General features: G+C 38.0%; 51 protein-coding genes, 1 tRNA gene and 1 pseudogene. 15 read left to right on the forward strand and 38 right to left on the reverse strand.

Annotated features, from left to right (window positions below; translation table 11 throughout):
• Positions 1 to 19: 19 nt before the first annotated feature.
• Both thiI and J8L70_RS12090 read right to left on the reverse strand, forming a co-directional pair.
• Complete coding sequence (gene thiI / locus J8L70_RS12085) at positions 20 to 1477, reverse strand: tRNA uracil 4-sulfurtransferase ThiI (protein ID WP_211055845.1); 1458 nt, start codon at positions 1475 to 1477, stop codon at positions 20 to 22.
• 107 nt (positions 1478 to 1584) lie between these two features.
• The gene (locus J8L70_RS12090; RefSeq protein ID WP_211055846.1) at positions 1585 to 2241 is read right to left on the reverse strand and encodes a TetR/AcrR family transcriptional regulator; all 657 of its coding nucleotides are present in this window, start codon (positions 2239 to 2241) and stop codon (positions 1585 to 1587) included.
• A 193-nt stretch (positions 2242 to 2434) separates the two neighbouring features.
• Between J8L70_RS12090 and coaD the strand changes: the two genes are divergently transcribed.
• Positions 2435 to 2914, forward strand: coding sequence for a pantetheine-phosphate adenylyltransferase (gene coaD, locus J8L70_RS12095; protein ID WP_211055847.1), 480 nt, complete (start codon positions 2435 to 2437; stop codon positions 2912 to 2914).
• 19 nt (positions 2915 to 2933) lie between these two features.
• Here coaD and J8L70_RS12100 read toward each other — a convergent pair whose 3' ends face one another.
• The 8 genes from J8L70_RS12100 to argC form a co-directional block, all read right to left on the reverse strand.
• Positions 2934 to 3281, reverse strand: a complete 348-nt coding sequence (locus tag J8L70_RS12100) for a hypothetical protein (protein WP_247664805.1) — start codon at positions 3279 to 3281, stop codon at positions 2934 to 2936.
• A gap of 231 nt (positions 3282 to 3512) precedes the next feature.
• Positions 3513 to 4034, reverse strand: a complete 522-nt coding sequence (locus tag J8L70_RS12105; RefSeq protein WP_211055849.1) for a hypothetical protein — start codon at positions 4032 to 4034, stop codon at positions 3513 to 3515.
• Between the two features lie 14 nt (positions 4035 to 4048).
• Complete coding sequence (locus tag J8L70_RS12110; RefSeq protein ID WP_211055850.1) at positions 4049 to 4249, reverse strand: hypothetical protein; 201 nt, start codon at positions 4247 to 4249, stop codon at positions 4049 to 4051.
• 233 nt (positions 4250 to 4482) lie between these two features.
• Positions 4483 to 6348, reverse strand: coding sequence for an argininosuccinate lyase (gene argH / locus J8L70_RS12115; protein WP_211055851.1), 1866 nt, complete (start codon positions 6346 to 6348; stop codon positions 4483 to 4485).
• Positions 6349 to 6405: 57 nt separating this feature from the next.
• Positions 6406 to 7608 carry an argininosuccinate synthase gene (locus tag J8L70_RS12120; protein ID WP_211055852.1) on the reverse strand — a complete coding sequence of 401 codons (1203 nt, stop codon included), beginning with the start codon at positions 7606 to 7608 and terminating at the stop codon, positions 6406 to 6408.
• Positions 7605 to 8537: an ornithine carbamoyltransferase gene (locus tag J8L70_RS12125; protein ID WP_211055853.1), complete on the reverse strand. Its 933-nt coding sequence runs from the start codon at positions 8535 to 8537 to the stop codon at positions 7605 to 7607. Before J8L70_RS12125 ends, J8L70_RS12120 begins: the two co-directional genes overlap by 4 nt.
• 7 nt (positions 8538 to 8544) lie before the next feature.
• Complete coding sequence (argB, locus tag J8L70_RS12130) at positions 8545 to 9312, reverse strand: acetylglutamate kinase (RefSeq protein ID WP_211055854.1); 768 nt, start codon at positions 9310 to 9312, stop codon at positions 8545 to 8547.
• On the reverse strand, positions 9312 to 10322 hold the full coding sequence (gene argC / locus J8L70_RS12135) for an N-acetyl-gamma-glutamyl-phosphate reductase (protein WP_211055855.1): 1011 nt from the start codon (positions 10320 to 10322) through the stop codon (positions 9312 to 9314). Before argC ends, argB begins: the two co-directional genes overlap by 1 nt.
• Before the next feature lie 220 nt (positions 10323 to 10542).
• On the opposite strand from argC, the pseudogene argE reads away from it, so the two are divergent.
• Positions 10543 to 11688 (forward strand): annotated as a pseudogene (gene argE / locus J8L70_RS12140) (acetylornithine deacetylase).
• A gap of 44 nt (positions 11689 to 11732) precedes the next feature.
• On the opposite strand, the gene panP reads toward argE, so the two are convergent.
• On the reverse strand, positions 11733 to 13358 hold the full coding sequence (panP, locus tag J8L70_RS12145) for a pyridoxal-dependent aspartate 1-decarboxylase PanP (protein WP_211055856.1): 1626 nt from the start codon (positions 13356 to 13358) through the stop codon (positions 11733 to 11735).
• 194 nt (positions 13359 to 13552) lie between these two features.
• Between panP and J8L70_RS12150 the strand changes: the two genes are divergently transcribed.
• A complete protein-coding gene (locus J8L70_RS12150) occupies positions 13553 to 15421 on the forward strand; it encodes a GGDEF domain-containing protein (protein ID WP_211055857.1) in 1869 nt (622 codons plus the stop codon).
• On the opposite strand, the gene J8L70_RS12155 is transcribed toward J8L70_RS12150, so the two are convergent.
• The 5 genes from J8L70_RS12155 to mpl are packed head-to-tail and all read right to left on the reverse strand — an operon-like array spanning position 15416 to position 19755.
• Positions 15416 to 16081 (reverse strand): SAM-dependent methyltransferase, encoded by a 666-nt coding sequence (locus J8L70_RS12155; protein WP_211055858.1) that lies wholly within the window; start codon positions 16079 to 16081, stop codon positions 15416 to 15418. The genes J8L70_RS12150 and J8L70_RS12155 overlap by 6 nt on opposite strands.
• Complete coding sequence (locus J8L70_RS12160; RefSeq protein ID WP_211055859.1) at positions 16081 to 16848, reverse strand: ABC transporter permease; 768 nt, start codon at positions 16846 to 16848, stop codon at positions 16081 to 16083. Before J8L70_RS12160 ends, J8L70_RS12155 begins: the two co-directional genes overlap by 1 nt.
• On the reverse strand, positions 16849 to 17778 hold the full coding sequence (locus J8L70_RS12165; RefSeq protein WP_211055860.1) for an ABC transporter ATP-binding protein: 930 nt from the start codon (positions 17776 to 17778) through the stop codon (positions 16849 to 16851).
• Entirely contained in the window at positions 17778 to 18398 is a 621-nt protein-coding gene (locus J8L70_RS12170) for a flavin prenyltransferase UbiX (RefSeq protein WP_211055861.1), read from the reverse strand. The genes J8L70_RS12165 and J8L70_RS12170 overlap by 1 nt, the downstream gene beginning before the upstream one ends.
• A 1-nt stretch (position 18399) precedes the next feature.
• Entirely contained in the window at positions 18400 to 19755 is a 1356-nt protein-coding gene (gene mpl / locus J8L70_RS12175) for a UDP-N-acetylmuramate:L-alanyl-gamma-D-glutamyl-meso-diaminopimelate ligase (RefSeq protein ID WP_211055862.1), read from the reverse strand.
• Positions 19756 to 19987: 232 nt separating this feature from the next.
• Between mpl and J8L70_RS12180 the strand changes: the two genes are divergently transcribed.
• Positions 19988 to 20776 carry a hypothetical protein gene (locus J8L70_RS12180; RefSeq protein WP_211055863.1) on the forward strand — a complete coding sequence of 263 codons (789 nt, stop codon included), beginning with the start codon at positions 19988 to 19990 and terminating at the stop codon, positions 20774 to 20776.
• Between the two features lie 74 nt (positions 20777 to 20850).
• Here the strand turns inward: J8L70_RS12180 and J8L70_RS12185 are convergent, their stop codons facing one another.
• Genes J8L70_RS12185 through folB form a run of 3 tightly spaced genes read right to left on the reverse strand, consistent with a single transcriptional unit; the run spans position 20851 to position 22495 of the window.
• Positions 20851 to 21651, reverse strand: coding sequence for an undecaprenyl-diphosphate phosphatase (locus J8L70_RS12185; RefSeq protein ID WP_211055864.1), 801 nt, complete (start codon positions 21649 to 21651; stop codon positions 20851 to 20853).
• Positions 21648 to 22136 (reverse strand): 2-amino-4-hydroxy-6-hydroxymethyldihydropteridine diphosphokinase, encoded by a 489-nt coding sequence (gene folK, locus J8L70_RS12190; protein WP_211055865.1) that lies wholly within the window; start codon positions 22134 to 22136, stop codon positions 21648 to 21650. The genes J8L70_RS12185 and folK overlap by 4 nt, the downstream gene beginning before the upstream one ends.
• Positions 22136 to 22495, reverse strand: a complete 360-nt coding sequence (gene folB / locus J8L70_RS12195) for a dihydroneopterin aldolase (protein WP_211055866.1) — start codon at positions 22493 to 22495, stop codon at positions 22136 to 22138. The genes folK and folB overlap by 1 nt, the downstream gene beginning before the upstream one ends.
• Before the next feature lie 233 nt (positions 22496 to 22728).
• Here folB and plsY point away from each other — a divergent pair, with 233 nt between their 5' ends.
• A complete protein-coding gene (plsY, locus tag J8L70_RS12200; protein ID WP_211055867.1) occupies positions 22729 to 23319 on the forward strand; it encodes a glycerol-3-phosphate 1-O-acyltransferase PlsY in 591 nt (196 codons plus the stop codon).
• 2 nt (positions 23320 to 23321) lie between these two features.
• Here plsY and tsaD read toward each other — a convergent pair whose 3' ends face one another.
• Genes tsaD through J8L70_RS12215 form a run of 3 tightly spaced genes read right to left on the reverse strand, consistent with a single transcriptional unit; the run spans position 23322 to position 25294 of the window.
• A complete protein-coding gene (tsaD, locus tag J8L70_RS12205) occupies positions 23322 to 24335 on the reverse strand; it encodes a tRNA (adenosine(37)-N6)-threonylcarbamoyltransferase complex transferase subunit TsaD (RefSeq protein WP_211055868.1) in 1014 nt (337 codons plus the stop codon).
• A gap of 22 nt (positions 24336 to 24357) precedes the next feature.
• Positions 24358 to 24948: a YjaG family protein gene (locus tag J8L70_RS12210; protein WP_211055869.1), complete on the reverse strand. Its 591-nt coding sequence runs from the start codon at positions 24946 to 24948 to the stop codon at positions 24358 to 24360.
• Positions 24935 to 25294 (reverse strand): DUF2007 domain-containing protein, encoded by a 360-nt coding sequence (locus J8L70_RS12215; RefSeq protein WP_211055870.1) that lies wholly within the window; start codon positions 25292 to 25294, stop codon positions 24935 to 24937. Before J8L70_RS12215 ends, J8L70_RS12210 begins: the two co-directional genes overlap by 14 nt.
• A 56-nt stretch (positions 25295 to 25350) precedes the next feature.
• Between J8L70_RS12215 and J8L70_RS12220 the strand changes: the two genes are divergently transcribed.
• Both J8L70_RS12220 and J8L70_RS12225 read left to right on the forward strand, forming a co-directional pair.
• On the forward strand, positions 25351 to 25803 hold the full coding sequence (locus J8L70_RS12220) for a DUF2721 domain-containing protein (RefSeq protein WP_211055871.1): 453 nt from the start codon (positions 25351 to 25353) through the stop codon (positions 25801 to 25803).
• A 277-nt stretch (positions 25804 to 26080) separates the two neighbouring features.
• Positions 26081 to 26965, forward strand: coding sequence for a LysR family transcriptional regulator (locus tag J8L70_RS12225; protein ID WP_211055872.1), 885 nt, complete (start codon positions 26081 to 26083; stop codon positions 26963 to 26965).
• 85 nt (positions 26966 to 27050) lie between these two features.
• Here the strand turns inward: J8L70_RS12225 and ubiA are convergent, their stop codons facing one another.
• Positions 27051 to 27920, reverse strand: a complete 870-nt coding sequence (gene ubiA / locus J8L70_RS12230) for a 4-hydroxybenzoate octaprenyltransferase (RefSeq protein WP_211055873.1) — start codon at positions 27918 to 27920, stop codon at positions 27051 to 27053.
• Entirely contained in the window at positions 27917 to 28456 is a 540-nt protein-coding gene (locus J8L70_RS12235) for a chorismate lyase (RefSeq protein WP_211055896.1), read from the reverse strand. Before J8L70_RS12235 ends, ubiA begins: the two co-directional genes overlap by 4 nt.
• A 153-nt stretch (positions 28457 to 28609) precedes the next feature.
• Here J8L70_RS12235 and J8L70_RS12240 point away from each other — a divergent pair, with 153 nt between their 5' ends.
• The gene (locus J8L70_RS12240) at positions 28610 to 29008 is read left to right on the forward strand and encodes a flagellar basal body-associated protein FliL (protein WP_211055874.1); all 399 of its coding nucleotides are present in this window, start codon (positions 28610 to 28612) and stop codon (positions 29006 to 29008) included.
• On the opposite strand, the gene glpG is transcribed toward J8L70_RS12240, so the two are convergent.
• The 6 genes from glpG to J8L70_RS12270 form a co-directional block, all read right to left on the reverse strand.
• Positions 29005 to 29829 carry a rhomboid family intramembrane serine protease GlpG gene (gene glpG, locus J8L70_RS12245; RefSeq protein ID WP_211055875.1) on the reverse strand — a complete coding sequence of 275 codons (825 nt, stop codon included), beginning with the start codon at positions 29827 to 29829 and terminating at the stop codon, positions 29005 to 29007. The two genes, J8L70_RS12240 and glpG, sit on opposite strands and share 4 nt — an antisense overlap.
• Complete coding sequence (gene glpE / locus J8L70_RS12250; RefSeq protein WP_211055876.1) at positions 29826 to 30143, reverse strand: thiosulfate sulfurtransferase GlpE; 318 nt, start codon at positions 30141 to 30143, stop codon at positions 29826 to 29828. Before glpE ends, glpG begins: the two co-directional genes overlap by 4 nt.
• Before the next feature lie 99 nt (positions 30144 to 30242).
• A complete protein-coding gene (gene tdh, locus J8L70_RS12255; protein WP_211055877.1) occupies positions 30243 to 31268 on the reverse strand; it encodes an L-threonine 3-dehydrogenase in 1026 nt (341 codons plus the stop codon).
• 49 nt (positions 31269 to 31317) lie between these two features.
• Positions 31318 to 32514 (reverse strand): glycine C-acetyltransferase, encoded by a 1197-nt coding sequence (locus J8L70_RS12260; protein ID WP_211055878.1) that lies wholly within the window; start codon positions 32512 to 32514, stop codon positions 31318 to 31320.
• Positions 32515 to 32654: 140 nt separating this feature from the next.
• Positions 32655 to 33212, reverse strand: coding sequence for a D-glycero-beta-D-manno-heptose 1,7-bisphosphate 7-phosphatase (gmhB, locus tag J8L70_RS12265; protein ID WP_211055879.1), 558 nt, complete (start codon positions 33210 to 33212; stop codon positions 32655 to 32657).
• On the reverse strand, positions 33209 to 34261 hold the full coding sequence (locus J8L70_RS12270) for a glycosyltransferase family 9 protein (protein ID WP_211055880.1): 1053 nt from the start codon (positions 34259 to 34261) through the stop codon (positions 33209 to 33211). Before J8L70_RS12270 ends, gmhB begins: the two co-directional genes overlap by 4 nt.
• A gap of 129 nt (positions 34262 to 34390) precedes the next feature.
• On the opposite strand from J8L70_RS12270, the gene J8L70_RS12275 reads away from it, so the two are divergent.
• Positions 34391 to 35116, forward strand: a complete 726-nt coding sequence (locus J8L70_RS12275; RefSeq protein WP_211055881.1) for a 3-deoxy-D-manno-octulosonic acid kinase — start codon at positions 34391 to 34393, stop codon at positions 35114 to 35116.
• On the opposite strand, the gene J8L70_RS12280 is transcribed toward J8L70_RS12275, so the two are convergent.
• Positions 35102 to 36169, reverse strand: a complete 1068-nt coding sequence (locus J8L70_RS12280) for a glycosyltransferase family 1 protein (RefSeq protein ID WP_211055882.1) — start codon at positions 36167 to 36169, stop codon at positions 35102 to 35104. The genes J8L70_RS12275 and J8L70_RS12280 overlap by 15 nt on opposite strands.
• 167 nt (positions 36170 to 36336) lie before the next feature.
• On the opposite strand from J8L70_RS12280, the gene J8L70_RS12285 reads away from it, so the two are divergent.
• Positions 36337 to 37884: a capsule assembly Wzi family protein gene (locus J8L70_RS12285; protein ID WP_211055883.1), complete on the forward strand. Its 1548-nt coding sequence runs from the start codon at positions 36337 to 36339 to the stop codon at positions 37882 to 37884.
• A 55-nt stretch (positions 37885 to 37939) separates the two neighbouring features.
• Here J8L70_RS12285 and hldE read toward each other — a convergent pair whose 3' ends face one another.
• Both hldE and J8L70_RS12295 read right to left on the reverse strand, forming a co-directional pair.
• Positions 37940 to 39379: a bifunctional D-glycero-beta-D-manno-heptose-7-phosphate kinase/D-glycero-beta-D-manno-heptose 1-phosphate adenylyltransferase HldE gene (hldE, locus tag J8L70_RS12290; protein WP_211055884.1), complete on the reverse strand. Its 1440-nt coding sequence runs from the start codon at positions 39377 to 39379 to the stop codon at positions 37940 to 37942.
• Positions 39379 to 39969, reverse strand: a complete 591-nt coding sequence (locus tag J8L70_RS12295) for an SIS domain-containing protein (RefSeq protein WP_211055885.1) — start codon at positions 39967 to 39969, stop codon at positions 39379 to 39381. Before J8L70_RS12295 ends, hldE begins: the two co-directional genes overlap by 1 nt.
• A 170-nt stretch (positions 39970 to 40139) precedes the next feature.
• Here J8L70_RS12295 and waaA point away from each other — a divergent pair, with 170 nt between their 5' ends.
• The 3 genes from waaA to J8L70_RS12310 all read left to right on the forward strand — a co-directional run bounded on the left by waaA (position 40140) and on the right by J8L70_RS12310 (position 43708).
• Positions 40140 to 41426 (forward strand): lipid IV(A) 3-deoxy-D-manno-octulosonic acid transferase, encoded by a 1287-nt coding sequence (waaA, locus tag J8L70_RS12300; RefSeq protein WP_211055886.1) that lies wholly within the window; start codon positions 40140 to 40142, stop codon positions 41424 to 41426.
• On the forward strand, positions 41416 to 41955 hold the full coding sequence (locus J8L70_RS12305) for a DUF1415 domain-containing protein (RefSeq protein WP_211055887.1): 540 nt from the start codon (positions 41416 to 41418) through the stop codon (positions 41953 to 41955). The genes waaA and J8L70_RS12305 overlap by 11 nt, the downstream gene beginning before the upstream one ends.
• Before the next feature lie 73 nt (positions 41956 to 42028).
• Entirely contained in the window at positions 42029 to 43708 is a 1680-nt protein-coding gene (locus tag J8L70_RS12310; RefSeq protein ID WP_211055888.1) for an amidohydrolase, read from the forward strand.
• A gap of 1 nt (position 43709) precedes the next feature.
• Here the strand turns inward: J8L70_RS12310 and J8L70_RS12315 are convergent, their stop codons facing one another.
• On the reverse strand, positions 43710 to 43943 hold the full coding sequence (locus tag J8L70_RS12315) for a YgjV family protein (protein ID WP_211055889.1): 234 nt from the start codon (positions 43941 to 43943) through the stop codon (positions 43710 to 43712).
• 274 nt (positions 43944 to 44217) lie between these two features.
• Between J8L70_RS12315 and J8L70_RS12320 the strand changes: the two genes are divergently transcribed.
• Positions 44218 to 44874, forward strand: coding sequence for a Crp/Fnr family transcriptional regulator (locus tag J8L70_RS12320; protein WP_211055897.1), 657 nt, complete (start codon positions 44218 to 44220; stop codon positions 44872 to 44874).
• 73 nt (positions 44875 to 44947) lie between these two features.
• On the opposite strand, the gene J8L70_RS12325 is transcribed toward J8L70_RS12320, so the two are convergent.
• The 3 genes from J8L70_RS12325 to J8L70_RS12335 are packed head-to-tail and all read right to left on the reverse strand — an operon-like array spanning position 44948 to position 50734.
• On the reverse strand, positions 44948 to 48031 hold the full coding sequence (locus J8L70_RS12325) for an efflux RND transporter permease subunit (protein ID WP_211055890.1): 3084 nt from the start codon (positions 48029 to 48031) through the stop codon (positions 44948 to 44950).
• On the reverse strand, positions 48028 to 49326 hold the full coding sequence (locus J8L70_RS12330) for an efflux RND transporter periplasmic adaptor subunit (protein WP_211055891.1): 1299 nt from the start codon (positions 49324 to 49326) through the stop codon (positions 48028 to 48030). The genes J8L70_RS12325 and J8L70_RS12330 overlap by 4 nt, the downstream gene beginning before the upstream one ends.
• On the reverse strand, positions 49316 to 50734 hold the full coding sequence (locus tag J8L70_RS12335) for a TolC family protein (RefSeq protein ID WP_211055892.1): 1419 nt from the start codon (positions 50732 to 50734) through the stop codon (positions 49316 to 49318). Before J8L70_RS12335 ends, J8L70_RS12330 begins: the two co-directional genes overlap by 11 nt.
• Positions 50735 to 50986: 252 nt before the next feature.
• Here J8L70_RS12335 and J8L70_RS12340 point away from each other — a divergent pair, with 252 nt between their 5' ends.
• Positions 50987 to 51580 (forward strand): cupin domain-containing protein, encoded by a 594-nt coding sequence (locus tag J8L70_RS12340; protein WP_211055893.1) that lies wholly within the window; start codon positions 50987 to 50989, stop codon positions 51578 to 51580.
• 42 nt (positions 51581 to 51622) lie between these two features.
• On the opposite strand, the gene J8L70_RS12345 is transcribed toward J8L70_RS12340, so the two are convergent.
• A tRNA-Phe gene (locus tag J8L70_RS12345) sits at positions 51623 to 51698 on the reverse strand.
• Positions 51699 to 51943 lie beyond the last annotated feature (245 nt).

Consider the following 51943-nt stretch of genomic DNA (forward strand, 5'->3'; position numbering starts at 1 on the left):
TAATACCTAATATAACCGTTTATGGACGGTACACTTTTACCGTCGTAAAACCTTCTTCATGTAGTATTAGTGCCTGTAATTGGCTCATAACCCCTTTTTGACAATAAAGGTAATAATCTTTATCTTTCGCTAAATCACCAAATTTTGTAGCTAAGCGAAAGAAAGGTAAATGAATTACCTCAACGCCATCAATTTCAAGTGGTGCTGCATCTTCTTCTTCAGGTGAACGAATATCAACAACGACAGCCCCTTCAGGTAGTTCGGCTACCGACTCAGCCTCTTTTAGTTCTTGCTTAGCTTCCACATCAATATCACGCACATCCATTACGCGAGCATTTTCTATCACGGTATTTAATACATCAAAATCAAATTTTTCTTCTTCAGCTTTAATAACGTCAATTTTAGCTTTAACCGTCGGCTTTTTAGAAATCACACCACAATATTCCGGCATGGTTTCAGCCATTTCAGCAGTACCAATTTGACGTGCAATGTTTATAATTTCTTGCTTATCATGTTGAATAAGTGGACGTAAAATTAGTGTTTCGGTTACGCGGTCAATCACGCTTAAATTGGCTAACGTTTGGCTTGATACCTGACCAATACTTTCGCCAGTGACTAATGCTTGAATATTCAATTTTTCAGCAACCTGACTACCAGCTCGCATCATCATACGTTTTAATACAACACCCATCTGACTGTTTTCAACGTTTTCAAGGATCTCTGCAACCACCGGTTCAAAGTCAACCGTAATAAACTTAACTTTGTGGGTTGAGCTATATTTTTTCCATAAGTAATAGCTGGCTTGTTTCACGCCAATTTCGTGAGCAGCTCCCCCTAAATTAAAGAATAAAAAGTGAGTACGTGCCCCTTTTCTGATCATCTGATAACTAGCCACACCAGAGTCAAAACCACCTGACATTAATGACAACACATCTTCTTGCGTTGGTAATGGAAACCCAGCCATTCCCAAGTGAGTTTGTGTTACAACATACGCTTTATCATCTTTTATTTCTAAGCGAATAGTAACTTGCGGGCGACTAAGTTTTACTTTTGCACCACTTACATGCTGATTTAAACCACCACCAACATAACGCTCTACATCAGTAGAGGTAAAGTCATGTTGACCGATACGTTTACAGCGCACACAAAAAGTTTTTCCCTCAATTGTATGGCCAATTAGCTCTAATGCTTTTTCGTAGATATCATGCAAGCTAGCAAATGGCGTTTCGGTTACTTCAATAAACTGAACGATGCCCGGAATACGTTGTAAACTATCGATAAAGTCTAGGCGAGTCTGCTCATCAGCTAATAAAGTAACAACCGAGATATTGTCCCAGTTATTACGCACTTGCACTTTTTCGTCAACACGACGCAACACAATTTTAATGTTGTTTTCTAACACTTTTGTAAAGCGTTTACGTACCGAACGGCTTTTAATGGCAATTTCAGGATGTAGTTTAACGATAAATTTAAGCATAGTTCACTCTTAGACTGCGGGAATTCGCGCTCCCAGGCATTGGGCGCGCGATTATAACAAAAAATTTAGCGTCTAGGAATGCTCAATAAAATACCAGAGCCTAAATTTTACTCGTCATCATTGGGGGCGTGTTTGGCTAATTGTGAGTATTTATCACGTAGCACATTCATTTTAACTAAACTTTTCTCTGTACTGTAAGCTTTAAATAAAGCCAACACTTTAAGGATGCCACGGTAAATATCTTCTTTTGCCAGCTCACCACTGACTCTTCGAGCTTTTACATAAGGAGTCCAAAAGCTTACAGTTAATTTTAATGTATGGGCAAGCTCTATTGTATCTTGCTCATCGATGTTTATCATGCCGCTGTCGCGTAATCCAATCACAATACGTTGTACTTGGCCTAACAATACCGATTGAAAATCTATGTAATCTTGTTTTAGTTGGCTGTCTCGAGCGAGAATGACCCCCAAATTGTCATAGAAAAAATGAAAGCGCCACATTAGTTCAAATAATGAATCTAGGTAGTCGCTTAAATGCAAAAATGCATCATCATCGGTATTAATTGGTTTAAAGTGAGTATTTAAGTGATCACGATAAAGTGCAAAGATATGACGAATAATATCTTCTTTATTTTTAAAGTGATAATACAGATTCCCTGGGCTCATCCCTAAATGCGATGCAATATGATTGGTAGATATTGATCGCTCACCAAACTCGTTAAATAACGAAATACTGGTATGTATAATCTTTTCCTTGGTATTCATTTCTGTTATCCAGCTTTAATTCAGTATTTTTACAGTAATGATGAAGTATAAACAAATAATAACAATTAAAATACAGGCATGAATATTTCTAATTTTGCTATGTATTAATATATGTTTCACAGCGCGAAATGATTTGTCTTATAAAGGCTGTTAAACTTAACCTAATTAAGACACAACTAAGTTAAGTCAGTTTATGAATATAGTCGCTATCTACCCGGGTACTTTCGATCCTTTAACAAATGGCCATACCGATTTAATCCACCGTGCTGCAAACATGTTTAGTACAGTGATTGTTGCCATTGCTCATAATCCAAGTAAACAGCCTTGCTTTAGCTTAGATGAGCGCGTAAGCATGGCAAAAAGTATTTTAAGTCACTTAAGCAATGTAAAGGTCATTGGCTTTAGCGGACTACTCGCAGATTTAGCAAAAGACCAACAGGCGAATGTATTAATAAGAGGGATCAGAGCGGTGTCTGATTTTGATTATGAGTTTCAACTAGCCAATATGAATCGGAGACTAAACCCTGATTTAGAAAGTGTTTTTCTGACACCTTCTGAAGGGAACTCATTTATATCATCAACATTAGTTAAAGAAGTAGCAAAGCACAACGGTGATGTAAGCGAATTTGTTCACCCAATAATACAACAAGCACTGATAAAAAAGTGGGCCTAACGACACCAGGTCGTTAGTTTTAACTAACGACCTTGTTAGAGAAGTTGTGATTAATAAATTTAGCTAATCGTAAAAAGTCTTTATTTAAAATTAAAACTAATGCCATTAAAAAGTCATTTATATATACCCAAAAAGCATATAAAGCCCAAAACCACCAGTATTCTAGAGTTTTAGCTATATTGATATCGTAGTGCATCATTAAATATAAACTGGCATTAATGCTTAACCCCACTATGAGATAGTAAAAAGCAGCTGGCTTCTCCCATGGGGAGAAGAAATTAAACACTATAATAATAAAGATAGTAGAAACATCAAATAGCAAGTAATCCATATGAGTTGCCACAGACATATCTATCAAATTGGTCATGAAGTATGACACCATCATGATAAATGAAAGGACTAAACTACTTTTATTTTTTTTATTAATACTTGTAGACAGATTGAACAGAAATGCTATTAAAAAAAACCAAGAAATGAACACCGCAAGATACGGGCTTGCGTAAACCAAAGCCCAAATAATATCAGACATATAATCCCTGTAGCTTCCAAGCTATAAAACGTAGTTGCCTAATATATAGTAAAACTTGTGAAAGTTAAATTAGCTACCGACTATATAAGAAGTTTTCTTGCCTATAAGCCTAATCTTTTTAAGATGTAAAAAATCTTTATCTATTATTAATGCGGCTATCATTAGTAAATCCACTATCAATACTGAGAAGGTATAAACATTCCAAAAAAACCACGGTTGATTATTAAGTAGAATTGACGTATCGATGAACATAAAAACAGCTAAAATAGCGTTTATTGATAAGCCTATAAGTAAATAGTTAAACGATGGCGTTTTATTTTTAATAAAATATAAACTAAACAGTAAGAAAGCGATGGTCGCTATGTCGTACACAACCCAATCAAGGTAAGTCGTGTTATAGATTGAAAGCCAATTAAAGAAATAATCTGATATTGAATATGAAATCATCATGATAAAAGAACTGAGTAACAAGGTTGTATTTCGATTTACACCTATTACGAAGACAAAAGCATTAAAAAAGAAGGCCATTAAAAACCCCCACATGCTCAGCGCCGAAAGAGAGAAAAAACCAAATAACTCAGTTAATAACATTTACAACCTTAAAACTACTTAGGCTTTATAGTGCCCGGTAAAATGACTGGATTACGTTCGACATCATTGCTAGCAGCCGATAGTGCATCTTGCGATATACTAACTGTATCAGATTCGAGGGTTTTATTACTAGCATTTTGTTCTGTTAACGCACTTGATTGTTGCATATTGCTGTATGATTGCATTTGCAGTTGAGAATTTGATGTAATTTGCATTATGTAAACCTTTTTAAATAGTTGTTTTTAATTAATTTAATAAAAAATTTATTATTTTCATTAATGCTAAAGAAATTATTAAAAAATAATAATCCCGCACAACTAAATAAAAGCAATTTACGGGCCAATAATTTTTGACACAAAACAATTCGCTTGAAAAACTGGTCATACCAGATAGCGGTAGAAATAAAAAAACGCACAGGGGTAACCGTGCGTTTTTTAATCCAGGGAGTTTAAGCCACGTTTTTACACGGGATCTCCGTGCGGCTACTCGGCTTCAAAATATATTCCATCGAGACTTCGTCACAACTTTCTTTACGAAGACACAATTCACAATCTTTCATTACTTTTTCAGGTAAGCTTTCCTTAGAGCAATAAGTAAAGCCTTGCTTCTCAAAAAAGTCTGGTACGCGGGTGAGTACAATCACACGACTAAGAGCCAGCTTTTTGGCTTTTACTAATAAGTGTTCTACTAACTCACGCCCTTGCCCTTTAACTCCACTTTGAGGGTCAATACCTAATGAGCGAATTTCAGCTAAACCGGTGTCGTAAATGTACAACGACGCACACCCTCTAACGGTTCCATTAACTTCTGTAACCGCAAACTCATTAATTGAATGCACCATATCACTTTTAGCACGTGGCAAGTTTTCACCGGCTGTTGCCCAATGCTGAATAAGCTTAGCAATCGAATCAACATCATCTAAATTCGCATCACGCACAGAAATTTGCTGCTTTTTAATCGCATATTTAATCGCATTTGATACTTGCTCTAACGAAGTACCCCCGAATGCTTGGCGCGCTTTGATACATGCATCAATTGTTAATACGTCATAAACATCATCTTCAATGCTGTCATGCACCGATTTATATTGCTCGATAGAAAGCTCATCAAGGGTTTTGTTTTCACTAATTGCTAGCTGCACCAGTACGCCAACAATATGATGACCTTCTCTAAAAGGGACGCCTTTTGCCACTAGATAATCAGCAAGCTCGGTTGCATTTGCATGGCCGCCTTTTGCCGCTGCAAGCGTTCTATCGCCTTTAATCTTAACGCCCTTAATACATGCCTGTGCCATGTGGATACAAGCAAGCCAAGTCGGCATTGCGTCAAAGAGACCTTCTTTGTCCTCTTGCATATCTTTGTTATACGCAAGTGGTAAGGCTTTTAACGTCATCATCATGGCACTAAAAGCCCCAAATACGCGCCCAGTTTTGCCACGGATTAACTCAAGTGCATCGGGGTTTTTCTTTTGCGGCATTAATGATGAGCCTGATGTTACGTTATCAGCTAACTCAATAAACCCTGCTTCACCTGAGTTATAAAAAATAAGGTCTTCAGCCATACGTGATAAATGCACCATTGATATAGAAGCGCAACTTAATAGCTCAACAACAAAATCTCTATCAGAAACACCATCTAGACTGTTTCTTGTTGCTCCCGTAAAACCAAGGCTATGAGCCAACTTATGGCGATCAATTGGATAAGCGGTTCCCGCTAAGGCACCACTTCCCAATGGACAATAGTTCATTCGTTTTTTAGCATCTGCTAAACGTGTTTCATCACGTTCAAGCATTTCAACATATGCCATACACCAGTGACTAAATAAAACAGGTTGTGCACGTTGTAAGTGAGTGTAACCAGGTAAAATGGTGCCCAACTCACGTTCAGCTAACTCAATTAACTCTGCTTTTAAACGTACGATCGCAGCATGAATATGATCTGCTGTTTCTCGACACCATAATCTAAAATCGGTGGCGACCTGATCGTTACGGCTACGTCCTGTATGTAGTTTTTTTGCTAAGTCTCCAACTTTTTCTATTAATGCTGACTCTACATGCGAATGAATATCTTCTGCCCCAGAAGTAGACACTGCTTGTAAATCAACTTTCACTTCATCAAGTAACTCAAACAATGCAGCTACTAACTTAGTGTGCTCATCAGATGTTAAAACGTTAACTTGTTCTAATGCGCCAGCCCATGCCACAGAGCCAATTATATCGTGCTCTGCTAATAGAAAATCAAAGGGAAGTGAGTCGTTAAACTTTTTAAACGCCTCATCTGGACCCGAAGAAAAACGTCCGCCCCATAATGCCATGAAATATCTCCAAACCCTGAATAGCTCTTATGCCGTGATAGCATAAGAGCTTGAAAATTACTTTTTAGTCATTGCCGAGATTCTGCTTGATAGCGAGAATAAACGAATAAACCCTTCGGCATGCGATTGATCATATACATCATCTTCACCAAACGTTGCAAAATCTTCGCTGTATAAACTATTTGGTGATTGCTTTTGTACCGCAGTTACTTGACCTTTGTAAAGCTTAAGTACGACTTCACCCGTGGCAAGCTCTGATAATGACTCTGCACCCGCTAAAATCGAGTCTTTTAAAGGTGTAAACCAGCGTCCATCATAAACTAAGTGAGAGAACTCACCGCCTAATGTTTCTTTCCATTTACGGCTAGATTTATCAAGCACTAATTCATCAATGGCTTGTAGCGCGGCCATTATTACAGTACCGCCTGGAGTTTCATAACAACCGCGAGATTTCATTCCCACTAAACGATTTTCAACAATATCAACACGGCCAACACCATGAGGTGCAGCAATGTCATTAAGCTTAACTAAACAGTCGTAAGGCTTAAGCTCTTCACCATTAACGGCAACAACTTCTCCTGATACCACTTTTAACGTAACAAGCTGCGCTTTATCAGGCGCTTGCTCAGGTGAATTGGTCCACGTCCATACTTGGTCACTAGGTTGACACCATGGGTCTTCTAATTCGCCACCTTCGTGCGAAATATGCCATGCATTCGCATCACGGCTATAAATTTTTGTTGCTGAAGCAGAACACGGAATATCACGTTCAGCTAGGTAATCAAGTAATGATTCACGGCTTGATAAATCCCACTCACGCCAAGGTGCAATGACTTTTAAATCTGGTGCAAGTGATGCAAAACAGGCTTCAAAGCGAACTTGGTCATTACCTTTACCAGTACAACCATGAGAGAGCGCATCAGCACCTACTTTACGCGCAATTTCAACTTGCGCTTTAGCAATAATTGGACGTGCCATTGAAGTACCTAACAAATAAGTACCTTCGTAAATAGAGCCGGTTTTAAGGGTTGGGTAAATGTAATCACTTACCATTTCATCTTTTAGATCAACTACATAACATTCTGAAGCACCTGAGGCAATCGCTTTTTCTTCTACTCCCTCAAGCTCTTCTGCGCCTTGGCCTACATCGGCAACAAACGCAACCACTTCACAGCCATAGTTTTCTTTTAACCAAGGCACAATTGCAGACGTATCTAGGCCACCTGAATAGGCTAAAACGATTTTTTTAATTGAACTCATAGGTGTTCCTCAACAAATTTTGGATTTAGTAATGTAACAAGCAAGGCGTTTTGCGCATGCATACGGTTTTCTGCTTGTTGAATAATTTTTGATGCAGGGCCGTCCATTACTTCAGAAGTAATTTCAAATTCCCTGTGTGCTGGTTGGCAATGTAATACAGTTTGCGCACCCGTTTTTTCTAATAAAGCTTGATTAAGCTGATATGGCATGTATTTTTCTTTTACTTGCTCAAGAGGCGTTGTATCTCCCATAGATACCCATGTATCAGCATAAACAACATTGGCACCAACAGCGGCTTCAACTCGATCGCTGACCATTACTGACGCGCCATTCATAGCGGCAATTTGCTCTGCTTTTTTTAGAACTTGCGAATCAGGCGAGCTCCCTTTTGGTGTCACTGAAACAAAGTCAGTACCTAATGTGGCAGCAAGTAGCATTAATGAATGGGTTACGTTGTTACCCTCACCTAAATAAGCGAGCTTTAACTCACTCACATCACCGTGGACTTCTTGTAATGTTAAAAAGTCAGCAAGTGCTTGGCATGGGTGATATAAATCACACAAACTATTTACAACAGGCACTGAAGAATATTCGCCGAGCGTAGTTAAAGTACTATGCTGATTTACACGCGCAACAATACCATCTGCCCATGTAGAAATATTAAGTGCAAAATCTTTAACCGACTCACGGGCGCCCATTGCACCGTTTTGCTGATCTAAATAAACAGCATGTCCGCCTAAACGATTTATACCAATATCAAACGATAAACGAGTACGTAAACTTTGTTTTTCAAATAAAGTAACGATTGATTTACCCGCTAATACTTGGCTGTACTTTTCTGGCTTTGCTTTAATATCTTGTGCGAGTTTAAGTAACTTAAGTGCACCTTGTTGGTCTAATTCAAGACCCGTTAAAAAATTCTCTGGCATAATAAACCTATGGTGTAATTTTTGTTCCGACGTGTTCGCCTGCTAATAAGGCAATTAAATTCTCTGGCTTCAGCCAGCTCGAAATATACACCCCTCGTCGTAAGTGCTGGGCAGCATCTAGACTGGTCTTAACTTTGACCTCCATCCCGCCCACAATCACTCCTTCGTCGATTAGTGATTCAATTTGCTTTGCATCAAGTTGATGCAGTGGCTGTTTATTCGCATCGAGTACGGCCTCAACATCCGTCATAAAAATTAACTCAGCATTTAAGTTGCTGGCAATCGCTGCCGCTGCTTCATCCGCATTAACGTTATACCAAACACCTTGTTCATCAAAACCGACTGAACATACAATAGGTAAACGCCCTAATGACAATAAATCACCCACGATAGAATCATCGTTATTTTCGCATTTTCCTACTAGACATAGGGCTTTGAGCTTTTGAGTAGCCGTTATACCAGCTTCAAACAAGCTTAAACCTACCGGCTTATGACCGGCATTAATGGCTTGCCCCATAAGTTGCTTATTAGCACAACCAGCTAACGCACCCACAATATGCGGCATTTGTTCTTTTGGGCTAATACGTAAACCTTTATGCTTTGCGCTAGCAAAACCAGCTTCAGTTAACCACGCATCAACTAATGATCCACCACCATGAACAAATACAAACTGAGTCTCTTTTTGTGATGCTAATACATCAAATAATGCCTTTGCAGCATTTTTTGAATTAAGTACAGCCCCACCTAATTTTATAACCCACGTTTTACTGCTCATTAAAACGCCCCTTTTAATCCTGTTGTGTGATCAACACCAAGTGATAAGTTAATACATTGAAGAGCTTGTCCTGCTGCCCCTTTTAATAAGTTATCAATTGCTGAGATCACTATTAATTGTGAACCCTGTACTTGCCAACCTATATCAACATACGGTTGCTTAGCAACCCCTTTAATTGAAGGGACTTTATTTTTTAGTAAACGAATCAAAGGTTCATCTGCTAATACTTGATAAGCATGATCAACCTGCTCTTTTGTCACACCTGGTTTTAATTGCACATAAATAGTTTCTAAAATACCACGCGGAAAATTGCCTAAATGGGGTGTGAACAACACTTTATGACCTAAATGCTGTTCTATTTCAGGACCGTGGCGATGATTAAATAAACCATAAGGGGCTAACGACACTTCACAAAAATGTGTTCCAACACTTGCTTTTCTACCTGCCCCAGTTACTCCAGACACCGCATTAATAATAATATTTTGATCTGCGAGTAAGCCGGCATTTTTAAGTGGCTTTAATGCATTTAATGCCGCCGTTGGATAGCACCCTGCGACAGCAACAAGCGACGCGCTTTTAATTGCTTGTGCATTCCACTCAGCTAAACCATACGCGGCTTGGTTTAACAATTCAGGATGTTGATGCTCAAATCCATAGTAAGTGACATAATCGTCATTACTGGCTAAGCGATAACCACCAGATAAATCAAACACCTTTTTATTCATTGCTAAAAACGTCGGTGCTAAATCAACGCTTACCTTGTGATCAGTACACAAACAAACGTAATCAGCATTTTTCTCAATGCTTAAAAAAGCATCGCTATCAAGGGGAAGTAAAGGAATATCGAGTAAGCCAAGGTGCTCAGGGTATAAGTCACTTAATAATTTATTTTTATCAAGGCTACCTTGCGAAACATAGCAACCCGATAAAGTTAAATTTGGGTGTTTTGCCACTAAGCTTGATAACTCTGCGCCACTGTAACCACTTGCGCCAATAATCACTACATTCATTATTTATTTAACTCTTTTTTATTTGGTTAACGACTATTACTACTTTATTTGTTTAAATTAACCTAGTTTTTTAGGTCATATTTTAATGAATTACTGATTTATCGTCGTAATGTTTTCATGTGCAATTTAAAATACTTATGCTTAAAAAGTGAATTGATATTCATCATAAATACTTTTATATTATGATGCAACGAAATTGGCTATATTTTTTTGATTTTTTATAGCTCTCCCCCCTTTTATTTCAATGTATCAGCAATTAGTTGCTGCACCTTCAATTAGTGCACTTGAAGACAACTTATGTATGAGTCATCAAAAAGTGATTGAGTTACTTGCCCAGTGGTACCAAAACTTAAGTTTTAACTGCGGAATAATTGAGTTAGAAGGCCATAAAGGACACTATAACTTGCTGGCTTAACATGGTGATGGGGACGCCAGACTGATGCTCGCGGGTCATACCGATACCGTGCCCTTTGATGACAGCCGTAGGAATTTCAATCCTTTTAAATTAACTGAACACAACAATAAGTTGTTTGGTTTAGGTCGTATCGATATGAAAGGTTTTTTGCCTTTGCATTACAAGCAATTAGCAAACTAGATGCAAAACACCAAACGCAACCAATTTTAATTTTAGCCACCGTAGATGAAGAAAAAACCATGACTGGTGCACAGCAAATATGTACATATCCTCATTTAAAACCAGCGCGATGTATTATTGGTGAACCAACAGATATGCCCCCCGTTTTCACACATAAAGGTTATCTGAGTTCAGCTATTAGAGTGGTCGGTCGCTCAGGACACTGTTCTGATCCAGAACGCGGCTTAAATGCGATAAAAGTAATGCATAAAGTCACTTCAAATTTACTCAAGTTAAAAGATAAATTAAAGCATAAGTATGCAATTAATCTTTTTAACATTCCTTACCCAACATTAAACTTGGGAAATATTCATGGTGGTGATAACGCCAATCATATTTGGGGTTGCTGTGAAATGCATGTTGAACTACGCTCACTCCCTGCTTTAAGCGTACAAATGTTACTACTCGATACCACTAAAGGTATTAATAAACAATATCCTAACGCAGTGAGTGTTATTGACTTGCACGACCCAATATCCGTTTTTAGTGGTTCTACCGATAGTGCATTAGTGATGTTAGCTGAAAAAATTGCAGAAGAGAGGGCTATCGCGGTTAATTACTGCACTGAGGCGCCATTTATTCAACAATTTGGGTGCGAAACCATTGTCATGGGACTAGGCTCGATTAATCGGGCACATCAACCAGATGAGTTTTTAGCAATGGAAAAAATAAAGCCATCACAAAAAATCATTAGCGATGATGATTAAAACTTGCTGCTTTATAAATCACTAAATAAAAAAGGCACATTACAGTGCCTTGTTTATTATCAGTGAATATTACATATATTTAAGTAAGTATTTTTTAAACACAGGGTCGGTTTTAGCCAGCTCTTTTTGCTCACATAATATGTCTTTTAAGATGGCACCCGACGTTAACGGGTTAGCAAGTACCACTCTAAAAACAACCGTCGGCTGGTTATCATATTGACTCGGCGTTAAGCGTGTACGCGATACAAAAGAGCGTCCCGATTCACGTTGTCGCTTTTGCATACTTGCGGTAAAACGATTTAGTGCTGCAAAAATATCAAATCGTGTTTGTGGATCTGCTTGGCTAATAGCGTGTTTAATTTCTTTAGGTACGTAGCGGTAAGTTAAAATACATAACTCAGGTTCAGAGACTAGCTCGAAATCTTCATCTTGTCGTATTAAATCGGCAAAATAATGGGCCTTATTAATACTTCTATCAATTAGCATTTCATAGCCTTTACGGCCTATAACACGTAAGCAAGCATGTACTAACATGGCCATACCAGGGCGACTACCTTCTAAGGTATGACTGCCTAAATCTTTCGAGCCTTTACGCAAAATATATTCTGCATGATGTTCAATTGCATCACTTATCTTAGGGTCTTTGAATAACACCAACCCGGCTCCCATTGGCACATACATTTGTTTATGGGCATCAATGGTAATTGAATCAGCTCGCTCAATGCCTTTTAATAAAGGCTTATAAGTATCTGAAAGCAATGAAGCCCCACCCCATGCTGCATCAACATGAAAGTGACAATCAATTTGCTCGGCTAATTCGGCCATTTCATCTAGAGGGTCAATACTGCCAGTCTCGGTAGTACCAGCAACCCCCACAATTGCCATCACTTTTATCCCTTTTGATTGCAACTCTTGCGCTTTTTCACGCATTGCTATGACATTAACCTTATTGTTATCACAGGTTTTAATACCGACAATATTGTCGCGTCCAATGCCTAACAAATCAGCCGTTTTTGACAACGAGTAATGACCGCGCTCCGATACCAATATCGCTAAGCCTTTATACCCATAATGCAGCATACCCGCGACTAAACCTTGCGCATTAATCCCTTTAAAGTTGCCATCGGGTTTTAATAAACGATTTCGGGCAATCCATAATGCGGTAATATTTGCGACAGTCCCCCCTGAGCAAAACGCACCTAAAGAGGTTTTAGCACTGTGCATCCACTTAGAGTAAAAGGCATCGTTTTGGCCATAGGCTAAATGATGCATCATACCTAACACTTGGCGCTCTAAAGGAGTGAATGCTTTTGAGGTTTCTATTTTTACTAAGTTTTGATTTAACCCAACCATTAACTTAGAAAGAGGTAATAAAAAATGAGGCAGTGCTGAGGTCATATGACCAATAAAGCTAGGGGCGGCGGTATGCACTGAATGAGCAACAAGTTGCTCCATTATGTCTTGCGCATAGGCAGACACAAATGTCGGATCTTCGGGGATCACTGCAGATTGAAAATCTTTTTCGATTTCATGCAATGGCTTTTCAATTGCCGCAATATTTTCGTTTAAGAAACCCGCTAAATTACTCGATATTTCAAGCTCAATTTTGCTTAAAGTTGAGTCTGGCGCTTCAGGTACAGTAAATATACGCTTCAGGCTTTCTTTAGAGGCGACGGCACAACGCTTTTGATCCATCTTAATACCCAGTGTGTGTATGCTACAGTGATTAAATAAATTTCGGTAACTTTACTGGAATCTAGACAAAATGTCTCGTAAAAAGCCCTAAACGAGCTATTTATATGACAAATAAATGATAAATTGATTATTTTTTTTTACTTTATGCTAATTTATTATCGGTATAATAAAAAAAATAACAAATAGGGATAAACATGCAAAAAGGAAAGTTTAAAATAGGTGGAGTAATAGCAGGATTTACACTGTTTTTAATTAGTCTGCTTATGTACGTTTATTATACTTATCACATCACCCGCAGCGAAATCATGCAGGCCGTAGATAATCGTTTACTCAATGCAGCGACCAGTGTGAATTATATTTTAGGGGATGAGTACCATAATAAAATTAACGAAACCCATCATATAGACCTCGCTCTTTATCAAGAAAAAAACAAACAACTATCCGAATTCGCAGCTTCTTTAGATATTGCTTATGTTTATTCGATGATTTTAATTGATAATAAAGTACATTTCACCGCCTCAAGTTATACATCCGATGATATATCGAATGGCCAAATAACACAGTTTTTAGATTTATACGCAGCTGCAACAGACATTAATTTAGGGGCTTTTTACTCCACCGAACCCACCTTTGAAATATCTCGCGATCAATGGGGACACTTTAAAAGTATTTTTATTCCTTATGTTGATAAAAATGGCAAGGTATATCTCACCGGTGCAGACATTACAATCCATGATTTAGAACAAAAATTACAAGTAAGTGTCTCTAAAGCGGCTGCTATGGCGAGCTTTTTCTTTTTTATTGCGGTGTTAGTCGCCATAATTTATATTTCTATTTTAAAGCGATCATTATCGACAGATAGCAGCACGGGTTTTGAAAATCATATTGCATTGCAGTACTTCTTAAACAAAAGTAATGACCATCATCTACAGCTAGCCTTAATTTGGGTAAACGAAATAGAAGATATAAACAGTTTTTATGGTACTGACATTGGTGATTTATCAATGCAATCACTATTAACTCATTTTAAAAACAGCGCGCCTTCTCAATGTAAGCTGTATCGTTTTGCAACAAATAAGCTTGTAATACTTGCACCAAAGGGAGTTTCAAGTGAACGCTTCGCCGATATAATCAGAACCTACAATTGCAACTCTCCATTACTTACAGACCCATTTGTTTATGTCACTTTATGCACTGGAATTGCGACTGGTAATAAGTCTATGCTGCTTGAAAATGCGCATATTGCAGCGTTACAAGCTAAACAAGGACGCCATTCAATTATTAATTTTTCTGAAGCATTACATGATGTAAAAGCGCAATATCAATACAATGTAGAAATGGCGCAAGAAGTCAGAGAAGCATTTGATAACAATCGGATTGTGCCTTACTTTCAAGCCATTGTTGATGTGAAAACGAATACTGTTATTCAATATGAATGTTTAGCTCGTATGGTGACAGCCCGAGGAGAGATTTTAAAGCCTGAGGCTTTTTTAAATGTAGTTAATCGCTCTCGTATGGACGGTGAATTAACCCGTACGATTTTTTCACAATGTATTCATCGTTTTCGAAAAACAGATATTAAATGGAGTATGAATATCACGGCGCAAGATATGCTCGACCCTAATTTAAGTGAGTATATTGTCGATGAGTTACACCGATACCCACACCCAAAAAACATTACTTTAGAGCTTTTAGAGACGCAAGCCATAGCAAATTTTTCTGAGGTAAAAGCGTTTATTTCACGAGTTAAATATAAAGGCGTGCGTGTAATTATTGATGACTTTGGTAGTCGTTATTCAAATATTTCTAATGTTATTAAGCTAGAGGTTGATGGCATTAAGCTCGACGGAGCTTTAATAAAACAGATTGCGAACGACAAAGATATCTTTTTGTTTATCAAACATATTGCTACTTTTACAAAACAGTTAGGTTTAGACTTAGTCGCCGAATCTGTAGAAAACACCGCGATTGTCACGGCATTAGAGCAAGCTAATGTGATGCTTATGCAGGGCAATCATTTTGCCCCGCCTATGCCACATATTATCGAAAGTACGACGCTATAATTGAATTATAAGCCGGTAGCTTTGCTGAGCGCTTGCCCAATATTTTCGCTCAAATGGGGTGATAGCATAATCTGATTCAAATGCATTCACCTCGCAGGCGTGGCCGGTAAGTTCCAATGCACGTGCAAATTCTTTTACATAAATATCCCAATTGCTGCGCACCTCTAATAATCCACCTAATTTTACAATAAATGGAAAAATTGCTGCGCCATGCCAACGCCTTTGAATATGCTTAGATTTTGGCCAAGGGTTTGGATAAAGTAAGTAATGATGTGTTGGTTGCCAGTTTTCAGCAACCGCTAAACGCCAAAAGTCATTCAAGTCAGCTTGCACTAAAATATATTGCCCACTGTCAGTCTGCTTATACTCTACATCGTGTTTTTCTAAGCGGTGCGATGACTTATCAATACCGATAACCAATACATCAGGGTGGCGCTTAGCTAGATTAGCCGTACTTTCACCTACCCCACAACACGAATCCAAAATAATAGGACCCTCAAAGGCTTTTACTTTTTCGTTTACTTCATCAAATGCCCGTTGCGTATGCTCTGCAATGGGCTTTTTAAACTCAGCAGTTAAATGCTTAGTTACAATATCATCTAATTTTTCGTGTAATCCTGCTTGGTTAGATACAATATTACGTGAATTTGCATCACTCATTAATGTCTAATCCCCACACCTTTTTTAATTAACATTAGTGCCACACTAAACAACACCGTTATAAATACCAATAGCACACCAAATGCGAACGTTAAGTCGACATCTGATACACCTAAAAACCCATACCTAAATGCATTAACCATATAAATAATTGGATTAACTTGCGATACGTTTTGCCAAAATTCAGGTAGTAAAGTAATTGAATAAAATACCCCACCTAAATACGTTAACGGAGTTAAAATAAACGTCGGTATAATACTGATGTCATCAAAACTGTTTGCATAAATGGCATTAATTAATCCCCCAAGCGCAAAAACGGCTGAGGTAAGTACTACAGTTGCAACAATTACAAATAAGTTATGAATTTGAATATCAACAAAAAATAAAGATACACACGTAACAATAAACCCGACCAGCATGCCTCGTGTCATGCCGCCGCCAATATAGCCAAGCACTATAATATAATTAGGGACTGGGGCAACGAGTAACTCTTCGATACTTTTTTGAAACTTAGTAGAATAAAAGCTAGAAGCAACATTAGAGTAAGAATTGGTGATCACCGACATCATGATCAAGCCAGGTACAATAAACTCCATGTAACTAAAGCCCCCCATTTCGCCAATACGTGAACCTATTAAATTACCAAAAATCACAAAATATAAACTCATTGTGATTGCAGGAGGAACTAAGGTTTGCACCCAAATTCGTAAAAAACGTATGCACTCTTTAATCCATAAACTTTTTAAAGCGACCCCATATTTAAACATTTAATCTTCCCGCCCTTGCTCTAATAGCTCTACAAATAATTCTTCTAACCGGTTAGCTTTATTACGCATACTTAATACCGTATTACCTTGTGCTGTTAGCGCACTAAACACAGCATTTAAACCTTGCGATTTAGCCACTTCAACTTCAAGGGTAAATTCATCAGTCATCGTAAATTGATACCCTTCAATACTAACAGGGGCAACAGGGGCTTTTAAATCAAGTATAAAAGTCTCTTTATTAAGCTTTGCTAACAATGATTTCATTGTTGTATTTTCGATAATTTTTCCGCTATCAATAATACCAATGTTTTTACACAATAATTCCGCTTCTTCAAGATAATGCGTCGTTAATATTATCGTAACGCCTTGTTCGTTTATTTTGCGTAAAAAGTCCCACATTGAGCGACGTAGCTCAATATCAACTCCCGCTGTCGGCTCATCTAAAATAAGGAGCTTAGGCTCATGCATTAATGCGCGTGCAATCATTAATCGGCGTTTCATCCCTCCCGATAAAGTACGTGCTTGTTTATCCTTTTTCTCAAGCAACCCTAATTGTGTTAAGTACTTATCAGCGCGTTTATGAGCCTCGCCTCTTGAAACCCCATAATAGCCAGCCTGATTGACTAAAATCTGGCTTAAGGTTTCAAACTGACTAAAATTAAATTCTTGCGGCACTAAACCTAAATAAGATTTTGCGGCTTCTAAATCGGTATCAATATTTTTACCAAATACCTCAACCTTACCTTTGGTTTTATTCACTAACGAAGCGATAATACCTATTGTGGTTGATTTACCCGCTCCATTAGATCCAAGCAATGCAAAAAAGTCACCTTCCTTAACTTGTAAATCAATGCCCTTTACGGCCTCAACTTTATTTTTATAAACCTTTGTTAGGCCTTCAATATTTAATGCTACTGTTTGCTCAGTCATCATTTTCCCTCACCATAACCCCAACGTTTAGTTAAGGTATGTTCAATATTTAAATGATCTAAAATTCTTGCCACCATAAAATCAACCAAATCTTCTATGCTTTGTGGTTTATGATAAAACCCAGGTGCTGCAGGCATGATGGTGACACCTAAACGCGACAGCTTTAACATATTCTCTAAGTGTATTTCGTTAAAAGGGGTTTCTCGTGGTACTAAGATTAATTGTCCACGCTCTTTAATAACAACATCTGCGGCTCGCTCTAGCAAATTATCAGAAGCGCCTACCGCAATTGCAGAAACAGACCCGGCACTACATGGGCACACCACCATTTTTTTAGGGGCAGCAGACCCCGATGCGACAGGGCTAAACCAATTATCTTTTCCAAATACTTGTAACTGTTCTGGCTGCGCATTGTATAAACTGCCTAGCTGTTGTGTTGCCTTATCTTCATTTGCCGATAATTTAAGGTTTGATTCCGTATCAAGTACCACTCGCGCTGCACTTGAGATAAGTACATAAACACGAAACTGCTGTGCTAATAATACTTCGAGTAATCTTAAACCATAAGGCGCACCCGATGCGCCACTAAAGGCTAAGGTAATCGTGTCTTTATATTGCACGCTATACTCCGTTGTATTTTTTATTTAATTGCATAATTAATTGCTCATGCAACCCATTAAACCCACCGTTACTCATAATTAAAATATGTTGATTAGCGGCGCTATTTTCAATAACCGTATTTATTATTTTTTCTGTACTTGAAAAACAGGCCATACCCGCTTCTACGGCTTTACTTTTTAATGACCAACTTAAGTTATCAGGCTCAAATAATAACACCTCATCTGCCTGTGCTAATGAGTCAATTAATGTATGCTGATGAACGCCCATTTTCATGGTATTAGAACGCGGCTCTAAAATGGCAATAATTTTTTCACTGCCAACTTTCGCTCTAAGCCCAGCAAGCGTAGTTTTAATTGCTGTGGGGTGATGAGCAAAATCATCATACACTTTTATACTATTAATATCGGCTTTGAGCTCCATACGCCTTTTAGGACTAATAAATTGCGCTAAAGCCTCAATACTATGTGCAATAGCAATACCGACATGACGCGCTGCAGCAATGGCCATAATTGCATTTTTAACATTATGCTCACCAATTGCTTGCCAATTGACCGTGCCTTGTATTTCATTATTTAATAACACGTTAAATTCACTGCCATCGGGTTTTAATAATTGATAATCCCAATCACCCGCTAATGTTTCACTTTCGCTCCATAAACCTTGCTGAATCACGTCACTCAGTGCGGCATCTTGCTTGGGCCAAATGACTTTTCCACTTTGAGGTAATGTACGCATTAAGTGATGAAATTGTTTTTTTATTGCATTTAAATCGTCAAAAATATCCGCGTGATCAAATTCAAGATTATTAAGAACTAAGGTGCGCGGTAAATAATGTACAAATTTACTGCGTTTATCAAAAAAGGCCGTATCGTATTCGTCGGCTTCAATAACAAAGAAGGGCGTTTCACCTACTTTGGCTGATACCCCAAAGTTCTGCACTATCCCTCCAATTAAAAACCCAGGCTTTAAACCTGTATATTCTAAAAGCCACGCCAACATACTTGCTGTAGTTGTTTTTCCGTGAGTGCCTGCAACCGCAAGTACCCAACAGTCTTGTAATAAGTTATGTTTTAGCCACTCAGGCCCAGAAGTATAAGGAATGCCATTATCAAGTACATGCTCAACGCATGCATTACCGCGACTCATTGCATTACCTATCACAACAATATCTGGCACAGGCTTTAGCTGAGCGATATCGTACCCTTGGGTAAGCTCAATACCTAAAGCCTGCAGTTGCGTACTCATTGGAGGATATACATTTTGATCAGACCCAGTGACTTTGTGCCCAAGTGATTTAGCAATAGCGGCAATACCGCCCATAAAGGTACCGCAAATGCCTAAAATATGTATATGCATACATTTATCCTTTATAAAGTGCGCGTATTTTTCTTCACGACAAATAAGAAGGCGTTATAATGCCAAAAATAAGCGATCGTTACCATGAAGGAAGTGCACTTGAAACACCTAAATTGGTAATTAATAGTAAGTAAAATATATGTTTTTATTTACTCTATGCGTTTAATTCTCTTACATTGAATGATATAAACACTATTCATTACTTATAAACAAAATTTTAAATGGACCTTGTATGAAAAAGTTCTTTTTACTCATTAGCATATTAATTAGCCACAACGTTTTCTCACTCGAATTAGCCAAATACCCTATAGAATTAAAATCAAATGACGGCATAAACGCGATTATTGCCCCGACTGCCGATAATAAACAGGCTTTAGTTAAAGTCACAGGGATAAACCACAACATTGATGATGTGGTATTTTTAACCGAATTAAAACCTCATGGCAGTAATAAAGCATATAAATATACCTACGATGGTTCACAAAGAGCGCTCATTAATGTCGCTGATGGCTATCGCTGCTGCTCATATACTTTATACATCCCTAATACGCGTCAAAGTATTTACCTAACAAAAAACGAGAAGACTAATCCCGTTATTGTTGAAGATTTATTAGCCCAATATCAGCAACAACTTAATGCTGGAGTACAAGCTAAACTTGCTGCATTTGATAGAGAAAAACACCTCGATATGCAAAAGCAAACGATTGAGAAAGCCAGTAATGAAATCCTAACCCAGTGCGATACAAAAGTAATAACTAATGTAAATTGGTCTGCGATATCTGATGCCGATTTAAATAAATATGCTGTAGGTGCCTTTTGCTCACAAGTAGTAAAAGAAATGGCTTATCAATGTGAAAGTAATTCAGATTTTAAAGCACAAGCCGCCAAGTTTACTACGGTAAACTGCGAATTTAATGATGAGTTAAAATTACGAGCGAATCATGAGTCACTCGAATTTAAAACCAGCCCGCAAGCGCCAAATCAAAGAGAGTTTATTAGATCTTATTTATTAAATTTATAAGTTCTCGGTTTATAAAAAAAAGCACCTTAAGGTGCTTTTTTTATGAGTAAATTAATAACGGTTTATTACAGTATTTATAAACTTAAAAATAGTATTAAGCCTACACCCAGTAACAGCCGATAAATAACAAAAGGTAGCATCCCCATACGCTCAATAATCTTTAAAAATAAGTATATGCACGCATAAGCAGATAAAAACGATAATACCACTCCTAATATTAACGTACTCCAATCAACAGCATGATCACCTAACGCCAACTCTATCGTGTAGTACAAACCCATCATCGAAATAATAGGGATCGCAAGTAAAAATGAAAAACGCGCTGCGCTTTGTTTATTCATTCCCAATAAAAGCCCTGCGGTCATTGTAATACCCGAACGAGAAGTACCAGGGATCATAGCGACAGCCTGTGCTAAACCAATAAATAAAGCGGTTTTATAATTTAGTTGATAAATCGTTTTTGTTTGTTTTGCTTTAACATCAGCATACCAAAGTAGTAAACCAAAAATAATGGTCGTGGCGGCGATGACCCATGCACTTCTAAGGTATAGCTCAACATAATCTTTTAACAGTAAGCCTAAAATCGCTGCTGGGATTGTGCCTAAAATTATCCACCACCCTAACTTACTGTTTTCGTTGCTTCCTTGTGCACCCCAAGATTTAAACCACGCAACTAAAATATCGGCTACTTCTTTTCTAAAATAGATAATAACAGCAATAAGAGTTCCCACATGTACAGCAACATCAAAAGCAAGGCCTTGATCTTCCCAACCTAATATTTGCGAGGGTAAAATTAAGTGTGCAGAGCTAGATATCGGTAAAAACTCAGTAAAACCCTGAATTAAAGCTAAAATAATTATTTCAATGATACTCATAATGTAGAAAACTCCACCTTCCATAGTTTTTGTTGCGGGTTGTTATATTCTCTCCATAGCTGAGCAATAGTTTGCTTCGCTACAGGGTGAAAAAAATGAGGGGCTAATTGCGCTAAAGGTTGTAACACAAACGCATTCTTGGTGATTTCATCGCGTGGAAGTTGCGCCGGTGTTGTGCAAATGACGTCATCATAAAACAGTAAGTCGAGATCGAGTGTACGTGGACTAAATTTTTTATCGTTTTCACTGCGCCCATGCTCTTTCTCTATTTTTTTTAATAAACGGCATACATCATGCAATGGCATATCGGTATTTGCACCAACCACTGAGTTATAAAAGTTATTACCTGCAAATCCAACAGCTTCACTTTCAAATACACTCGAGTGTTGTAAACAAGAAAAATGCTGTGTCAGAGCATTTAAAGCACAACGTATATAATATTCTTTATTTATATTAGAGCCTAGGCTGATATAAATTTGCGCCATTAAACGCATTCCTTCGTTCGTGTAATTTCAACACCGACTGTTTTTGCTTGAGGTACGGCAGCAGGTTTACTTACTTTAATCGTTACCTCGGGTGTATTAAACTCACTGAGAATAATACGGGCCAGTTGCTCTACTAATGTTTCAAGTAATTCAACGGGCTTTGCGGTAGTGTGTGCTATCACTCTTTCGCTTACTTTTGCATAATCTAAAGCCAATGTAATATCATCATTGTTAGCCGCAGGCTTGATATCGCTTAGCATAGTAATATCAAAATAAAGGCTTTGGGGTGCTTTTTTTTCGAAATCATACACCCCGATAATTGTCTCAACATGTAACTGCGAAATAAAAACCTTATCCATTACTACTCCAAAGAAAAACCACTGAATGAGCCAATATTTATGATAAATATGACGTATAGTTTTTTCAGTGTTTAAAAATATAAAAAATACATCTACAATGTATCTGCGTCGGTTATATTATCCACAATTTTAAAATAATTTTTACTACCTTAAAGTTGAGTGTCAATAATAGCTCAAAAACGGCACTCATTGCATTAAATCAAACAGCTAAAATATTTAATATAAGGAACTGCGTGTTAGTCATTGCCATGTTTACTTTAGCTTATCTAATAGGGTCGATTTCTTCGGCTATATTAGTGTCTCGGCTATTTTCACTGCCCGACCCTCGTCACCATGGCTCGAAGAACCCTGGAGCAACTAATGTTTATCGATTAGGAAGTGCTTTACCCGCTTGCTTAGTATTAGTGTTTGATATTTTAAAAGGGACTTTACCCGTATGGGGAGCCTATTTTTTAGATATAGCGCCACTGCAGCTAGGCGCAATTGCGGTTGCTGCTTGTTTAGGGCATATGTACCCTGTATTTTTTGGTTTTAAAGGCGGCAAAGCAGTCGCAACAGCATTTGGTGCAATATTACCAATAGGACTTTCTTTAGCAGGACTATTAATCGCAACCTGGCTTATTGTCGTGACAATAACACGCTACTCATCGCTTGCTGCATTAATTAGCGTATCTTTAGCGCCATTATATACTTGGTGGATAAAACCTTTATACACTGTCCCTGTTGTTTTACTTACTTTACTTATCGTTTTTAGACACCGTAAAAATATTGTGCGCTTAATTGAAGGCAAAGAGCCAAAAGTCGGGGCTAAAAAAGCCCCTTAACATTAAATGGCGGCTAACGAATCAATTGGCCAACGTGGCTTGGTTTTCATATCTAGGGTTGCAAATTGCCCCGCTTTTAAACGTTGCATCCCCGCATAAGCAATCATTGCTCCATTATCGGTACAAAACTCAGTGCGAGGATAATACACCTGCCCTTTCATTCCTTGCATTACACGCTCTAGCTGCAAACGAAGCTGTGTATTTGCGCTCACTCCTCCTGCGATAACTAACCGCTTGATACCCGTTTGCTTAAGCGCGCGTTTACATTTAATAACTAATGTATCAATCACTGCTGTTTGAAACGCATGGGCAATATCGGCATGTGTTTGTTCATCATTGCTATTTTCGCGTATGGTAATGGCCGCTGCCGTTTTTAACCCGCTAAAGCTAAAGTCGAGCCCAGGCTTGTCTGTCATTGGTCTTGGAAAAATAAATCGTTTAGGGACCCCTTGCTCCGCCATTTTTGCTAGCCTTGGGCCACCTGGGTAATCAAGCCCTAACAACTTAGCCGTTTTATCAAAGGCTTCACCTGCGGCATCATCAACCGACTCTCCAAGTACTTCGTATTGGCCTATCCCAGCGACTTTAACCATCATGGTATGGCCACCAGAGACCAATAAAGCAATAAATGGAAATTCAGGGATAGTCTCTTCCAGCATCGGGGCTAATAAATGCCCTTCCATATGATGTACAGCGACAGCAGGAATATTCCAACCATAGGCGAGTGAACGACCAATTGATGTTCCCACAAGTAACGCCCCAACTAAACCAGGGCCTGCCGTGTAAGCGATGCCATCTAAATCTTCAGGACCACATCCAGCTTGCGCAAAAGCGGCATCAATTAATGGTAGTGTTTTGCGTACATGATCACGTGATGCAAGTTCTGGAACGACACCACCATAATCAGCATGTACTTCAACTTGGCTATAAAGCTGATGAGCAAGTAGTCCCTTTTCATCATCGTAAATTGCTATTCCTGTTTCATCGCACGATGATTCAATGCCTAAAATTCGCATTGTTTAATTCTCCTCACAAGGGTTAAATGGCTAAACCAATGTTAGTTTGACCATCAATAAGAGCTTGCTTCTTTAACGCTTTAACATTGTCAGAAGTCACACGTCCCATGTTTTCAACAAAATCAATTAATTCGCCAAGCACATCAATTTCGTATTGCATTAACGGATGCTCTCGTACTGATTTATTGTCGGCTACGGTGCCTTCAACTGTCAGTTGATATTCGATAAAACGAGCCACAGTGGCTTGTGATATTTTACTAATATTGACAAACTCTTGCTCATCTTGGCCCATTAAACCGTGCATTAAGCTCAGTAATGACGTTGCGGCATCAATGGCAGGGTAAGTACCGAACATGTCAAAATCTTCAAGCTCAGGAACGTTGGGCTCTATTTTTTCAACTTGCTTTTCAAGATCAATTTTACTTTTAGGTAAAAGTATTTTTTCCCAGCAAACATTCAGCGCACTACGAAAAACATCTTCGTCACCAAAACCAGTTGCTTCACTAAATAAACCATAGTTTGGCAGCATTCGCTCTATTAAAGCACTTGCCAAAACAGCTTTTTGTAAGTAATTTAATTCTCTAATTCGTTGAAAGTTATTAGCTTTTGTCATTATTTAATGTCTCGCATGACCAACAAAAATCAAATGATGGTCCGTTATGCTCATTACAGTTGGGGCACACCCAATCTGGAGCGACTTGTTTTACTTGCTGGTAGTTTAACAATATTTCTCTTGCATGGCGCTCTTTTATCGCATAAACCTGTACGCTAACGCTTGTTTGGTCAAATGGAATTTCACCTAAAGCCCCGTGTAGCATTTCTCCTTGTAATTGGCACTCAATCCCTTCATGGAGTAATAATCCTTTTACTATGTTTGCCTCTACTTGGTTTTCTGCCTGATAGATTATGATCCAATTAAATGCGCTATTATTACTGAGGTTATTATGAGTATTTTGCAATGTTCACTTCGCTTATTTTTGGTTACACTAAGTGCTGTTAATAAAAGGAAAAACTAATGACGTTAACAACACCAGGCTTACTCTTTCCAGCAATCTCTTTATTGTTACTTGCTTACACAAACCGTTTTTTAGTTTTAGCGCAATTAATTCGTGAACTCAATTCCCGTGAAGGTGAATCAATTCGCCCTGTAGTCGTTGCACAAATTACAAATTTACGTAAACGTATAAAACTTGTACGAACGATGCAAGTTTATGGTGTTGCTTCGTTTTTATTATGTACTTTATCTATGTTCGCATTATTTATTGAATTTAAAACAACGGGAGTTATTTTATTTGGTGTTAGTTTAAGCTGCTTAAGTTTATCATTATTAACTTCTTTATTCGAAATCCATATCTCATGTGATGCCATTGAAATTGAATTATTAAACATTGAGCAAAAACCACTCAGTGGTAGAGCAACCCGAAATTTCTTAAATAGCCACTCAGAAAAAGTAACTCAAAAAAAATAAAACAACGATTTTTTTGCTCTTTTTATATACTTACAAGCTGTTAAGCTAGGTACTAACAAATGAAATCGCATAATTTTCAATACTAAGTACCTATATAGAAAGTAATAAAACAGTATTATTTATTGATTTTACTTTTCTTCTTTTTAAAACAAAGTTATCCTAGCACCTATCTAAATGAATATCGGGCTTTGCACACTCAATTTAATTATTGGTGCAATTTTTTAGTTATGATATTTGTTCGCATTATTGCGACTTACTTATAAAAAGGGACTATAAAGTGAGATTTGAACAATTAGAACAATTTGTTGCATTAGGGGTTTTGCGCCACTTTAGGCAAGCAGCAGAGCAAACTAAAATTAGTACATCTGCACTTACCCGTAGTATCCAAACATTAGAAGATGAAATGGGTCACGAATTGGTGAAGCGTTCAACACGTTCTGTTAAGCTGACCGAAGAAGGTGAGTTATTTTTAGAATATGCAAAAAACACCCTCGCTCAATTAGAAGAAACTAAAAAACGAATTTATAAAATTGCTAACGGAACTGTCGAAGAAAAGTTAGTAATAGGTTATACCACTAACGCGAGCAGTGTTGTTCCTATCTCTTGTGGCCAATTTTTAGCCCAATACCCTCATGTAAAAATAGAAATGCAATTACAAGATCAGCATGAACTGACTCGTAAATTACAGCAAGGCGAGATAGACATTAGTGTTTGTTCACAAGCGACTAATAATATTGGTAGTGACATACATTTGCCTGATCAACTCATACTTTTTGTTTCTAAATACCACCCTCTTGCGCATAAACATGATATTAGTAAACAAGACTTAGATCAGTACCCGTTATTTGGTTGTTTTTCACAATCAAAACAAGTACAAAGCATGTTAAATGAAGCTATTGATTCTCTTAATAAGTCAGCTTCGATTAAAGTCGGTAGTATTGATCAGGTAATGACGGGGTTAATTAAATCAGATCACTTTGCAATTGCAAGTATTGAGCATGCCAACTCGGTATCAGAGCATACTGATTTAGTACAATTGAAAACGAGCGAAGGGCTAGGAAACGAGCAACTAATTGTACAAACTAGCCAACAAGTTTCATCTGGTGAGCATATCAATCACCTACTCTCTTTGATTAAGAAAACAGCAGCGCTAAATAATTAAATTTATGATTTATGATTTATGATAGCTAACACATTTAGTAACTCAATAATGAAGTTTTAATGTATTAGCTATTTTAAGTTAACGCTTACCAATAAGAAAAGAACAACCCCGCAAATACAGCCATTCCAACATAATGATTATTTATAAACGCCTTAAAGCAGGTTTCACGTTCGCGTGTACGAATTAGCCATTGTTGATATAGTAATAGAGCAACTGCGACACTCAGCCCTATAAAATATTCCCATGTTAAATTTTCCAGAAAACCAATAGCAAGTAATAAACCAATAAAACAGCCATTGAGTAAAAATATAATATGGCGGTCTAATTGAGAAAATAAAATTGCGGTTGATTTTACACCTATTTTAACATCATCGTCGCGATCAACCATGGCGTACATGGTGTCGTAAGCGACGGTCCACAGTACATTAGCAACAAATAACAACCAAGCCTGCATAGGCACTGTGCCTGTAGAGGCCATATAAGCCATAGGAATAGCCCAGCCAAAAGCTGCACCGAGTACCACTTGAGGAAGATGAGTAAAGCGTTTCATAAAGGGATAAGTAAATGCCAACGCAAGCGCCCCAAACGACAGTAAAATAGTGTTAAGCCCCAGAGTAATAACCAACAAAAAAGCTAAAAAAATCAATAACACAAATAATGATAAAGCTTCACCTGGTAAAACATGCCCTGCAGCCAATGGGCGCTTTGCTGTTCGCTTAACAGCACCATCCACTTTTCTATCTGCAAAATCATTAATGACACAACCTGCGCTTCTCATCACAACCACGCCTAAAGTAAACACAATAAAATTATGTAAACTCGCCAATCCATCATTTGCTAGCCAAAGAGCCCAATAGGTCGGCCATAATAAAAGTAAAATACCAATGGGTTTATCCAGGCGCATTAACTGCCCGTAATAAGGGATATTTTTAATCACTAATGCATTTAATTTCATGTGTATAAATACGCCTCTGGTAAAAATACTTCACACACTAAAAAGTGATAGTTTTGCAATGAAAATACACTACGACGGCCTAATAAGGATCTTGTTGGTTGATTAAGCTGAGATACTATTTTTTGCATGGGGTGGTGTTTCTCAAAATGAGCAAATTCAATATTATTACGGCTTAAATGTGGATCTTGAAAAATCACATCTCCTAATGGCCGCTCCCCCATATTATGTAGTTCATTATTATTAGCCGTATCGGGTAACCAACTTTGTGCATACACATGCGGTTTTTCATCGCACAACAACAAAACTTCTCTATTAAGCGCATACTGGCTTTCACATTTAAGCATCGCTTGTTGTTGCGGTGTTAAAATAAAACGTTGCTCGTTTAATACATTAACCGAGAAAGTGCACGCGTGAGCTTTTAATTTAGCTGTTAACGAATGGGGTTCAAGGAGCCATTCTTGCTCGCGAGAACTTAAAGTTGTTGCGCAATGTGCATCATGCCACTGAGCAGATATAGAAACAGGAAAATTAATCACAAGTACTCTGTATAATAAAAACCAGCGTAATAATATCATTGCCAATGCATTTGAAAAAGCGCTGTTTTTATGTGATAAAAACATGTAACTACTATTTATTAAGCACTATAAAGTATAAACTGATTGTAATTAGTTAATGGAATTAATACTAAAATGAAAAAAATTATTTTTGCTGGTGTTTTATCACTATTTAGCATGCTGTTTAGCTCAAACTTACACGCTCAATCAAATGTGGGGTATTTTGGCTTTGAACCCGATATTATTGCCAACTATATTGGAGCATCAAGTAAGAAGTTAGGCTATGTTAGAGTGACTGTTGATTTAATGCTTAACAACACCGCAGATATCGCAATTGTTGAACATCACACTCCATTACTTAGAGATGCTATCGTTGAAATTTTATCAAAAGAGTCAGAAGAGCAAATAAAATCTTTAGCTGGGCGTGAAAAAATAAGAGCGACTTGCGCAGCAAAACTTAAAACATTACTAAAAGAAGAAACAGGACAAGAAATCATCCGTGATGTCTTGTTCACTAAATATTTATACCATTAAGCTTTTGTTTTTACATTAAAAAGATGAGCGGTTAAGGCAAACGCCATACCGCTTACCAACCCTGCTAAATGCGCCCAGTTAGCCATACCAATAAATAACACATCAAAAAAACCAACAACGAGCCAAATCAACATAAAGCCAATAGTACTACGACTTACTAAAGCGGGCTTTTGTGGGTTTAATAGACTACTTATCCAACAAAACCCTAATAGAGCGTAAACAACACCGCTTAAGCCACCAAAGTTAGGGCCAACCATTAAATATTGAGCCCAATTACTTAATAAGGCACTAATAAAAAACACGCCAACCAATGTTAGTTTGCCATATTGTTTTTCAATCGTGTCGCCTAGCGACATCCACCACACCAAATTAAATGCAATATGCATTAAGCTAAAATGCACAACCGCAGGTGCTATCCATGTAATAGGCCGTGTGGCATTAAATTGTAAAGCACTATATATACTTTCAAACCCACCAGCTAAAAATGCGATATAGACGATAATACTAATAATACTGACACTTTGATTTAACCAACTTAATGCTTTAAAGCGTGAAAATAAATTAAGTGGCTGCCCTTGATAGTGCAAAGCATTATGACTACTGCCAACCTGCCAAGAAGCTTGTAGGTATTTTTCTTGATTTGGGTTTTGTGCAAATTCAGCCCATAATGGCTTTACTTGATGGAAATGCTCAGCTGCAACACTAATAATAACCGTATTATCTTGAGCGGGCTTTAATTCACCATGAAACCCTTCGCTTTTTAAATAATCGATAAAACCTTGTGCTAATCGTGGATTATTTAAACTACCGAGTTCTATCATCGTTCAATATGTTCCTGATAAGCGCCTTCCCACGCGGTAAAGCCGCCATCCATGCTATAAACATCTTCAAAACCTTGTTCAACCAAATAATTAGCCGCCCCTTGCGAGCTCATTCCATGGTAACAAACAATAATAATTGGCTGATCGAATTCTTTTTCCATCATAAATTGAGCAATATTAGTATTTGATAACGCTTCAGAACCAGGGATATGCCCAGCTTGATATGAATTAGGATCGCGAATATCAGCAATAACTACCTCTTCTTTTTCTAGTAGTTCAAATGTTTGTGCAATAGATATGTGTTTAAATGCCATGAAAATCTCTTTAATTAATAATATAAAAAGGCGACCAACGTCGCCTTTATTAGAATTAAACCCTAACCCCAAATACTCGCTACTTTGGGTATGTTGAACCTAATCCCAGTTTAAAATAACTTTTCCAGATTGTCCTGAAATCATCATATCAAAACCAGCTTGGAAGTCATCAATACTATACTGATGCGTAATAATTGGACTTAAGTCTAAACCGGATTGAATTAAGCTGGCCATTTTATACCAGGTTTCAAACATTTCTCGTCCGTAAATCCCTTTAATGACTAAGCCTTTAAAAATTACTTGATTCCAATCAACCGCCATGTCCGAAGGAGGAATACCTAGCATTGCTATTTTTCCGCCGTGGTTCATATTATTGAGCATTGAGTTAAATGCACTCGGTACACCTGACATTTCAAGACCAATATCAAAACCTTCACTCATGCCTAATTCGTTAATTACATCTTCAAGCTTTTCTGTGGCTACGTTGACAGCTCGAGTTGCCCCCATTTTACGTGCCAGCTCTAGTCTGTAATCATTCACATCAGTTATTACAACATGGCGAGCACCAACGTGCTTTGCCACGGCTACCGCCATAATACCAATAGGTCCTGCGCCAGTGATTAATACATCTTCGCCGACTAAATCAAACGATAAAGCCGTGTGTACTGCATTACCAAACGGGTCGAAAATTGAAGCAAGTTCATCAGGAATATTATCTGGAATTTTAAATGCATTAAAGGCCGGGATCACTAAATATTCTGCAAAAGCCCCTTCACGATTAACCCCTACCCCTGTGGTATTACGACATAAGTGAACACGACCAGCGCGGCAGTTACGACAATGGCCACATGTAATATGCCCTTCACCTGAGACTCTATCACCTACAGTAAAACCACGAACCTCTTGACCCATATCAACAACTTCGCCTACATATTCATGGCCTACAACCATGGGCGTAGGAATGGTTTTTTGTGACCATTCATCCCATTTATATATATGGACATCGGTGCCGCAAATGGCTGTTTTACGAATTTTAATCAGTAAATCGTTATGGCCCACTTCAGGCTTGGGTACATCTGTCATCCAAATGCCCGGTTCTGCTTTTAATTTTGATAATGCTTTCATTGTTAACACTCAACTAAAAAAGCCAAAGTACACCTTTGGCTTATAAGAATTAAATCACACCCATTTCTTTACCAATGGAAGTAAACGCGGCAATGGCAATGTCGAGCTGTTCAATGCTATGCGCTGCTGATATTTGCGTACGGATACGAGCCTGGCCTTTAGGTACAACCGGAAATGAGAATCCCGTCACATAAATGCCTTCACCAAGCAGCTTATCAGCCATTAGCGACGCAACTTTAGCATCACCTAACATAACTGGAATAATAGCATGGTCTTTGCCTGCACATGTAAAGCCAGCAGCTTGCATTTGCTCTCTAAAATATTTTGCATTAGACCAAAGTTTATCGCGAAGTTCTGCACTATTTTCTAGCGTTTCAAGTACTTTAATTGACGCTGTTACGATAGAAGGCGCTAACGAGTTAGAAAACAAATATGGGCGTGAACGCTGACGTAGCCATTCAACAATTTCTTTTTTCCCCGATGTATAGCCACCCGACGCACCACCGAGTGCTTTACCTAGCGTCCCTGTAATAATGTCAACACGGTCAAGCACATTACAGTACTCAGGTGTGCCTTTACCGTTTTCACCTACAAATCCAACTGCATGAGAGTCATCAACCATAACTAACGCATCATATTTATCAGCTAAGTCGCATACAGCAGCTAAATTACAAATAACACCATCCATTGAAAATACACCATCGGTGGCAATTAATTTTGTTTTAGCACCTGCCGCATCGGCTGCAATTAACTGCTGCTCTAAATCGTGCATATCATTGTTAGCATAACGAAAACGTTTTGCTTTACATAAACGAACACCATCAATAATAGAGGCATGATTTAATGAATCAGAAATAATCGCATCATCAGCACCTAAAATCGTTTCAAACAAGCCGGTATTTGCATCAAAACATGATGAATACAAAATCGTATCTTCAGTTTCTAAAAAAGCACTAATTTTTTGCTCTAACGTTTTATGAATATCTTGTGTGCCACAAATAAAACGTACCGATGCAACACCAAAACCATGATCATCTAACCCTTGTTGTGCTGCAGCTATCAGCTGTGGGCTGTTAGCCAATCCTAAGTAATTGTTAGCACAAAAGTTAATAACTTTTTCGCCTGAAGCAACTTCAATTTGAGCTTGCTGTTGTGAAGTTATTACACGCTCGCTTTTATACAAACCTTCGCTTTTAACGTCTTCGATTTGTTGCTGTAGCTGGCTAAAAAAAGCAGATGCTCTCATTTGGGATCTCCAATTAATTGAACGGGAAAGCAGTTTTTAAATTAATACTGCTTAATATGGCTGGTATTGTAAAAGTTTAATGCACAAATTGCACTTTTTGTAGTTCATCGCAAAATGTAAAATAAACGTAAGTAAATTAGCTAAGTATTCGTAAGCAGCTGTGTTAAGTCATCAATCGAATTAAACACATAATCAGCACTTTTCAGTGCACTTTCATCAAGGCTTTTACCTGATTTAACCAATACACTGGTATTAATATCTGCCGCTTTAGCCGCTAATATATCGCCGAGTTTATCACCAACCATGATACTTTTCTCAGTGTCTATATTATGCTCTTTGATCCCTTGTAAAATCATACCTGGTTTTGGTTTTCTGCAATTACACTGCTGTAGGTATGGCGCTTGCGCATTAGTAGGATGGTGCGGACAAAAATAAACTTCTGTAATATTTACTTGATGCTGTAAAAAGCGCTGTTTCATCCACTGCGTTAGCGCTAAAAAATCGCTTTCACTGTAATATCCACGCCCTATACCAGATTGATTAGTTACTATAATTATTTTATAACCGGCATCATAAAATGCCTTACAAGTACTAAATACTCCATCTATAAACTCAAACTGCTCACTTTGATATACGTAACCATGATCTATATTAACCACACCATCACGGTCTAAAAACAAGGCTTTATTTAACTTCATTCTAGTAACTCTTTTTCAACCACATTATCAAACATAGTCATAACCGATTGTGTAGTAATTTGTGCCATTAAATCATCCCCTTTTACCCGCGTCCCCCACGGTAACTGTTCAGCTGTTTTTCCGGTTTGTTTAAGCAGGTTTTGATGATAAACCTCAACCACATAGTTTTGGTATAAATAAGGACCTGTACGAGCCGGGTTTGAATGGGCATATAAACCAATAACAGGGGTATTTACCGTCACCGCCATATGAGCAGGTCCTGTATCAGGGGCAAGTAATAAACTCGATTTTTTTAATACGCATAATAATTCTTTAAGTTTTGTTTTACCCACTAAATTTAAGATAGGCACTGTCGCATTATTTATAATTGCCTTAGCTAAATTAGTTTCAAGTTCAGTTGGCCCGCCAGTTAAAACCACTTTAAAGCCTTTTTTATGGGCATAATCGGCTAATTTTGCATATCGCTCTGGCAACCAATTGCGCTGCGCTTTACTCGCAGCTGGAGCAATTGCAAATAGTTTACTATTTACATATTCATCACCAAGTAACTGCTCTGCCTTGGTTTCATCTTGTAAAGAGTAAGGCATCTGCCAAGACGGTTGATAATCATCAACGCCAATAGCTTGAGCAAAGCCTTTAAACCCCTCTAAAACATGTGCCTGTTGCTCTCGGGCAATGCGTTTATTAATAAAAAGACTGTGTAATTCTTTCGAACGAGCCCAATCAAAGCCTATTTTTACCTTGGCAGGGATACATCGTGAAACTAAACCAGCACGCAAGGCAACTTGCATATTAAGCAGTACATCAAAGCACTGACCTTTAAATTGCTGCTTTAACTGCTTATAGGCAGTTTTACCTTGTTTTTTATCAAAAACAATCAATTCAACACCTGGCAAATCAGCAAGCAACATCGCCTCAACTTTACCAACCACCCACGTGATTTTAGCCTTTGGATAGTGTTTTTGAATTGCTTGTACCGCACTCACACCATGGCACACATCGCCAATAGCACTGAGTCTTAAAATACAAATAGATGAGTAATTAGGCACTGAATATAACTTCCTAGGCAATTATGGATAGAAGACGATCTTAAATTATAATCACACTATTGCAAGTACTTATACTATGAGTAAAAACACGTTAATATAACGCCTTTAGTCATTTATATTTTGTGAGCCATGTTTAAACAATACGTGCAAGGGAATCATACTACTTTAAGTCATCCTAACTATGCTGACAGGGTCAATTTGCAATGGTTTGATGCGCAATATTGGCAACAACAAAATAAAATTATAGGCGCAAAAAAAGGCCGCGCTACGGCTTGGTTTTTTAATCAAGGGGAGCTCAACGCTGTACTTCGTCATTATTGGCGAGGGGGATTAATTGGTAAGCTATTAACTGACCAATACCTGTACTTAGGACTTGAGAGTACGCGGGTATATAAAGAATTTAATTTAATGCACCAATTAATAAAGCTCGGACTTAATGTCCCTTTACCCATAGCGGCTAAAGTCACTAAAAATGGTTTAATTTATCGTGGCGACATTATAACTCAAGCAATACCTGAAGCAAAAAGCGTATTAGATATACTGATTGAACGTGCTTTAACAGAGGCTGAAATTGAGCGTATTGCACACACTATCGCACAATTTCATTCAAACGGGGTTTTCCACGCAGACTTAAATATCAATAACATTTTATTTAATGGTGACGGGGAAGTTTATATCATTGATTTTGATCGTGGTGAAATACGAAAACAAAATAAAAAATGGCAACAAAACAACATGGCACGTCTTGCGCGCTCATTTATAAAAGAGCAAGGGCGGAACCACCATTTTCATTGGCAAAAAGATCACTGGCAGCAGTTAGTTAATTATTATGACCAACGCTTAGTTAGTCTTTAATAAACGCTCAACACCTTGATATATTGTATTAAAACTATGTTCACTATTAAGTGTAGTTAAATTATTGAGCATAGTTTGATAAGCTGGCTCTTCAATTAATGAGGTGACCTGCATAGTCATCGCATTGACTGAAAACTCTCCAACACGCACGGCCCCGACTCGTTCACACTGAGATAAGCGCGCACCTTGATCGTTAGCAATTGCACACGCCACCGTTGGTACTTTTAAGGCAATGGCTTGCAATACTGTATCTCCACCACTTAATACCGCACATTTAGCCTGACTTAATAGTGATATAAACGAATTATTATCCACTGATGATAAACAAGTTACCTGTGTCGAAAAATAGGCTTGTTTTGGGTAATTCGGACCGTAAACGACCACAACCTTTAATTTAGTTATCTTACTTATGTTTTCAGCAATGGCTAAGTAAGTATCCGCACACAGCTCTCCGTTTTGCGAATGCCCACCAGAGCCTGCGTTCACTAAAATATACTTTTTTTCTTCTAGCGAGTACTGACTTAGCACACTTTGATTATGCTCTGAGCTAGGCAATGACATAAAAGTGCCTACATTTTGCGGGCGAGTTAGTGGGAATAATTTAAGCTTTAATCGTTCAAGCCACGAGAGCGGCTTTATACAGTACTCTGGCTGTACCACCCAATGCTCATCAATCAAGTTAATACGATTAAGCTTTAAGCCTTTCGCACGCTTTTTACTATGTTGAGAAATAAAAATCACTTTTGCCGCAACTTCTTTAGCAACTTTCATTTGTCCAGCACGTCCTGCACAATCAAAAACCACAATATCCGGTTTAAAATCTCTAATTACCTGATATACAGACGGGTTATCTTTTGTCGCTGACTTTTCTAATAACGTGGTTTTAAATGGACAACGGTGTGCATAAGTCGTTTTTTTATTGAGAATAAATTGTATTTCTATCGAATCTGTAAATTGCTTTGACAGAGATTGAGCAAGCACGAGTGAACGCATATATTCGCCCACCCCTTTAGGAGATGAAACGGGTATAAATAGCAGCCGTTTTTTTTCCATGTAAATTTATACTCCTCAATTTTTAGCAAATTATAACAACACCTCCTTTAGTTACGATAGCAAAATAGTGATTTATAATTCATTTAATCATGAATTAATTATTTATTACTGCATTCGTAAACATTGATTGGTAAACTTAGCACTGTTTTTAAAAAAGGACCTTAATTGTGCGCAATAAAATATGCTTACTTTCTTCACTTTTTGTCGTATTGAGCACCTCTGTTTATGCAGAGCCTTGGGTGAAACCTGATGATTACGGTTTAAGAGCTGATATTCAACAACTCGCCGATGCTGGCATAATTCAAGCGCCTGTAACAACTTACCCATTAATGTGGAACAGTTTTATCCACGACTTGAACAACATTGCACCAGCTTCAGTGTCGGCCAACTTACAAGATGCATTCCTTCGAGTGAAGCACCGCTATAAAGCAGAGAACCAAAGCACGCATGGTGCTCAATTTTCTAACTTTATTGCTTCAAACACCTTATCGACAACAAGCTTTGGTGCAACAGACACACAAAAATCAGAAATTGCCGCAGCATATACATACTTAGGTGAAAACGTTGCAGCAAAAATCGCTATCAACCGAAGAACGGATGGAAAGAACTGCTTAGCAGAAGATAAAACCACCGACGATATCGTCACTCAAACACCCGCTCTCACCTCCTGCGATGACACTTCTTTCGATCATAGTTATTTAGCATATCGACTTGGTAATTGGGTGTTTAGAGCCGGCGCTGTTGAACAATTTTGGGGCCCGGGTGTTGATAATAGTTTAATTATGTCGGGTAACGCCAAACCTTTACCTGCATTGAGTATTACCCGCGAAAAAAGTAATGCTTTTACGACGCCTTGGCTTAGTTGGATAGGCCCATGGAGTTTTACCGCACAAATGGCGCAACTTGAATCATCTCGCGCCGTGCCTAATGCATTATTATGGAGTACGCGTTTAAACTTTAGGCCGTTACAGCAATTAGAAATAGCCATGAGTTGGTCTGCGCAATGGGCAGGAGATGGCCAACCAAGTTCAGCAAGCGACTTTTTTGATTTAGTAACCGGTGGTGGCGAATGTGTCGATGGCACCGATGACTGTGATAGCGAACAGATTACTCGTTTAGGTAATCAAATGGCTGGTTTTGATATTCGTTGGTCAGATACATTTTTTAATCACCCTTTCGCTTTTTATGCCAGTGCAATTGGTGAAGATACCTCCGGTGGTATAAAGCCTGTTGATAGAGCTTACTTATTTGGCGTACAAACGACACAACGATTATTTAAACAAAATATTTTAATCAATTTAGAGCATATTGATACCGGCGTTGCTTGCTCGGCTACTTCAACAACAGAAAACTGCTATTACGAACATTCCACTTACAATTCGGGTTACCGCTATCATGGCCGTACAATAGGATCGACCTTTGATAACGATACACAATCATTAGTTCTGACTGTTTTAGGGCAACTTACCAATGGTAATGACTGGCAAGTTAAGTTACGTGACATCGATTATAATAGTGACAACTCAGATCGCTATAGCAATAACCCCGACTTAGGTCACTCAATTACTAAAACGGCACAGCATAGCCAGCAGCTTGAAGTTCGTTATCGAATGCTGGAGTTTGATGGTCGCTTAACTTTAGGTGCCTTAGCAGCTAAAAACGACACAATTGATAACACGACCTCTGCTTTTGCTAAATTTGAATACAATTTTTAGCCAATAAAAAAGGGATAAAGCCATAGGCTTTATCCCTTTTTTACGCTGTTGTTTTTCAGCTTTTAATTTTACTAATTACTTTTGAAGTAGAGCACCCATCTAAAAAGCTCAACACTTCAACTTTACCGCCATGGCGTAGCACATGTTCTGCCCCCGCAATTTGCTCCACGGTATAATCTCCGCCTTTAACTAAAATATCAGGGCTTATTTTTTCAATAAGCTTTGCTGGCGTATCATTTTCCTGTACACAACCAAATGGAATAACCCAATCAACTGATGCTAAAGCACTCAACACCATCGCTCGTTCATCTAATGGGTTTATCGGCCGTTCAGGGCCTTTTAAACGAGAAATCGAATCATCGTTATTAAGACCGACAACTAACCTATCTCCTCGCGCTTTTGCCTGTGCTAAATAACGGACATGCCCCGCATGTAAAATATCAAAGCAGCCATTAGTAAAAACGATTTTTTCACCATTTTGTTTTGCAAATTCAATATGTTGCAAAACATCATCGAACGGTGTTTGATAGTGTTCGCCGTTAGTATGTAAGTACTGACCTAACTTTTGACTTAATTCTTCAGGCGATACTGTGGCAGCGCCTAGCTTACTCACCACGATACCTGCGGCTAAGTTGGCAATTTCTACGGCATCTTTTGCTTGCATACCAGCACCGAGCATAACACTAAGCGTAGCTATAACGGTATCTCCTGCCCCAGTCACATCACTGACTTCAAGTTGCTGGGCAGCAAAGTCATACTTTTCATCAGCGTTAATTAATGACATCCCTTGCTCTGAGCGAGTTAATAACATGGCTTTTATACCATTTGTTTTAATTAACGCTCGTGCACTTTCGGTTAAGCTTTGCTCAGAATCAGTTAATCCGCCTGCTAATTTAAACTCATTTAAATTCGGTGTAATGTAATCCGCACCTTTGTATAAATGTAAATCAGGTGATTTAGGGTCTATCAGTACCGTTTTATTTGCCGCTTTAGCCAACGAAATCATTTTTTGAATCAGACTGAGCGAGCCTTTATTGTAATCAGAAAAAACAATAAAATCGTAGTCATCGAGTACTAATTCTAAGCGGTTTAATAACAATTGACTGTGTTGCTCAGAAAACATTTCCTCTAAATCAAGTCTAACAAGTTGTTGATGGCGGCTTATTACTCGCATTTTTGAAATAGTCGGTAAATCACATACACTGACCAATTGCGAATCAATATTTTCGCCTTTTAAAATTGACTCTAATATTATACCGCTTTCATCTTCTCCAATAAGTCCTAGCAAGCCTACTTTAGCATCTAAACGAGCGATATTTTTAGCTACGTTAGCTGCGCCACCCGCTTTATCTTCAAACTTACTAACTTTTACAACAGGTACCGGTGCTTCGGGCGAAATACGTCCAGTATCACCATACCAATAACGGTCTAACATCACATCGCCAACAACTAAAATACGTGCTTGCGATAAGTTTTTTAATAGCGATAAATCCATTATTGCTGCTCCGCAACAACCAAATCAATGGCTTCACATAACCAGTGCCCTATAAACATATGAGCCTCTTGAATACGCGCTGTTTCATCATTTTTAATAATAATTGGCAGTTTAGCGATGTCTTTTACTTTGCCACCATCACGCCCTGTAAATGCGACTGTATACGCGCCCACATCATTCGCGGCTGCCAATGCTAAATTAATATTTGCACTGGTACCTGATGTTGTTAATCCTATTACTAAATCTTCTTTTTTACATAATGCCTGAACTTGACGTTCAAACACGGTATCAAAATGATAATCATTGCTATGGGCTGTTAAAATAGAGGTGTCGGTGGTCAGGGCAATAGCCGCAAGTGGACCACGTTCTAATTTATAACGTACTACAAATTCGGCAGCTAAATGCTGAGCGTCGGCTGCGCTTCCTCCGTTACCAAACCAAATAACTTTACCACCGGCGTTTAAAGTTCTTTGGCATGCTTCTAAAAGCTGTATTGATTCTTGATGATAAGCTTCCATTGTTTCAAATAAAGCCTGATGGCGATTTAAACTCTCAAGGTAGCTCGTTGCCACGGTATCGATAATTGACATGAATAATTCCTCTTGGAACTGAAATGGCAGGGAAAATTAAATCCATTATTTCATAATTTTATTTAGTTGTGTGTATTTTATCTAAGGCATACTAAATTTTACCTTAACAATGTTTAGAAAAATCAGTTTCCGCGTTAAACTAGGCACTCATACCTTAATAAAAGTTCAATATGGCTCGTATTTTTTATTCTTTAGCGCTACTACTGATTAGCCCGCTTATTATTTTTTATTTATATGTTTTACGTGGTAAGAAAAATCCGGCTTACCGTAAACATTTTATGCAACGTTTTGGTTTTGTCAGTAAGCAGTTATTTAAAACACCAACACGTCCTTTAGTTATTCATTGCGCCTCAGTCGGTGAAGTCCTTGCAGCCAGTTCACTCATAAACGCACTAAAACAGGCGCACCCAGAGTTAAACTTATTAATTACCTGTAATACCCCAACAGGGCGAGAACAAATTAAAGCTCAGTTTAAAAACACAGTACAAAGCTGTTATTTACCTATTGATTTCTCAGGCGCGAGTGCGCGATTTTTAAAACGAGTAAACCCCCAAGCGCTGTGTATTTTAGAAACCGAACTGTGGCCAAACTTAATCGCACACAGTCATAAGCAAAATATTCCTGTGTTGGTCGTTAATGCTCGCCTAAGTGAAAAATCATTTAAAGGCTATCAAAAAGTTGAGCAGCTCACACACATCATAATGCGCTCTATTACGCTATTAGCCAGTCATAACGAGGCCGATGCAAAGCGCTTTATTTCACTTGGTTTAAACAAAGATAAAAGTCATGTTACAGGTTCGATTAAATTCGATATTTCACCTACAGCACAGCAGATTCATACTGTAGAAGTACTTAAACAGCAATATAACAGTCAACGTTTTATTTGGGTTGCGGGTTCTACCCATCCAATAGAACATGAAAAGGTACTTGCCGCGCATCAAATTTTATTAAAAACTCAACCAGATGCTTTATTAATTATTGCACCTCGACATAGCGAACAATTCGAAAAAGTCGCCGCGTTACTGTCGCAAAAAACAATGAGTTTTAGTCGTCGCAGTGAAAATAATTATCAAAATGAATCGGTATTATTAGCCGATACATTAGGTGAATTACAGTGTTTATACGCAGCAGCTAACATTAGCTTTATTGGGGGGAGTTTAATTGCCCGAGGGGGGCATAACCCATTAGAATCTGCCGCTTTTTCTGTCGGAGTGATCAGCGGGCCTCATACCTATAACTTTGATCATGTTTACCCTGAGTTAATTAAACTCAAAGGTGCTTGTATTGTACACAACGAAGAAGAGCTGGCAACAGCGCTTGTTAATTACTCTAACAATACTAAAGCGTGTCAGATCTTAGGAAAGAAAGCCGCACAATGCGTAATAAACAACCAAGGTGCAATAGATAAAACCTTAGCCCTTATTAATCAATTTTTAGAGTCAAAACGTGACCAATAAAGCCATTTCACAAACCCGTAATTGGGTATCTAATGTTATTGTAAAATATAACTTTTGCCCATTTGCTCGCAAAGAAGTAGAAAATAATTGTATTTACTATGTAAGTAGTACGGCAACAACAACAGATGATGCTGTATTAACCATGCTCGAACAATGTACTGAGCTCGATAACGATCCTACCCGAGAAACAACATTAATCATATTCGATACCGGATTTAGTGATTTTGATGATTTTTTAGACTTAGTTGATATTGCCAATGCATTATTAGTTGCGCAAGGATTTGAAGGTAAATATCAAATAGCGACATTTCACCCTGAGTATGTTTTTGCCGATAGCGATGATTTAGATGCCGCTAATTACACAAACCGAGCCCCATACCCTACTCTACATTTAATACGTGAAGCGAGTATGAGCGAAGCACTTGATAACTACGACGAGCCCGAATCAATTCCTGATCATAATATTAATTTAGCACGCCGCAAAGGGCTTAACTTTTGGCAACAATTATTATTAAATTGTAAAAAGTAACGACCAGCAGTCATAGATAAACCTTTTTTACTCTGTTATTTTAATTACAGTTATAATAAAAAATAGGTTTATCATGTCTTTTAACAAATTATTGTTAAGTATAATTCAACCTGTAATGGCACTTATTCTGTGTGGTTACTCTAGCTTAGCCCTAGCTCAGTACACCGTTATATTTAACGCCAATGGCTACACCCCTTTATATAAAGGGGGGATAGAGTCCTTTTCTACTTTAGTAATAAAAGATAATAAAGTGGTCACTACCGGTGATGATAGTTTAAAAAGTCGCTACCCTGGTGCTCGTTTAATTGATGCTAAAGGCAATACATTATTACCCGGATTAATTGACGCCCATGGCCATGTCATAGGCTTAGGTAATAACTTATCACAACTTGATGTTAGAGGCGCAAAATCAGTTGTTACTATCACTGATAAATTAAAACAATTTGCAAACAATAAGCAGGGTTGGATCATTGGCCGAGGCTGGAATCAAGAACTTTGGCAAAACACTCAATTCCCTAATGCTAAACAGTTAGATACAGTGGTTAGTGATAAACCCGTGATTCTTTCACGCATTGATAGTCATGCAGTATGGGTTAATAGTAAAGCAATGGCATTGGCAGGGATCACCGCTGATACTGTCGCCCCCATTGGTGGCGAAATTATTAAAGATGAATTAGGGCAACCAACTGGAATATTTATCGATAAAGCACAAGCATTAATCACCCAACATATGCCCCCCCCTTCAAAGCAAAGCATTAATAATGCTCTAAACAAAGCAAGTGAGCACCTACTTAGCTTAGGGATCACATCGACTCACGATGCTGGTATAGATAAAAAAACTTGGGAAGTTTATAAAGAACGCGGTGAAGCTGAAGATTTATCACTCAGAATAGTTGCAATGCTCAGTGGCTCAAGCCCCGATTTAGCAATGATGCTAAAAGCCGGTAGATATCAAGACTTACACGATTTTATGTCTATTCGTAGCGTAAAAGTTTATGCCGATGGTGCATTAGGATCACGAGGTGCAGCACTACTTGAGCCTTATGCTGATAGAAAAGCGCATTATGGTCTAATGCTAGAAACTCAACAGCAGCTCGAAGCATTATTTAGCCAAAGCTTTAAAAATGGCTTTAGTGCTAACACTCATGCTATCGGTGATAAAGCAAATAAAGTCGTGCTAGATGCTTATGAAAATGTGTTTAAAAAAACAGGTGGAAGGTTACTACGCAATCGAATAGAGCATGCACAAATTGTCACCCTCACCGATATAGCGCGTTTTAAAACCCTAAAAATAATACCTTCAATGCAACCGGTTCATGCTACTTCAGATATGCATATGGCAGAGCAACGTTTAACAGAAAAACAACTCGAAGGTGCATACGCCTGGCACACCTTTTTACAACAGGGTTCTGTTATTGCTGCCGGATCTGATTACCCTGTAGAACTTGCCAACCCATTTGATGGTTTGTATTCGGCAATAACTCGCATGGATCATAATCAGCTACCTACGAATGGCTGGCGTGCAAAAGAAATTATTAGCAGAGAAGATGCATTACGTGCATTTACTATAGGTGGCGCTTATGCAGCACATCAAGAATTTAAGTTAGGAAGTTTAGAGCAAGGGAAATTAGCTGACTTTATTGTTATTGATACTGATTACTTCAAAGCACCAATAACTGATATATATAACACAAAAGTACTGCAAACATGGGTTGCAGGTGAATTACGTTACCGCAGCGAAGAAAAACTATAAATTACTTATTATTTAGGCTTTTCGTAGGTTTGTATAACTTAATAATATGATAGCTATTTACCAATGCTAACAAAGCATTGGTAAATGCGACAGGAGTTGCTTCAATAGCAACACCATATAAAGCAAAAGCAATACAACCAAATAAATTAAACCAGCGCAGTTTTGATACATCGCTCATAGTAAGCGATATAACTAACAATGCAGAAGCAAAATAGCCTAAATATTCCCAACTCAATTGTTCTCTCCTAGGCTTTAGGTTAGCATTGCATATATTTGCTAACATTCAGTGTTATTGCCTTCAATAAACAGCTATTGCACTACTTGCTGGCGTAACAAAATAAAAAAGCTAACTTACTAAAACCCAAAGCATGCTGGTGATACCAGAAACTTTTAAATCATTACACAGGAAATGAAGGTAAAAACGAGTAAGTTAGCGTAAATTCTTAAAGGCTTAATGTTAACGACATTAAGCCTTAATAAATAGGACAATTGTCCGAAGAGCTTAGTTGATGTTTCAATACCATTTTTCAAGTTACCTTGTTGAGCAATTACTTACCTTTGCAGGAAGTAGTTATCAGCAATCAAAAAAAGAAGTGCTAATTCACCAAGATCAGCCTTTAAGCAAATTGATATTAGTGCGCAGTGGCACCGTTTCGTTTAGCTATGACGTTGGCAATGGAAGACGCTTATTGCTTGGGCAATTAGATTGTAATAACACCTTAATTGGTGAAATTGAAGCGCTAAACAACAATCCTTGTATTTATACAGTGACCTGTTTTAGCGATGTTAGCTATAACTTGATAGAGCTAAAACACTGGCGCGCTTTGTTATTAGATAAGCCTGAGCTAAGTCTTTATACAGCACAAACTATCGCCGCTAAATTTCAAGAAAATCAAAAAATAAACTTAGATAAATTACTATTGCCACTTAGTTATAATATTGCCAAAGATTGTTTATTAAGAGCCGAAAACAGTAACCCAACATTACTTCGTGCCTACCCTACAGTGAATGCCGAAGCAGAGCGCTTTGCTACCACAGAACGAGCCTATAGGCGTGTTGTCACCGAGCTTGTAGATAAAGGTCTCGTTGTACGCACCAGTGATGGACTTTGCGCTGTTGATACAAACACATTAAGTGATTATGTCGATAGCTTTGCTCAACTATAATTTGTACTAAATTAAAAACGGGCCATGGTTTACACCATGGCCCGTTTTGCTTTACGTCAATTAGTGACGTAAATTACTTAAATATTCCTTGAAAGCGATGCATTAGTATATAGTTTACAGGCACTAATATAAGCGTGATAAATGTAGCAAATATAATACCAAACCCTAAACTAACAGCCATAGGAATTAAAAACTGTGCTTGAGTCGCCTTTTCAAATAATAAAGGCATCAAACCAATAAATGTCGTTAAACTCGTTAACATTACCGGGCGAAAACGTGCTGCACCAGCTAATTTAACTGCATCCATTACACTTCCCCCTTCACTGCGTTTTTTGTTAATAAAATCAACAAGTACCAGTGAATCATTGACAACAACACCAATCAAAGCCAACATACCCAGTAAACTCATTATGGTTAGGCTCATTCCCATAATCCAATGTCCTATCACTGCCCCTATCATACCGAAAGGGATAACACTCATTACAATAATAGGCTGCATATACGACTTTAAAGGGATCGCAAGTAACGAATAAATTATAAAAAATACAAACATTAACGCCCAGCCAAGTGAACCAAATGATTCACGCTGCTCTTTCGCTTCACCTTCTAATTTATAATTAACACCTGGATATTGCTGTATCAGTTCGTCTAGATATTGAGATAAATCAGCTTGTAGAGCGGTCATATTGGTATTATCTTTCTCAATGTCAGCGGTAATATTAAGCGTACGGAAACGATCTATACGGTTAATACTTGAAGGACTCTGACCCGGCTCTAAAATAGCAACGTGAGATAAAGGTACCAAGCCGCCAGTTGGCGTATTTACCAATATATTTTGTAAGTCAGCAACTGAGCGACGCTCATCTAATGGTAACCTAACCATGACTTTTACATCATCTCGGCCTCGTTGGATTCGCTGTACTTGCGAGCCGTAAAAAGATGTTCTTATTTGGCTTGCCACATCAACACGATTAAGCCCTAAAGCATACCCTTGATCTGTTAATTCAATCCGTAGTTCTTCTTTACCATCAGACATGCTATCGGCAATATCAAACACCGTAGGATAAGTACTTAAACGGGTTTTTACATGTTCAGATACATCTTGTAAAACCTGTAACGACTTTCCACTCAATTGCACATCAATGGGATCTGAACTACGTCCAATTTCAGCTCTATAGGTTAAGCTTTCAGCCCCTGGTATAACACCAATTAAATTACGCCATTCACTCACTAATTCAGGTGAGCCTATATCAGAGTCACGTTCTTCAGCTGGAGTTATTTCAAATCGCACTGATCCTGAATTTGATACACTACCGCGTCCGCCAGTTGTTGCCAAAATATTTAAAATAATACTTTCACCGGTTTCTTCATCACGATATTTATCTTGCAGCTGCTGCGCTTTTTCAGACATATCAATAATGTATTTATTTGTCACTTCAAACGGTGTACCAGTCGGTAGTGTTAAAGAAACACGCACTGTTTCACTCGGTATACGAGGGAAAAATACAAATTTAGTCCAACCGCTCGTGATCATCGTTAAAATAATAATAAACACCCCAATGAATAAACTAACAGTAGTGAATTTATTCGATAATGCTTTACTTAAAATGGGTTGGTAGTACTTTAAGATAGCGCCTTCGAAGCCATCGGCAAAACGCTGTTGAAGTATCTCTAATTTAGAAGACTTTGTTTTTTCTGTGCGTAGTTTTAAATACTTTAAATGAGCAGGTAATACAAATTTTGACTCGATTAACGAAAATAATAAAACCGGAATCACAATCACCGGAATTTGTGCAAATAAAGCCCCTCGCGCACCTTCGATAAATGCCAATGGTAAAAAGGCAGCAACCGTTGTTAATACACCAAAAGTAACCGGAGTTGCGACTTCTTGAGTACCTAAAATAGCAGCCTGCTCCCCTGATTTTGCGGTTTTAAAATGAGTGTATACATTTTCGCCGGTGACTATCGCATCATCAACAACAATACCTAGCACCAAAATAAAGCCAAATAAGCTCATGATATTTAAAGTAACGCCAAATATTGGCATCGCAATAAATGCGCCCATAAAAGAAACTGGTATTCCTATAAACACCCAAAACGCAATGGCAGGTCGCAAAAATAATGTTAATAAAGCTAAAACCAAAATACCGCCTTGCAAAGCGCTACTGGTTAAAGTGGCAATACGGCTTTTTACCACCTCTGAATCATCATCCCAATAACTTAAAGAAAACCCTTTAGGTAACGTCGCTTGTTTTTCTTCAATATAGTTTTTTACTGCATCCGCTACCGCAATGGCACTTTGAGGACCAATTCGATATACATCAATAAAAGCAGCTTGCTTACCATTAAAACGAGTCCGTACTGGCGTTTCTTCAAAATCATCACTAATTTTAGCAATATCACCTAAGCGAATAACAGTACCGTCACTTTGATTTTTAACGACAATTTTAGCAAACTCATCTTTTCGGTATGCTTGACCTTTAGAGCTAATTAAAACCTCGCCTCCTTCGGTTTTTAAATTACCTGCAGAAATATCAGAGCTAGATTTAGAAATAGCAGTAGCAATATCAGCTAAGCTTAAATTATATTGTCTTAATGTATCTTGGCTGACTTCAATCGCAATTTCATAATCACGTACACCACTTAATTCTACTTGGGTAATATCAGGTAGTCGTAAAAGATCATCACGTACCTTTTCGGCATATTCTAACGTTTCTTTTTCGCCATACTCACTAGCGATAGTCACTGCGATTACTTCACGAATACGTTCAGCTAAAGAGATAACTGGCTTTTCTGCATCAGCAGGAAATGTATTAATTGCATCAACACGGCTTTTTATATCCGCTAATAAATTTCTGGGGTCGTAACCTGTATCCACTTCAATTGAAACTGACGCACTCCCTTCTGAAGAGCGACTTGATATTTGTTTTATACCTTCAAGATCTTGCACCGCTTCTTCTACTCGAATAGTCACGCCTTGCTCAACATCTTCAGGGTTAGTACCAGGTAAACTGACGCTAACGCTAATCATATCGGTTTCAAAAGAAGGAAATACTTCTAAAGGTATTTTGGTTGATAAACTAAATAAACCCGCTATTAAAATAGTAATAAGGAGCAAGTTAGCTGCAACATGATTTTTGGTAAACCAAGCTATCATTGTTTACCTCCTTGCCTTTGAGCTCGACGCTTCTTCATTAGCTCTTCAACACTAATGCCCTGCTCTTTCGCTTGTTTTTCTAACTGCTCGCGAGATGGGCGTGATTTATTACTGCTATTTTTTTGCTTACTAGGTTCACCTAAAATATCTACCGCAGTACCCGAACTCACCTGACCAAGAGGTGTGGTTACTAACTTATCGCCCGCTGACAAACCTGATTTAATCATCACATATTTTGCATTTTGCCATAAGAATGTAATTTCTTTTCTTTGTAAAACATTGTCTTGAACTATATATACATAGCTTCCTTGATAAATAGTGCTATTAGGAATAATTAACGCATCAGGAACAACTTTACCGGTGATCTCTGCTTTTACATATTGACCGACTTTAACAGGGTATTGATTATTTCTACCGGCTTTATAAGGGTCTGTAATTTGGCCTACCACATAAAGTTGCTGTGCGGTTTCATCAATGGCACCTTCCGTTCTGACTATTTTACCTTGCCAAACTTGCTCTCCGACTAGGTCTGAAGTGAACTTAACGGTTGCATCTAGATCTTTTTTACTGCCATCTCTAAATTGTTCAGGTAAACGTATAAATGGTAAATCTTTGTTTTTTATAGGTAAACGAATTTCAACACTATCAATAGCATAAATACTAGCTAGTTCAGAATTTTCATTGACTACCTGTCCTAAATCAACATTACGACTCAGGATTCGGCCATCATAAGGTGCTGTAATTTTTGTACGCTCTAAATCAAGCTGTGCTTTTTCAAGAGCCGCTTGAGCAGATAATACCTCTGCTTTTGCTGCTGCTAATTGTGGCTCTCTTAGCACTAAGCTGTTTGCTTGCTGCTTATTTCCTAAACGCTGCCAATCAATTAAAGCCTGTTCACCCCGTGCTTTTTCTTCTAATAAACCTTGCTCTGCGGTAAGTAAAGCGGCTTGTGCCGATTTCACTTCAGCTTGATGGTCTCTATCATCAAGCTGTAATAGCACCTCACCTTTAGAAAAAAAGCCCCCTTCTCTGAAGTCGTCACTGACTGCAATAATTTGCCCCGATGCCTGGGCAACTAATAAGCTTTGCGTGTGTGGTTTTACCGTACCAAAACTATCGATCGTTATTTGATAATCTTGTTTTTTTAGTGTTTCAACAGCAACACTAATTGTTGCTTTTGGCGCAGAACCAAATCGCTTGGCTTTTGGTGGATTACCTTTGATAAACATAACAATAATGATAGTGGCCACAATAACCACTGTTGGAATCAAAAGTTTTACTAATTTAGTTTTCATCGTTATTGCTCTTTAATTCTTGTGAGGCTTGAGTGTAATCGCCACCGAGGGCTACATGTAAGTTAACTTTATTGTCTATCAGCTGCTTTTTTAATTCGATTAACGAGCTTTGTGCGTCAAAAGAACGTTCTTGAGCTTCAAGTACTGTTGTATAGCTCTCTAAACCTCGTTGATATTGCTCAAAAGCAAGTTCTTCTGCCGCTTGTGCATTTTCTTGTGCAGACAATGTTGATTTATACTGTGCGGTGAGTGACACTTGATTAGTGATCCCCGATTCAACATCATTAAATGCATCATATAACGTTTGCAAATAAAGCTGCTCTTGCTGTTTAACAGCTAAGTTAGCAATTTCTTCATTGGCTTTTAATTTTCCAGCATTAAATAATGGCGCAGAGATATTACCTATAAGCGACCAAGCAAGGCTAGATGGAGAAAGTAAGTCACTTAATTCATTACTTTGATCACTTAAACTTGCAGATAAATTAATACTAGGAAAACGCTGTTTATGCGTATAAGCTAAAAGTGAATCACTCGCTAATAACGAATACCAGCTTGCTTTAAGTTCTGCTTTTCGAGTTATTAACTGCGAAGGTAAACCTAAAGGTAAGGCCTCTTTAATAACAGGGAGCTCTGCATTTGCACTTATTGCACCTTTAGGATACTCACCTAATAACCGCTCTAAAGTTCGAGCAGCATCAACAACATTGGCTTTTTGCGTTGCAATACGAGAATGTTCTGAATTAAGCTCATTGCGAGCTAAATACACATCAAGTGCGGCGTTTAAGCCCTGCTTATAACCCGACTCAATTATTTCCAGGTTTTGCTGCGAGTTTGTTTCACGTTGATTATATAGTTCGAGAAGTTGCTGTTGAGTAATTAAATCAAACCATGCAATGACAACATCTGCTACCAATTGCTGTTTTTGTTGCTCATACTCGGCTTGTTGCGCTAAGTAGTTTAAACTTGCCTCACGTTTAGAGTCAGACAAAGCTCCCCATAAATCAACCTCATAACTGAGATCTAAACTTAATGAAGTACTACTACTATAACTAACCGGGCGATTATCTTTACTGCGACCTAGTTGTGATGACAATTCTAAACTTGGCCATAAATCAGCGCCAGCAACAATTAATTGTTGTTTTAAAATTGCCACATCATAATGCGCTTGTAATAATTCTTGATTATTATTTAATGCTTTTTCTATTAAATTATTAAGTTGTGGGGTGTTAAGGGTAGCAACCCATGCATCTTGAACTTTAATAGGTGCAGTTTCACTTTTTAATTGCTGCCATTGCTCAGGAAAGATATCGTTACTTTGCTTGCGTTCTGAAGGTGCGAATGTACTTACGCAACCACTAAGTAATGCCATCCCTATCGCTAATACTGTTGGCTTGTACGGCCACATCATAATTAAACCTAAATTAATCCCATTTATGAATGTAATTCAATCACTTTGCTAACTTTTGCTCAACTTACTTTACATAACATTACATAAGTATACGATGAGTAAACAAAATACAAAGTTAGATTACAAAAAACGATTTATCATTGTAATTAACACCTTAATTACCTTTAATAAGTTGTGCCAATAAAAGTAGTTTTAAAGTAGTAACCATTTTAGATATTCCAGTGTTCATCGTAAAATAATAGGAACTTATTCATGCTTAAACAACTCACGTGTTTGTTATTCTGCGGGGCTTTTTTTAGTCCGTACAATTATGCACACAATGCTCAAAAAAACTACACTGCTGAACAAGTTATCGAATACTTAGGGCTAAAAGGTCATGTTGAAGGCGGTTTTTATAAAAGAACCTATCAAGCAAATAATACCGCTACAATAACAACACAAAAAGGTGAGCGGTTTTCGATGACCTCTATTTTTTATTTACTCAGTGCAGAGTCGCCCATTGGACACTTTCATTTAAATAGGTCAGATATAGTGCATTACTTTCAACTTGGCGATCCAATTACATATTACTTGATCGATCCAAATGGAGTATTAAGTACTGTTGTAATGGGAACAAATTTAGCAGCAGGAGAACAGCTACAAGTAACTGTACCGGGCGGGACATGGAAAGCCTCAAAAATAGTACCTGGCGGGCACCATGGTTACTCATTAATTAGTGAAGCGGTTTCACCTGGGTTTGATTTTGCAGACATGACTTTAGGTTATCACGATTTACTTATAACGCAGTTTCCACAACATAAAGCGCTTATTATGCAATTAAGTCCAGCGCTGCCACCTGAAAAGTAAAGAAAAAAAAGCCCTGCACATAATGCAGGGCTTTAAAATAAATGGTGCCTCGACCCGGAATCGAACCAGGGACACGAGGATTTTCAATCCTCTGCTCTACCAACTGAGCTATCGAGGCACATAAACTGTGCTAGTTAATTGTTAAATAATAACATTTAACTTAAATAAATACTGTCGACTAATCAAGTCGAGCGGATAACCTGATTTAGTTACTGATTACAAGTCAGTTCTTCTTTCAAATTATCAAAATAAATGGTGCCGACTAACCGAGTCGAACGGATAACCTGATTGAGTTACTGATTACAAGTCAGTTCTTCTTTCAAATTATCAAAATAAATGGTGCCGACTAACCGAGTCGAACGG

This window comes from Pseudoalteromonas sp. MMG010 (genome assembly GCF_018100905.1).
GTDB lineage: Bacteria > Pseudomonadota > Gammaproteobacteria > Enterobacterales > Alteromonadaceae > Pseudoalteromonas.

What these genes read in the sequence shown, in the direction of transcription:
- J8L70_RS12330 (WP_211055891.1), bottom strand. Translation starts at nt 49,326, where the DNA reads ATGAAAACTAAATTAGTAAAACTTTTGATTCCAACAGTGGTTATTGTG.
- J8L70_RS12295 (WP_211055885.1), bottom strand. Translation starts at nt 39,969, where the DNA reads ATGTCAATTATCGATACCGTGGCAACGAGCTACCTTGAGAGTTTAAAT.
- mpl (WP_211055862.1), bottom strand. Translation starts at nt 19,755, where the DNA reads ATGCATATACATATTTTAGGCATTTGCGGTACCTTTATGGGCGGTATT.
- tdh (WP_211055877.1), bottom strand. Translation starts at nt 31,268, where the DNA reads ATGAAAGCATTATCAAAATTAAAAGCAGAACCGGGCATTTGGATGACA.
- J8L70_RS12320 (WP_211055897.1), top strand. Translation starts at nt 44,218, where the DNA reads ATGTTTCAATACCATTTTTCAAGTTACCTTGTTGAGCAATTACTTACC.
- panP (WP_211055856.1), bottom strand. Translation starts at nt 13,358, where the DNA reads ATGGATCAAAAGCGTTGTGCCGTCGCCTCTAAAGAAAGCCTGAAGCGT.
- folK (WP_211055865.1), bottom strand. Translation starts at nt 22,136, where the DNA reads ATGGCGCAAATTTATATCAGCCTAGGCTCTAATATAAATAAAGAATAT.
- glpG (WP_211055875.1), bottom strand. Translation starts at nt 29,829, where the DNA reads ATGATAGAACTCGGTAGTTTAAATAATCCACGATTAGCACAAGGTTTT.
- tsaD (WP_211055868.1), bottom strand. Translation starts at nt 24,335, where the DNA reads ATGCGAATTTTAGGCATTGAATCATCGTGCGATGAAACAGGAATAGCA.
- J8L70_RS12335 (WP_211055892.1), bottom strand. Translation starts at nt 50,734, where the DNA reads ATGATGTGGCCGTACAAGCCAACAGTATTAGCGATAGGGATGGCATTA.
- J8L70_RS12090 (WP_211055846.1), bottom strand. Translation starts at nt 2,241, where the DNA reads ATGAATACCAAGGAAAAGATTATACATACCAGTATTTCGTTATTTAAC.
- J8L70_RS12275 (WP_211055881.1), top strand. Translation starts at nt 34,391, where the DNA reads ATGTTTAAACAATACGTGCAAGGGAATCATACTACTTTAAGTCATCCT.
- J8L70_RS12125 (WP_211055853.1), bottom strand. Translation starts at nt 8,537, where the DNA reads ATGCCAGAGAATTTTTTAACGGGTCTTGAATTAGACCAACAAGGTGCA.
- folB (WP_211055866.1), bottom strand. Translation starts at nt 22,495, where the DNA reads ATGGATAAGGTTTTTATTTCGCAGTTACATGTTGAGACAATTATCGGG.
- J8L70_RS12310 (WP_211055888.1), top strand. Translation starts at nt 42,029, where the DNA reads ATGTCTTTTAACAAATTATTGTTAAGTATAATTCAACCTGTAATGGCA.
- coaD (WP_211055847.1), top strand. Translation starts at nt 2,435, where the DNA reads ATGAATATAGTCGCTATCTACCCGGGTACTTTCGATCCTTTAACAAAT.
- argB (WP_211055854.1), bottom strand. Translation starts at nt 9,312, where the DNA reads ATGAGCAGTAAAACGTGGGTTATAAAATTAGGTGGGGCTGTACTTAAT.
- J8L70_RS12120 (WP_211055852.1), bottom strand. Translation starts at nt 7,608, where the DNA reads ATGAGTTCAATTAAAAAAATCGTTTTAGCCTATTCAGGTGGCCTAGAT.
- J8L70_RS12165 (WP_211055860.1), bottom strand. Translation starts at nt 17,778, where the DNA reads ATGACTGAGCAAACAGTAGCATTAAATATTGAAGGCCTAACAAAGGTT.
- thiI (WP_211055845.1), bottom strand. Translation starts at nt 1,477, where the DNA reads ATGCTTAAATTTATCGTTAAACTACATCCTGAAATTGCCATTAAAAGC.
- J8L70_RS12340 (WP_211055893.1), top strand. Translation starts at nt 50,987, where the DNA reads ATGCTTAAACAACTCACGTGTTTGTTATTCTGCGGGGCTTTTTTTAGT.
- argC (WP_211055855.1), bottom strand. Translation starts at nt 10,322, where the DNA reads ATGAATGTAGTGATTATTGGCGCAAGTGGTTACAGTGGCGCAGAGTTA.
- J8L70_RS12185 (WP_211055864.1), bottom strand. Translation starts at nt 21,651, where the DNA reads ATGAGTATCATTGAAATAATTATTTTAGCTTTAATTCAGGGTTTTACT.
- J8L70_RS12105 (WP_211055849.1), bottom strand. Translation starts at nt 4,034, where the DNA reads ATGTTATTAACTGAGTTATTTGGTTTTTTCTCTCTTTCGGCGCTGAGC.
- hldE (WP_211055884.1), bottom strand. Translation starts at nt 39,379, where the DNA reads ATGGATTTATCGCTATTAAAAAACTTATCGCAAGCACGTATTTTAGTT.
- ubiA (WP_211055873.1), bottom strand. Translation starts at nt 27,920, where the DNA reads ATGAAATTAAATGCATTAGTGATTAAAAATATCCCTTATTACGGGCAG.
- J8L70_RS12160 (WP_211055859.1), bottom strand. Translation starts at nt 16,848, where the DNA reads ATGTTTAAATATGGGGTCGCTTTAAAAAGTTTATGGATTAAAGAGTGC.
- J8L70_RS12150 (WP_211055857.1), top strand. Translation starts at nt 13,553, where the DNA reads ATGCAAAAAGGAAAGTTTAAAATAGGTGGAGTAATAGCAGGATTTACA.
- J8L70_RS12280 (WP_211055882.1), bottom strand. Translation starts at nt 36,169, where the DNA reads ATGGAAAAAAAACGGCTGCTATTTATACCCGTTTCATCTCCTAAAGGG.
- J8L70_RS12110 (WP_211055850.1), bottom strand. Translation starts at nt 4,249, where the DNA reads ATGCAAATTACATCAAATTCTCAACTGCAAATGCAATCATACAGCAAT.
- J8L70_RS12155 (WP_211055858.1), bottom strand. Translation starts at nt 16,081, where the DNA reads ATGAGTGATGCAAATTCACGTAATATTGTATCTAACCAAGCAGGATTA.
- argH (WP_211055851.1), bottom strand. Translation starts at nt 6,348, where the DNA reads ATGGCATTATGGGGCGGACGTTTTTCTTCGGGTCCAGATGAGGCGTTT.
- J8L70_RS12100 (WP_247664805.1), bottom strand. Translation starts at nt 3,281, where the DNA reads ATGACCAATTTGATAGATATGTCTGTGGCAACTCATATGGATTACTTG.
- gmhB (WP_211055879.1), bottom strand. Translation starts at nt 33,212, where the DNA reads ATGAAGTTAAATAAAGCCTTGTTTTTAGACCGTGATGGTGTGGTTAAT.
- waaA (WP_211055886.1), top strand. Translation starts at nt 40,140, where the DNA reads ATGGCTCGTATTTTTTATTCTTTAGCGCTACTACTGATTAGCCCGCTT.
- J8L70_RS12210 (WP_211055869.1), bottom strand. Translation starts at nt 24,948, where the DNA reads ATGACAAAAGCTAATAACTTTCAACGAATTAGAGAATTAAATTACTTA.
- J8L70_RS12180 (WP_211055863.1), top strand. Translation starts at nt 19,988, where the DNA reads ATGAAAAAGTTCTTTTTACTCATTAGCATATTAATTAGCCACAACGTT.
- J8L70_RS12325 (WP_211055890.1), bottom strand. Translation starts at nt 48,031, where the DNA reads ATGATAGCTTGGTTTACCAAAAATCATGTTGCAGCTAACTTGCTCCTT.
- J8L70_RS12260 (WP_211055878.1), bottom strand. Translation starts at nt 32,514, where the DNA reads ATGAGAGCATCTGCTTTTTTTAGCCAGCTACAGCAACAAATCGAAGAC.
- glpE (WP_211055876.1), bottom strand. Translation starts at nt 30,143, where the DNA reads ATGGCATTTAAACACATATCTATTGCACAAACATTTGAACTACTAGAA.
- J8L70_RS12240 (WP_211055874.1), top strand. Translation starts at nt 28,610, where the DNA reads ATGAAAAAAATTATTTTTGCTGGTGTTTTATCACTATTTAGCATGCTG.
- J8L70_RS12220 (WP_211055871.1), top strand. Translation starts at nt 25,351, where the DNA reads ATGACGTTAACAACACCAGGCTTACTCTTTCCAGCAATCTCTTTATTG.